Here is a 52,410-nt window from a genome sequence, read left to right as displayed (position 1 = left end):
CCGGTAGCTCGTGAGGGGCGCGCATTATAGCGAACCGCCTCTCCGCAGCAAGCCTTTTTTGCAGGCTTTTTTCAGTGTCGAAACCGCTGCCCGAAGGCGCTCTGTTTCGAACTGAAGGACTCGCTGGAGCCCTGTGCGAAGCCGCTTGTGGCTCCGTCGAAGTGGCGCGCATTATAGCGGCCATTCCGACCCTGGCAAGCTCTTTTGTGAAGAAATTTTCTTAGGAAAATCAATCACTTGGAGCCGCCACCTCACTACTCATCAAGCAGCGAGGGCGCGAACTATACGGCCCCGGACCGGGGGCCGCAAGCACTTTCGTGACAAAACTGTAAAAAAGTTATTTCCCTTCAGGAAGCGCCGAAAAAACAATCAACCCGGCAGCGCAAAGAGGTGATACTTCTTCTTGCCGAGGCGCACGATGAAATAACGATCATGAAGGGCAGACCCAGGGGCAAATACCGCCGCCGGCTCACCATTGCTCTCGATCCCTACCGGCTGCCCGTTGACGATCACAGCCTTGCGCCCCAGCGCATCCTTGACCGGCTTGCCGGATGGCGCCATGCCGGCCTCCACCAGAACATGAATCAGGCTCTGCTCGCCAAAGTCAGCCGGCAGCTCTGAGCTCGGCAGGCCATCCTGGCGCAGCTGCTCCAGATCACTGGCAGAGAGCTCGGTAATCTCACCGGAAAACAGCGCGGCAGATATACGCTCGGCCGCGGCCAACCCTTCCTCACCATGTACTTCCCGGGTCACTTCCCGGGCCAGAATTCCCTGAGCCTTCGGCTTGCCGGCGCGCTCGGCATCGGCCCGCTCGATCGCATCGATCTCGTCGACACCGAGGAAAGTGAAGTACCGCAGGAACTTGTAAACGTCGGCGTCTGCCGTATTCAGCCAGAACTGGTAGAAGGCGTAAGGGGACGTCCGTTTCGGGTCCAGCCAGATAGTGCCGCTCTCGGTCTTGCCGAACTTGGTGCCATCCGCCTTGGTGACCAGGGGCAGCGTCAGACCAAAGACCTTGCCGCGGTGCTGGCGCCGGGTCAGGTCCACTCCCCCGGTAATATTGCCCCACTGGTCAGAACCCCCGATCTGCAGCGTGCAGCTCTCGCGCTGGTAAAGCTCTGAGAAGTCCATGGACTGCAACAACATGTAGCTGAACTCGGTGAAGGAAATCCCCTCGCCCTCGCGCTGGATCCGCTGCTTGACGGACTCCTTGTTAACCATGTTGTTGACGGAGAAATGTTTTCCCACCTCGCGCAGGAAATCGAGCACATTCAGGTTCTGAGTCCAGTCGAGGTTATTCACCACCGTGGCACTGTTTTCACCGCAGTCGAAGTCAATAAACTGGGAAACCTGGGCGCGAATTTTGTCTACCCAGCCGGCAACCACGTCCGGCGTATTGAGGCTGCGCTCCTGGGCCTTGAAGGAAGGATCGCCGATCAGGCCGGTTGCGCCGCCAACCAGTGCGATTGGACGATGCCCTGCCGCCTGAAACCTCTTTAATGTCAGAAGGGGTACTAGACTCCCTATGTGAAGGGAATCCGCGGTCGGATCGAAGCCGCAATAGAGGGTGCGGGAATGCGCCAGATGCTCGGTCAACTCCCCATCCCCCGTGGCCTGATTGATCAGCCCCCGGCGGTCCAAATCTTTCAACAGTGTCGTATCGACCCCGGCCATCGTTTCCCCTCAGTGCAATATCTGGCGATTGGCGCCGCCGGACGGCGGCAAAGCGGGCTGCAACATTACCGAATATCCCGCTAAATACAAGCGGCCGCGGGCCGCCGCCACCCCGACCAAGGAACAGGTACAGAGGAACTGAACCATGGAAGTGCAGGTCAATTACCCCGTGAATGCCGACAGATTTTTTGTTATAAAGCCGTCTCGGTGTTCGTTTTTTAGGCACGACAGATGCCACACACCGATAAAAAGTAACACCAGCGCTACCCGTTAAGACCATGGAAAATCCACGCACACCGAAGCCCAAGCGCCTGTTCGGCGCCCTGCGCCAGCATTTCCCGCGCACTCATGCCCTTGCGGCAGGGGCCGCCAGTTTCGCGCTGGTGCTCGCCATGTTCGTTCCCACCCCCGAGGTGGAAGCCAAGCGACTCTCCCTGCCGGTCAATCTCTCGGTGCCGGAAGATCCGGCCGACCTGCCGGCCGGGAAGGCAGAAGAGCAGGTTGCCGCTACCGATGCCGTACTTGCTCCCGCCATCGAGGCCCCGGCCGAGATCGACAAAAAGGATCTGGAAGTTCGCAACGGCGACACCCTGTCCGACCTGTTCAAACGTGCCGGTGTCGATGCCGCCGAGATGTACAAGCTCCTGTCCAGTGGCAAGGAAGCGCGCGGGCTGGCCCGACTGACTCCCGGGGAAAAGCTCACTTTTCACATCGACAACGACGGCTCACTGGCGAGTCTGGAACTGCATCGCGACCGCCTCAACCTGGTGGAGTTCACCCGCGAGGACAGCGGCGCCTTCCGTTACGCCGCTTACCAGCGTGAGGCTGACAGCTACTCCGCCTACCGCGAGGCTGAAATCGACAGCTCCCTCTTTATGGCCGGGAGCGAGGTAGGGCTGAGCCATGACCTCATCATGGAAATGGCCCAGGTCTTCAGTTCCGATATCGACTTTGCCCTCGACATCCGCAAGGGCGATCGCTTCAGCGTAATGTTCGAGGAGAAGTTCCTCGACGGCGAGAAGATCGGCAATGGCCCGATTCAGGCGGTCACCTTCGTCAACCAGGGCAAGACTTTCAGCGCCGTACGCTACGTCGATGCCAATGGCGATGCGAACTACTACACGCCGGATGGAAAGAGCATGCGCAAGGCCTTTATCCGCACCCCGGTGGACATTGGCCGCATCAGCTCCCACTTCAACCCCAGGCGCCTGCACCCGATCTTCAAGACCCGGCGGCCGCACAACGGCACCGACTACGCTGCTCCCACTGGTACACCGGTGTATTCCGCCGGTGATGGACGGGTCATCAAGGCCGGCTATAGCAAGGCAAACGGCAACTATGTGTTCATCAAGCATGGTGAGCGCTATATCACCCGATACCTGCACCTGCACAAGCGCAAGGTCAAAGTCGGCCAGCGTGTGAAGCAGCGCCAGGTGATTGGCACTGTCGGCGCCACCGGTTATGCCACCGGCCCCCATCTGCATTACGAGTTCCTGGTGGATGGCAGCCATCGCAATCCGGCCACCATCGTGCGCAAGCTTCCGAAGGCCAAGTCCATTCCGACGGCAGAGATGGAGCGCTTCCGCATGCAGACCCAGCCGCTGCTGGCCAAGCTTGAGAGCTACGAGCAGCCCGCCCTGGCCCAGCGCGATGAGCCTGAGGACACCCAGGAAGTGAACTGAACCTTTCCGCGTGCGCCCACCCATCGGTGGGCGCCTCGCCTTCCCCGGGCTGCATCCGTCACGCCAGCAGCCACCCCAGAACAACAAAGCCAGAACAACAAAAAGGAAGCGCTGTCAGCGCCATTCTTGAGGGAGCATGAATGTCTGAGCTCTACATCGGCCTGATGTCCGGAACCAGTGTCGACTCCATCGATGCGGTGCTGGTGGAATTCGAGGGGGCCTCCCCACTCAGGACTCGCATACTGGAGACTGTCGGTTATCCGATCGCCGCCACCATACGCGAGGCGATTCTCGCACTCTGCGCCCCCGGCCCTTCGGAGCTGGATCGTGCCGGGCAACTGGACCGCCAACTGGGCGAGGCATTTGCGGACGCCGTGGCAACCCTGCTCGAGCGCGCCGCTGTCACTCCGAACGAAATCAAGGCTATTGGCAGCCACGGGCAGACCGTGCGCCATCGCCCGCCCGGCAGTGTTGCAGTGCCCTTCTCCATGCAGCTCGGCGATCCGAACACCATTGCCACGTTGACCGGCATTACCACGGTGGCGGACTTTCGCCGCCGCGACATGGTGCTCGGCGGCCAGGGCGCCCCCCTGATGCCCGCCTTCCACCACGCCGCCTTTGCCGCAGCGACAGACCGGGCGGTGGTGAACATCGGCGGCATGGCGAATATCACCGAGCTGGCCGCCAACGGTAGCGTGCGCGGCTACGATACCGGACCGGGCAATGCATTGCTGGATTACTGGGTAGAGCTGCACCAGGGGCAGCCGTTTGACCGCGACGGCGCCTGGGCCGCCAGCGGTCGAGTGCACCCGGAGCTGCTTGAGCGCCTGATGGCAGATCCATATTTTGCCGCCACACCGCCGAAGAGCACCGGCCGTGAGACCTTCAACCCCAGCTGGCTGGAAGGAGCCACTGTTGGCCTGCAGCTTTCCCCTGCGGACGTCCAGGCAACCCTGGCGGAAGTGACTGCGGCGAGCATTGCCGATGGGGTCAATTCTTTTGCCAATGGCGGTGAGCTGCTGATCTGTGGTGGCGGCGCACGGAACCTGGATCTGATCGAGCGGCTGCAGCGGCGACTGCCCACCTGGTCCATAGCCGACACCGGTAAATACGGCATCGACGCCGACTGGCTGGAAGCGGTGGGTTTTGCCTGGCTGGCCCGCCAGACACTGCACGGCCTGCCGGGGAACTGTCCGGGGGTTACCGGCGCAAGCCGAGATACCGTGCTGGGGGGAATCTATCCCGCCTGACGCGGGTGTCGTGGGCAGTCCGGGACAGCGGGGGCAGGCGCCTGCGCTGTCCGCATGAAAATCATGTCGGCGCGAAAATCAGATAGAGAAAGAGGATCCGCAACCGCAGGTGGACGACGCGTTGGGGTTCTGCACGACAAAGCGGGATCCGCTCAGGCCTTCCTCATAGTCCACGCTCGCCCCCACCAGATACGGGTAGCTCATGGCGTCAACAAGCACCTGGATGCCATCTTTCTCGACCACGGCATCGTCTTCCGCCACCAGTTCATCGAAAGTAAAACCGTACTGGAAACCGGAACAGCCGCCGCCGGTAACAAAAACCCGCAGCTTCAGCTCCGGATTGCCCTCATCCTCCAACAGGCTCTTGACCTTGGCCACGGCGCGCTCGGTCACCAGGACCGGTTCAGGGGAAAAGGATACAGCTTCTGACATAGGTTTCTCTCGGTATTTGGGCTGGGATCGCCCCTTTCCGACAGTATATCGAGGGCGGCACCAGGGCCGCCATCTTGCTAAAACCGACCAGGGCAGTCAAGTATTCGGAGCCGACGGTCGCGGCCCCGACAGGAGGGATCAGTCGACTTCGGCGACAGCCTCTTCGGCATGCTCCAGCAGGCGGGTCTCACCGGTGGAGTCGATGTCGATATTGGAAACCAGGGAACCGTTGACCTGGGCACCCTTCACCATTTCGATCAGCTTGTAGTGCACGTTGCCTTCCACCATCGCCTTGGAGGACAGCTCCAGGTGACGGGCGGCATAGACATCTCCTTTCACGTTGCCATTGATGACCACGTGCGGAACGCGGATCTCGCCCTCGACTTCGCCGCCATCGACGATCTGCAGGCGCGCGTCACTGTCACTGTGGGCGCTGACGTTGCCTTTCACTTTGCCCTCGATCACCAGGTTGCCGCGAAAATGCAGGTCACCGGTCACCTCCGTCTGGCGGGCGATCAGTGTTGTGTGGTTGCTTCCGGAGCTCGCCATAACAGTAGCCTTCTCTTTTTTTCTCAACATAAGTCTTTCAAAACCTCGTTTACCAGCCCCGGCCGACTAGCTTTTCTGCACCAGCCAGCCGTAACGCTGCTCGATATTGAATCCCCCGCGGCCGCCGGATTTCAGCGACAACTCCACACCCTCGGGCTCGAAACCCTCGGGCAACTTTAGCTCCCCTTCAATATTTTGAAAGTACTTGAAGCGTAGGGGGATCGATTCGCTGTCCACCTGGGGCGAGAGCGCACTCAGGGGATAGCGTTTTGGCTGTCCATCCTGACTGCCCACCACGGTGAAGGTCGCCTGACCGGTCACCACGTTGTGTCTTGTCGCCGACTGCTGCACCAGAAGCTTGTACTGGTAGCGGCCATCGGCCATTTCCGAGATGCTGAAACGGCCGATGGATACACCGTCACTGCCGTCCGCCGGAGCCATCAGCCCCCGGTAGAAAGAAATCTCCTGCTTAAGCTCCGCAATGCGGCTCTCTTTTTCCACCAGCTCCGTGCGCACCTTCTCACTGGCCTGCTCACCGATGGCCAGTGACTGCTCTGCCGTGGTAGCTCGCAATCGCAGGGACTCGTTCTCCTTTTTCAGTCTGTCGAGCTCCTTCAGGGCGCGCTCATGGGCAAGGGTCTTGCGATCCAGGTTGCTGCGCAGATGGTGCTGACCGGCGAAATAGGCAGCCGCAGAGGTGGCGAGCACCAGCAGCGCCACCCCCAGCACCGACAGGGCGCCAGAGAACGGGCGGTGGGGCACCACCTTCATGCGGTACTGCTTGCTGCCTTTGACTTTGCGCGCCATGAATTCCGTGTTGCCGTGATTAAACTGATAAATCGTGTGGATTAAGCTGCCGATTCTAAGGCAGTAGGGCCGGGCTCTCCAGCCCAAGGGTTTCCTGCCAGCCGAACATTATGTTCATGTTCTGCAGTGCCTGGGCCGAGGCGCCCTTGGCCAGGTTATCAATTACCGACAGGACCACCAATGTATCCCCATCCTGCGGGCGGTGCAGCGAAATGCGGCACAGATTGGTCCCGCGCACACTGCGGGTCTGCGGATGACCCTGCGGCGACATGACGTCCACGAACGGCTCGTCCCGGTAGCGGGCCTCGAACAGGGCCTGGGCAGACTCAAGCGTCTGGCCCGGTCGCAGACGGGCATACAGTGTGGCGTGAATACCGCGCACCATCGGCAGCAGATGCGGCACAAAGGTCAGCGTTGCCGGATCGCTGTCCTGCGGCTGGACCATGCGCAAGCCCTGCTCGATCTCTGGCAGGTGCCGATGGCCGCTGGCCGCGTAAGCGCGGAAGTTGTCACTGTTTTCGGCGAACAGCAATTCGGTCTTGCCCTGGCGACCGGCGCCACTGGCGCCGCTGGCGGCATTGGCAATCAGCCCGGTGGGTTCGACGGCGTCAGCCTCGAGCAGTGGAATCCAGCCCAGCTGGATGGCCGTCGGGTAACAGCCCGGGCAGGCCACCAGCTGTGCCCCGGCAATCGCCTGCCGGTGCACCTCCGGCAGCCCATACACCGATTCAGCGGCGAGCGCGGGGGCTGCGTGCAGTTGCCCGTACCAGCGCTCCCAGGCGGGGACATCCTTGATGCGAAAGTCTGCTGACAGGTCGATCACCCGCACTCCGCGACTGATCAGTTCAGGCACCTGGGCCTGGGCAACCCCATGGGGGGTGGCGAAGAACACCAGGTCTGCGCGGGCGAGCACCTCAACATCCGGCTCGCTGAACGCCAGTTCACTGTGGCCACGCAGGCTCGGGAACAGCTCTGCCACCGGGGTACCGGCCAGGGTCCGCGAGGTGATCGCCTCGATCTCCACCTGCGGATGCCCGCACAGCAGGCGCAGCAGTTCCACCCCCGTGTAGCCGGTACCCCCGACAATTGCTACCTTGATCACCCTGACGGTCACTCCTGTGCTCATTGAACCCAGCCAGATAGGCCCTCTGGGGCCCATCCGGATAAAATACGCGCAGCACTCTACCACATCCCAGCCATTTAACAGGACGAGCCTTGAAGCCAGCCCCAGACTCCCGCGACAAGAGACCAGCCCTGCGATGGCTGCGCCATGAGCGCGGGCTGGAAAAACTGCGCCTGCAACTTTCCGCCCAGGACGCCCTGGCACCACTGCTGGCCATGGCACTGCTCACAGGTATCGCCGCGGGGCTGGTCACGGTCGGATTTCGGCTGCTGAGCGAATCCCCCTCGCGTCTCTATCTGCCGATGCCGGACCAGTTTGAGGCACTGCCACAGATCTGGCGCTTCGCGCTGCCGGTGCTGGGGGCGCTGGCGCTGGCCGCCATGTACCACCTGCTGAAACCCAGTCGGCGACATACCGGTATCGTGCATGTGCTGGACCGGCTGCACAATCACCAGGCACAGATGCCCGCCTCCAATGCCGTGCTGCAGTTCCTGGCCGGCTCGGTGGCCCTGCTCAGTGGCCAGTCCGTGGGCCGTGAGGGCCCTGCCGTGCACCTGGGTGCCGCCAGCGGCAGCCTGTTGGCCCGCCAGCTCAAGCTGCCCAACAACTCGGTGCGCAACCTGCTGGGATGCGGCGTCGCTGCCGCCATTGCTGCCTCGTTCAACACACCGCTGGCCGGCGTGGTATTTGCCATGGAGGTGGTCATGCTGGAGTACTCCGTGGTCGGCTTCCTGCCGGTAATCCTGGCCGCGGTGATCGGCAGCGCGGTCACCCAACTGGTCTTCGGCAGTGAACCGGCGTTTACGGTACCCGCCATTCAACTGAATTCCCTGGCAGAGATGCCGGTTCTGTTTTTCTTCGCCATTGTGATCGGAAGCCTCGCGGGGATTTTTATCCACATCCAGCGTCGGCTGGCGCCGGTACAGCGAAAGTCCCCCGCCGTGCGCTTCCTCATCGCCGGCGTGTTCACCGGCACGGTCGCCATCTGGGTACCGGAGGTACTGGGCGCCGGTTATGACACCCTGGAAAAAGCGATTCTCGGTGAGCTGGCCCTGACTGTGCTGGTGATCATCGTGGTGGCAAAGTTCGCCACCACGCTGCTGGCCAGCAGCCTGGGGATTCCCGGTGGCGTGATCGGCCCCAGCCTGTTCCTGGGGGCCTGCCTCGGCGGCATCGCCGGCGGCCTGACCAACCTCTGGCTGGGCGAGGGCACGGCCAGTCCCGGTTTTTATGCCATGGTGGGTATGGCGGCGATGATGGCAGCACTGCTGAACTCGCCCCTGGCGGCGCTGCTTGCCATCCTCGAGCTTACCTACAATCCAAATGTCCTCTTTCCCGGTATGCTGATGATCGTCGTGGCCTGTCTGGTCAGCCGGAACTTCTTTGCCACCGAAGGTATCTTCCAGGAGACACTGCGCTCCCTGGACAAGAGCGGCACCCCCAGCTGGAGGCAGCAGATGTTGAGCCGGGTGGGAGTTGCCAGCGTTATGGAGCGACGCTTCTCGATTGCCCCGCAGAAGCTGAGTGAGGCTGAGGCCGCGCGCCTGATTGCGCCGGGCCCGCACTGGATCGTGATCGACCTGCCGGAAGAACCGGCACCGCAACTGCTGCGCGCTGCGGACCTGGCCAGCTTTCTGCAGCGTCTCGAAGAGGCCCGCAAGCAGAACCGCGAGAGCAAGGATGAGGGTGCGGGCGATCCCATCGATCTGCTGAAACTGCCCGGTGAGCGCCACCCGCTGGCAGCGTTGAATTGGCGCGCGACCCTGCTGGAGGCACAAAACAAGCTCGAGAAGAGTGGCGCCGGCGCCTTGTATGTCCACCGCGGGCTGACCGGGGTGCTGGACAACCATGTCGCCGGTATTATCCTGCCGCAGCATATCGATAATTTTTATCGCCAATAAAAACCATCGTTCATTCGACATTTTTCACGGGAGGGAGCCCAATGCTCTGGGTCAAAGCGTTTCACCTGATGGCCGTGGTAACCTGGTTTGCCGCACTTTTCTACCTGCCGCGCCTGTTCGTCTATCATGCCGAGGCTGAAGACAAACTAAGCCGCGACCGCTTCTGCACCATGGAGCGCCGCCTGTACCGGGGGATCGCGCTGCCGTCGATGATCGCCGTGATCGCCCTCGGCATCTGGCTCATTTCCTTCAACCCGTCCTACTACATGAGCTCCGGCTGGATGCATGCGAAACTGTTTTTCGTGGTGCTGCTGATCGGCTATCACCACGTGTGTGGTGCCTACGTGCGGAAGTTCGCCGCCGGCACCATCAACCGCAGCCCGCGCTTTTTCCGCATTTTCAATGAACTGCCGGTCATTGCCCTGGTGGCCATCATGATTCTGGCGGTGGTGCGGCCATTCTGATCTGCCCGCGCGCCCGGTGGGATTCCGGGTGCGTGGACACAGCCGGAACCGGTTGGGCAGCAGCCCCCGGGTACAGGGGACAAAGTGGCGCAAGAAATCTCGGGGCGGCCGTTTGCCGCAACTAGAATGTAGGGGCCCTCAACCGCAGCTCGTGACCCTGCCTATTGCCCATGGATACACGCCAGCCCATCGTCCTTACCGTCACTCACCACGATCCCAGCGGCAGTGCCGGGATTACCGCCGATACTGAAACCGCCGTCAGCCTGGGATGCCACTGCACATCCGTTGTCTCGGCCATCAGTGTCGGCGATACCGGAGAGCTGATGGGTGTGGCGCCGGTGGACGACTCGCTGCTGGTCGAGCAGGCCCGGGCGGTGCTGGAGGATATGCCGGTCGCCGCCATCAAGGTGGGCTATCTCGGTTCGGTGGAAAACGTCCGGGCGCTGCACAGTGTGCTGCGGGATTACCCGAACATCCCCGTGATAATCGATCCGGATGCGACCCTGGCCGACAAGCAGAGCATGCTGGCACCTCCGCTGTGGGAGGCCATGAGCTCCCTGCTGCTGCCCTACGCCACCATGGCCTGCCCCAATCGCCGCGAGGCCCGCGCCATGGCCGTTGAGGCCGATGTGCTGGATGCCCAGGCCCAGGAACTGCTGGAAAGCGGCTGCCGCTACCTGTTACTGACCGGTGTACCCTGCGAGCAGCAGCTGGAAAACCGCCTGTACGACGAACGCGGCCTGATCCGGCAGTTTCACTGGCAACGCCTGCAACCTGCCGCTTATGGGGTTTGCGGGACCCTGGCGACCGCCATCGCCTGCCATATCGCCCACGGGCTGACGGTTATCGAGGCTGTGGCCCGCAGCCAGCAATTCACCTGGAGCGCCATTGCTGACAGCCGCCGGCTGGGCATGGGGCGCCCGATCCCCAACCGCCTGTTCTGGGCTCGCCGCTGAACCACCGCTGTCCCGGTGCCATTGTCCCCACCGCAGCCGGACTGGATAATAGCCGGCCAAATTCCCAAGCACGCCACAAGTCTATGAGCAAATCCGAGCAACTCTTTTCCGATGCCCAGCAATACATTCCCGGCGGCGTCAATTCTCCGGTGCGCGCCTTCCGCGCCGTCGGTGGTACGCCCCTGTTCATCGATCGCGCCGAAGGAGCCTACCTTTTTGACGCCGATGGCAAACGCTATATCGACTATGTGCAGTCCTGGGGCCCCATGGTGCTCGGCCACGCCCACCCGGACGTGATCGAGGCTGTAGTCGAGCAGGCCCAGTCCGGCCTCAGCTTCGGCGCCCCGACGGAACTGGAGACAGAGCTGGCCGAGGAGCTGTGCCGTATCTGGCCCAACATGGACCTGGTGCGCTTCGTCAACTCCGGCACCGAAGCCACCATGAGTGCCATCCGGCTCGCCCGCGGCGCGACCAGCCGTGACAAGATCGTCAAGTTCGAGGGCTGCTACCACGGCCACTCGGATTCGCTGCTGGTCAAGGCCGGCTCCGGCGCCCTGACCATGGGCGTGCCCTCCTCCCCCGGGGTGCCGGCCTCCCTGGCAGATCACACCATCACCCTCGCCTACAACGACGCCGACTCAGTGCGGGAGTGCTTCGACAAGATGGGGGACCAGATTGCCTGCATCATCGTCGAGCCCGTGGCCGGCAACATGAACTGCATTCCGCCGGTGCCGGGATTCTTGGAAACCCTGCGCGAGGTGTGCGATGCCCACGGCGCGCTTCTGATCCTCGACGAGGTGATGTCCGGATTCCGTGTGAGCCTGACCGGCGCCCAGGGCCATTACGGCATCGAGGCCGACATCACCACGCTGGGTAAGGTGATCGGCGGCGGTATGCCGGTGGGTGCCTTCGGCGGCAAACGCCAGTATATGGAGCAGATCGCCCCCACCGGCCCTATCTACCAGGCGGGCACCCTGTCCGGTAACCCGGTGGGCATGGTGGCGGGGCTGGAAACCCTGCGGCTGGTACAGGAGCCCGGCTTCTATGACCGCCTGGCTGAAAAAACCGAAAAACTGGTCCAGGGTATTCTGTCCGCGGCTCGTGAAGCCGGTGTCCCCCTGACCGCCAACAGCGCTGGCAGCATGTTCGGTTTTTTCTTCACCGATGAGCCGGAGGTCAGCAACTACCAGCAGGTGATGGCCTGCAACAATGAGCGCTTCAATCGCTTCTTCCACGGCATGCTGGACGAGGGCATCTACTTCGCCCCGGCATCCTACGAGGCCGGATTCATGTCCGCAGCCCACAGCGACGAGGACATCGACGCCACCATCGCCGCGGCGAAAAAGGTGTTCGCCCAGCTCGGCTGAACCCCTGCCCCAGAGAGCTCTCAGCCCTGAGATGAGGCCAGTGCTGCCTGGACCAGAAGAACCAGGCAGCACAGGTAACCCCCGCTCCACATCAGTGAGCGGGCACCGGCCCAGTCTTTCAGGTAACAGACCCCATAGAGCACACGGAAGGCAATAAAACCCAGCGCCAGCATCGCCAGCCACTGGTCTGGCACACCGCTGACCGCTCCGGCCAGTACCGCAGCGACAAAGATCGGCAGTGCCTCGAAACTGTTCCGCTGGGCCCAGTCGGCCCGCTGGGCGAGCCCCCTCTGCGATTCCAGGTAAGCTCTCGGGGCGCGGTTGTCGTAACGACCCTCCCCGGTGAATTTGGCGGTAAGGGTGAAGAGATAAGGCATGATGGCGGCAGCCAGCAGGCACCAGAAGGCGACAGTCATGACGGACTCCCTGTTTTGTTATCATGCCCGCCAGCTTAGCCGGCACCAACACAACCGGCAAAAACCAGACTTCCAGAGCGAGTGAGCCTGTCATGAGTATCAGCCCCATCCGCGGCCCCTATCCCAACACCCGGATGCGTCGCCTGCGCGCGCGGGATTTTTCTCGCCGCCTGATGCGCGAACATCACCTGAGTGCAGACGACCTGATCCTGCCACTGTTCGCGATCGAAGGTCGCGGCGAAACGCAGAAAGTTGCCTCAATGCCCGGCGTCGAGCGACTGACCGTGGACCTGCTGGCGAAAAAAGCAAAAGAACTGGTGAAGCTGGGAATCCCCGCGGTCGCGCTGTTCCCGGTCGTGGACCCGGCACAGAAATCGGAGGATGCGCGGGCGGCCTATGACAAGGACGGACTGGCGCAACGGGCTGTGCGCACCCTCAAAGACGCAGCTCCGGACCTTGGCGTGATTACCGATGTCGCCCTGGATCCGTTCACCAGCCATGGACAGGACGGCCTGATGGACCAGAGCGGTTATATCGTCAACGACGACACCGTCGAAGTACTGGTGCAACAGGCGCTCTCCCATGCGAAGGCCGGGGCAGATGTAGTAGCGCCCTCAGACATGATGGATGGCCGAATCGGCGCCATCCGCAACGCCCTGGAGCAGGATGGCCACGTGAACACCCTGATCATGTCCTACGCCGCCAAGTATGCCTCCGCCTACTACGGGCCGTTCCGCGATGCCGTGGGCTCTGCCGGCAACCTCAAGGGGGGCAGCAAGGCCAGCTACCAGATGGATCCCGCCAATGGCGACGAGGCACTGCACGAGTGCGCGCTGGACCTGGCCGAGGGCGCTGACATGATCATGGTCAAGCCCGGCATGCCCTACCTCGATGTGGTCACCCGGGTGAAACGTGAGCTGATGGTCCCCACCTTCGCTTACCAGGTGAGCGGCGAATACGCGATGCACTGCGCAGCATTCGAAAACGGCTGGCTGGCCCGCGAAGCGGTGATCCTCGAATCCCTGCTGTCCTTCAAGCGCGCCGGTGCCGACGGGATCCTGACCTATTTCGCCGAGGAGGCCGCGCGCCTGCTGGATCGCTGATCGCGGTTGGTCCGCCCCGTTACCAGTGACGTCATGGGGCGCGTCCAACCCTGATTCCGTTCAGGGCCACTGGTCCTCCTCCGACCAGGGCTCAGCCTCCTCTACCGGCACGCCGGTGTCGTCCTCCTGTTGAGGTAACGGCCGTTCCTCACCGCGGGGCAGCTGCAGCGGCTCCTCCTCGAACTGTTGCGGCTCTTCCTCGAAGAGCGGCGCCTGTTCGAACTCGCGCGGCTGCTGGGCTTCGTCGTCCCGGCGCAACTGCTCCTGCAACTGCCGCTCGCGCTCTTCCTGCCGCTGCTGTTCCCGGGGATCCACACCCCAACCGGGGGTCATTTCCTCAACCGGCGCCGCTTCCTCGGACTGATCGCGATCATCGCCAAAGAAATCCCGGAACCAGCGGAAGCGATCGCGCCCGGCACATTCGGGAGCGGGCTCGAGCCTGGTCTCGTAGGAGAACGGCATATTGCGTCCGCCCTCGCAGTAACGGGGATCCATGTACTCGCCACGGTCGTTCACCGTCTTGTACTCGACCCCGCGGGGCGCTGCCACCCGCCCGTGGCGGTGGGGCAGCTTGCGCATGATGTCGGTCCAGATCGTGAGGGCACCGGTAGCACCGGTCAGGCTGGTCCGGTCGTTGTCATCGCGTCCCAGCCAGACGACCGCAGTGACATCCGGGGAAAAACCGGCAAACCAGCTGTCCCGGTAATCATTGGTGGTCCCGGTCTTACCGGCGAACGCCACGCTGCCGGGCAGGCTGCGCATGGCACTTTTACCGGTGCCTTCGCGCATGACCTCCTCGAGGCCGTAACGCAGCAGAAAAGCCGGCACGGCGTCCACGTTGCGATCGGCCTTGCGACGGAACGCCTGCACCTGGCCACCGTCAGCGTCGGACACCGCGAGCAGGGTGCGCAGCTCCACATCCTCACCGCCATTGGCAAAGGTCTGGTACATGCCTGCCACTTCAAACGGGGTCAGCTCCACCGCCCCCAGGAACAGTGACGGCACCCGCGGCAGGTCGGCCTGCACGCCGAGGCGACGGATGGTCTGGCGGACATTTTCGATGCCCAGCTCGAGCCCGAGTCGCGCCGTGGCCTGGTTGTAGGACTTTGCCAGGGCGAGATACAGGGGGGTGGGCCCGTGACTCTCGTTGCCGAAGTTGGACGGCATCCAGACCTGGCCGTCCGGTGCCTCGACACGGATCGGGGCATCCTCGATCAGCGTGGCCAGGTTGTACTGGTGCGGCCGCTCCAGCGCCGTCAGGAACACCGCCGGCTTGATCAGGGAGCCCACTTGCCGGCGCGCCTCCAGGGCCCGGTTGAAGCCCGGGTAACTGGGACGGCGGTCTCCCACCATCGCCAGTACGTTACCGGTTTCGTTGTCCACCACCACGGTCGCTGCCTGCAGGGAGTCGGCCTGGATACCGCGGTCTTTCTCCAGTTGCTCGGCGCGACTGCTGACTGCATCCTCGACCAGCTTCTGCACTGACGGCGCCAGGGAGGTGTAGATACGCAGCCCCGCCGTCCGCAATTCTTCATAGGAATAATACGGTCGCAGCTCCTGCAGCAGCCGCTCGGTGAAAGCCGGATAGGGGTTCTGCGCGGCACCGGCCACACTGGCCACGCCAAGGGGCATGGCCCGGTAGCGATCATGTTGCTCGGCGCTGATCAGCTGCTGCTCCTGCATCACGTCAAGCACCACATTGCGCCGCTCCAGGGCACGCTCCGGATTACGCCACGGGTTGTAATAAGAGGCCCCCTTGGCCAGGCCAACCAGCAGTGCAATCTCGTGGGGTTCGAGCGTATCGAGGGGCTTCTGGAAATAAAATTCCGAGGCCAGCCCGAAGCCGTAGATCGCCCGGCTGCCCTGCTGCCCCAGCCACACCTCGTTGATGTATTCCTGAAGGATATACGGCTTGTCGTAATGCAGTTCCATCAGCACCGCCATCAGTGCCTCATTGAACTTGCGCCAGAGGCTGGGCTTGTGGTCGAAGAAGATGTTCTTCACCAGCTGCTGGGTGATGGTGGAGCCGCCCTGGACCACTCCACCGGCACGCAGGTTGGCAACCATGGCCCGGGCGATGCCCCGGGGAGAGACGCCGAAATGATGAAGAAAATCCTGGTCCTCGACGGCAATCAGGGTGTTGGCGAGCAGCGGCGGGATGTCGGCGAAGCGCACCGGGTTGCGGTCGTCACCACCACCGAGCAGCGTGCCGATCGGCGCTGCGTCGAGGCGGAATTCGCGCAGCGCCTCCCCGTTTTCTCCACGCAGGTTGCTCAGTTCGTCATTACGCAGGCGGAAACTGACCACTTCGGCGGGTTCACGGCCATCGGCATGCACGAAGTCCCGGCGCCACACCCGGTAGTCCATACCGGCCCGGGTCCACTGGCCGGGCTCGGTCAGGGTCTGTCTTGCCCGGTAATTGAGGGCGGAAAACTCAGCCTCCAGTTCATCGGGACGCATCACCATGCCCTCGCGCAGAACCAGCGGACGGGCGTACACCCGCGCCGGCAGCTGGTACTGGCGGCTGTCGAGCCGTTCACGCAACTGCACGTCGAGGTAAACCATATAAGCGACAAGGGCCAGCGCACCTACCAGCGCCAGGAGGCCGAGCCTCACCATCCAGCGATGCAGTCTTCCTGGTCGGGACGCCCGTGAGCGTCTGCGCTTTGTCGATGCCATAGTGATGCCAAGCGTTTTAAACAACTATAGATAGGGTGTGACTACAGCGTCGACGACCGTCGCGCCGCACTGCGCCGGGGTTTTATAAGGTGTTATGGCCACAAGTCAAACCCGCCGCCTTGCACTTGCCCGGCAGCGGGCCATAATGCGGCCGGTAGCCGCGCAAGGGCCGCTGGAGACGCTCGCGCATTTTCCCGCCATCGACGACCAAGGAATACCATGCACCAATACGACCTCTACGGCATCGGCGCCGCACTGCTGGATACCGAAATTGAAGTCAGCGATGACGATCTCCGGAGCCTCGGCGTCGACAAAGGGGTGATGACCCTGGTGGATGATCACCGGCAACACCAGCTCGTGAGCGCGCTCAGCGACCACCTGGTAACTGCCAAGCGCGCCTGCGGAGGCTCGGGCGCCAATACCGTGATCGCCGCCAGCTATTTTGGCCTGCGCACCTTCTACTCCTGCAAGGTAGCAGCCGATGAAAACGGCGATTTTTACCGCGCCGACCTCGCCGACGCCGGTGTCGCCTACCCGGGCGCACTGCAGGCCGCAGAGCCGGGCGTGACCGGCAAGTGCCTGGTATTGATTACCCCGGACGCCGAGCGCAGCATGAACACCTTCCTCGGCATCAGCGCTGAACTGTCCATCGCCGAGCTGGACCTGGAGGCACTCTCTGCCTCCCGTTGGACCTATATCGAGGGCTACCTGGTTTCCTCACCGACTGGCAAGGCGGCGGCCATCGAGCTGCGCCAGAAAGCGGAACACGCCGGCGTCAAAACCTCGCTCAGCCTATCCGACCCCGCGATGGTCCATCTGTTCCGCGATGGCCTGCAGGAGATGATCGGCGAGGGGGTGGACCTGCTGTTCTGTAATCGCGACGAAGCCCTGGGCTTCAGTGGCGCTGACAGCGTCTCCGCGGCAGCCGAGGGACTGAAAGCCCACTGTCGTGCCTTTGCCATCACCCTTGGCGCCGAGGGCGCGCTGCTCTGGGACGGCAAACGGGAATACCGGGTGGCCGGACCCAAGGTACACGCGATCGACACCAACGGCGCCGGGGACATGTTTGCGGGCGCCTTCCTGTACGGAATCAACCGGGGCATGTCCTTCGAGGAGGCCGGTGAACTGGCCTGCCGGGCGGCGGGCCAGGTGGTGAGCCAGTATGGGCCGCGGCTGCGTCCCGACCAGCATGGCGAACTGCTCACTGCTGAGGCCGAGGCCCGCGGCGCCGAGTCCTGAAGCGCGGCGGCCGAACCTGAGCGCCACGTGACCAGGGGCACACCTCAGGCGTCCTCGCCCTCCAGGTCCGGCAGACCGGTGGCCGCTGCGATGCCAAACCCCTGGGCGAAGTCCACCCCCAGCACCCGCAGCTGACCCAGCAACTCCGGCGTCTCGGCATATTCGGCAATGGTGCTGATCCCCATTGACTTGGCCAGGTGGTTGACGGTGCTGACGATGGCACTGTCGATCTCGTCGTCGAGCATGTTGCGCACGAAGCTGCCATCGATCTTGAGGAAATCCACCGGCAGCTGGCGCAGGTAGGCGAGGGAGGAGGCCCCGCGGCCAAAGTCGTCCAGGGCAAAGGTGCAGCCTGCAGCCCGGAGCTTGTGAATAAACACCAGTGCCCGCTCCAGATTATTGATGGCACTGGTCTCGGTAATCTCGAACTGCACCCGGGACGGCGGTACGCCGGCTGCTGTCAGCGCCTCCAGCACGAAGTCGGCGAAGGTGTCATCGCCGAGGCTGAGGCCGGAAATATTGATGGCGTAGCTGTGGCCGGTGAGTCCCTGGCGCTGCTCCACTGCCATGTAATCGAAAATCCGCCGGATGACCCAGCGATCCACTTCCTCGATCAACCCGTAGCGTTCGGCCGCGGGCAGGAAGAGTCCCGGGGAAATGACGTCCCCGTTGCGCCCGCGCATCCGCACCAGCACTTCGTAGTGATGAAGCCGGTCCTCATGCTGCAGCGCTACCACCGGCTGGCGAAAAAGCAACAGCCGCTCCTCGCGCAGTGCCGCGTGGATCTCGGCAACCCAGGTGCTCTGCCGGCGTTTTTCCAGTACCCGGCGCGAGTCACTGAAGAGCTTCACCCGGTTGCGCCCCTGGTCCCTGGCCGCACAACAGGCGTCGTTGGCCGAAGCCAGCAGCTGCCCTGCAGGCGGTGAGGCCCGGTCGACGGCCACGGCGCCGATGGAAATGGCCACCCGGCTCTCGTGGCCATCCCAAGTAAAGACAAACCCCTGCACCCCGTCGCGCAGCCTCACCACCACGCGGCGGGCCTCCTCGATGGTGCAGTCCCGCAACAGCACCGCGAATTCATCACTGCCCACCCGGGCGAACACATCATCCGGGGCGAGGCTCTGACGCAGCTGGTCAGCCAGCTGCCGCAGTAACTGGTCACCAGCGGCATACCCGAGCGTGTCGTTCACGACCTTGAATTGATAGATATCCAGGTAAAGGAGCACATGATGTTGCCGCCGATCCTTGCAGACCGCGAGGGCACGCTGAAGCTCACTCTCGAAATACTGGCGATTGGGAAGATGGGTGAGGCTGTCGTGGCTGGACTGCCAGCTGATACGGGAAAACAGGCGGCGCTCTTCAGAAACTTCCCGCATCACCACCACGAAGCCGGAAAGCTCACCCTCCTCCCGCACTGTCTGCACCTGCACCGAGACTTCCAGCAATACCTCGCCGAGGTCATCGACCCTCGGAATGGCAGCGATGAACTCCCGCCCATCGGCGAGCACGCGGCCCTCCTGCTTGCCGCCGCCCGAAAGCAGCGGCGGCAGCGGAGTACCATCGGTTTCGACCAGCTTCAGTCCATCGTCAAGATGCCGGCCGGGCTTGAGGGAGAGGGCGTTGCCGATCAGTTCCCCGGCGAGAGGATTACAGTAGGTCACACGGCCAGCGCCATCGGTAACGATGACACCATCAGCCACCTCGGCCAGGGCTATTTCAGCAGCGCCAGGCAGCAGTTGCGGGCTCGCGCCCGCATCCTCGGTCAACTCTGACAGGAGCCCCAGTGGCTCCGTCGACTTGGGGTCGAACTCAGTCACGACGTCACATTCCGTTCACTGCCCGGCAGCTGATAACCCATCAAAGGTTGGCTTGCAGGAACATCTTCAGCTTTTCATCTTCGAAAGCACGCTGCAGGGTCGCGCTGAGCAGGTCATTCAAGCGCGTCTCAACCTCTTCCTTGCTGGGCTTGATCAGATTGCGGTCCTTGCCGCTGGAGCGATAGGTACCGAAATAGGTGGCACCCCCAATCCGCACTTCCAGCTGGATCTCTGCCTCACTGTCCACCTTGCTGGTGTAGAGCTTGTTGGGGCTGTCGTATTTCAGCCCGGTCAGGTTCGCCACCACCTGCACCCGCGCCGATGGATCCGTATTGGCTACGGTGCGGAAACCCCACTCGCCAAAACCCTCGGCCAGGGTCTGTGCGAGAGCATCCTCGACGCTATTGGCCAGCCGCACATTGGAGCTGTCAGCGTAGATCCCACCGAGGGACCCCAGACCACCACCCGGCAGTTTGTTGCCACCGCGGACACTGAGGGTGTAGCCGCTGCCGATGACGCTGGGCGCCACTTCAACCTGCGGGCGCACCTGGATCTGGATCGGGCTGTGTGCACAGGCGACCAGGGTGCAGAGGCCCAAAATCATGAATAACTTCTTCACGGTATCCTCCATCATTTTGTTTGTTTAAATTGCTTTGAGCTGGTTCGTCGCCTTCGAACCGGAAAAGTTCACTCGAATTATTTCACCCGTGGTGGTGATGGTGGTGCTCGTTACCCACCTGCATGCCGCGTACCGGCAAGGTTACCGCGCGAGTCTCACCGTTGGCGAACTGGAGCTCAAGGGACAGGCTGTCACCGGCCCTCAAGCGCACACCCTCCAGCATCACGTGCAGGCCACCCGGGGCCATTTTGAGCGTCTGGCCGGCAGGAATGGGCAACACCTTCAGGGGACGCATACGGCTGATACCGTCCCGCTCCTCGGTCGTGTGCAGGCTGGCCACCCCCCCGGGCCGGTTGGAGAGCTGCACACCGACCAGACGAAGGTCCCGGTCAGCGCCATTATCCAATTCAAGATAGGCAGCGCTGGTATTCAGGCCGGGCAGGGTCTCGCGCACGAAGCCGCGCACCTCGAGAAAATCCCCTGCAACCCGCAACATCGGCTCACCGTCACCGCTCCCTCCGGCGCTCGCAGCGGGCACCGAGAGTATCAGAGCCACTGCCAGCAGCCCTTTTTTAATTGTGATCCGTTTCAACTTCAGGATTCCTCCGCACTCATCAGAATCAATCGCGGCGGGCTGCCGAGCTTGATATCTCCCCGCACCCGGTAGCCCATCACTGCCTCGCGCAACTGCTGGTAAACCCAGCGCCCCTCTTCATCAGTTCGGGCGACAATAATCACGCGCAGATTTTCCCCGCGGATGCGCAAAGCAGTTTCCCTCAGCAGCGCCGTCACCGCGTCACCGCGGGACGCGAGAGAATCACCCGGCAGGGCTATCACCTCTCCCCGCGGTAAATCCGCACTCGCCCGACTGCGTTCCCGTGCCAGCTGCGTACGCACCTCGGCCACCAGGGGATTCCCGGGAGCAAGTTCATCCGCCCGGTTCAGGAAGCTGTTGACCTCCGCAAATGAGCGGCGGCGCAATGCATCCCTGGCCCGTTCCACAAACTCGATGATGATGGTCTGGATACCGGTGGCTGCCTGGGTGTTGCCGGGATCGAGCTGGCGCACCCGCAGGTAATAGTCATAAGCGCTGGCACCAGCCGGCTGGGTCAGGAACCCCTCCTGCTGGGCCTCTTCTGCCCGCCGGAGAAAATAGGCGATGTTGCGCTGGCGGATTTCTTCCGCCGACGGCCGTGCCGGCTCGGCTCTCTCTGGCAGCGGAACGGCCCGGGGCGGAGGCACCGGCGGCGTGGTGACGCAACCAGCCAGCAAGGAGGCCACCAGCACCAGCCCGATCCTGTGACAGGAGAACAGTTCTGAGAACACCCTCAACTCCACGGTTGTTTTTCCTTCCCGGTAGGACCGCTATACTGCCGGGCCGGTTCGGCCGCGAACTGAGTGCCCGCCGTGTAGTCAGAAGAACAGCGGGCCCGGTTACCGGTTCTTTCACCCGAATATAAAGAATTTATACCTCCATGGCTGTGACAAGCGACAGTTTCCGCAAAATTTTCCTGCTCCTGGCCGCCCTGCTGTGCCTGATCTCCCACCCGGCCGCAGCGCAATCCCCATTCGGTGACGCCCCCTTTGGCGCAGTACAGGATGCTGAATTCCTGCCGGTGGACGAAGCTTACCAGCAGGACTTCCTTTTTCAGCGCGGAGAAGCCAGTGTCATCTTCCAGATAGCGCCGGAGTACTACCTCTACCGCGACAAGCTGGCGCTCTACCGGCTGGAGGACGGCAGCAAGACCCCCCTGCCCCTGGAGCTGGCGGACGGCGAGGTCATCTGGGACGACTATTTCGAGAAAGAAACCGAGGTCTACCGACTGCAGCTTGAGGTACCCCTGAAGGATACCGGCCCGCAGCCAATGCAGCTGGAATTGCATTACCAGGGCTGCGCGGATGCCGGCCTGTGCTACCCGCCCCAGGTGCGACGCTTCGAGCTGGATATTGCCAGGGGCGTGGCCAACCCGATCGACCCTGCCGGGCCCGCCGCACCGGGCCCACTGACCGCTGGCGCCACCGAAAGCGCCTCTCTGGGCCTGCCGCTGGCGATGCTGCTGGCATTTCTCGGAGGACTGGTGCTGAACTTCATGCCCTGCGTGTTTCCGGTGCTCTCCATCAAGTTGCTGTCCATTACCCAGGCAAACCAGCACAGCCACGAGCGTCACTGGCACGGCTGGGCCTACACCGCCGGGGTGGTCGCCAGTTTTGTCGCCATCGCCGCCCTGATGCTGACACTGCGTGCCGGTGGCGAGGCCGTGGGCTGGGGCTTCCAGCTCCAGTCTCCCGCCATGGTGGCCGCCCTCGCCTATCTCTTCTTCATCATGGGGCTCAGCCTTTCCGGCCTGACCGAGCTTGGCGGCCGCCTGATGGGGCTCGGCCAGGGTGTCGGCAACCCGCGGCAGCTGCGCGGCTCTCTTGCCACCGGGGCCCTGGCCACCCTGGTAGCCAGCCCCTGCACGGCCCCGCTCATGGGCTCCGCGCTGGGTTTTGCCGTCACCCAGCCAGCCGCGGTGGCACTGCTGGTTTTTGCCGCTCTCGGGGCCGGTATGGCTGCGCCCTTCCTCCTGCTGACCTATGCCCCGGGACTGATCGATCGCCTGCCTCGCCCGGGACCGTGGATGGACCGGCTCAAGCAACTGCTGGCTTTCCCCATGTATCTCACCGCCGTGTGGCTGCTTTGGGTGCTCGGACGGCAGACCGGCAGTGATGGCGTCGCCCTGGTACTGGCCGGCGCCGTCGCCATTGCCTTTGCCCTGTGGCTGTGGCCTCGCCCCCAGTGGCGCTGGCGCACCGGCAGCCTGGCAGTGATCGCCCTTGCCGGTGCCCTGCTGTTGCTGCCCCGACTCGAACCGGTATCACTGGCGGACAATAGCGGGCAAACCAAATCCGATTACTGGCAGCCCTACTCCCCCGAGCGCCTTGCCGAGGCCCGCCGCAACGGCCGGCCGGTACTCATCAACATGACTGCCGCCTGGTGCATCACCTGCCTGGCCAACGAGAAAGTCGTGCTGTCCAGTGAGGCGGTGACCGAGGCAGTGTCGTCACTCGACGTGGTGGCCCTCAAGGGCGACTGGACCAACCAGGACCCCCTGATCACTGAACTGCTGGCCCGCTATGGCCGCACCAGCGTCCCCCTTTACCTCGTCTACCCCGCCGCAGGTGGCGAGGCACACATCCTGCCCCAGGTGCTGACCAGAGACGGCCTGATCGCCGCGCTGCGGGCGGCTGCCCCGGAAGCGGGCGCCGCCATCGCGGCCGACTGACCCCGCAGAAGCCTGCGCTCCGGCAAACAAGACAACTGCAGGGGCTTTCTTGCCTCAAACGGCCAAGAAATACGGGGCAATTGCGCCTAACGTCGCTTCTTGACCGATCAGCCATGGACACAAGGTCACTTTTACGGCACACTCGCCTGAAATTTGGGGCAAGTTGGTCTAAAACGTGACTTTGTCCGCAAGATTGCCGACATTCCCCACCATTTTGTGACTGAATTACGCTTTTCCTTCAGAGCAAGCCATGGCGAAACTGCTGCTGTTGCACGGCCCGAATCTCAACCTGCTCGGTACCCGCGAGCCCGAGATCTATGGCGCCTCCACCCTCGCGGATATCGACCGCGAGGCGCGCAACCTGTGCGAGAGCGCCGGCCACCAGCTGGAGACCTTCCAGAGCAATAGCGAGGGCGCCCTGGTGGACCGCATCCAGGCGGCCAGAAGTGAACACATCGATTTCATCGTTATCAATCCCGCGGCCTACACCCATACCAGCATCGCCCTGCGCGACGCACTGGCGGCCGTGGCGATTCCCTTTATCGAGCTGCATCTGTCTAACCCCCATGCACGGGAGGCATTCAGGCACCGCTCTTACCTCTCAGACCTGGCCCGCGGAGTGATCTGCGGGTTCGGGGCAAACAGTTACACCCTGGCGTTGCAGGCGGCCATGCACCAGCTGGCGTCGGCGCCGGAAAAACCTGACGTAAAGAAACACGACGAGTGAAGACCTATGGATATTCGCAAGATTAAGAAGCTGATCGAACTGCTCGAAGAGTCCGATATCGGCGAGCTGGAAATCAAAGAGGGCGAGGAATCCGTCCGCATCAGCCGCGGCGTAAGTGGCGCGGCCCAGGCTGCCGCCCCGATGACCCCCATGCCCGCCCCCGCTCCTGCACCAGCAGCGCCCGCTCCCGCCGCACCGGCGGCCGCGCCGGAGGAGTCTGTACCGGCGCTCACTGGCCACGCAGTGAAGTCACCGATGGTCGGCACTTTCTATGCCGCCTCCAGCCCGGGCGCCGAACCGTTCGTCAAGGTGGGCCAGCAGGTGAAGGTGGGCGATGTCATCTGCATCGTCGAAGCCATGAAGATGATGAACCAGATCGAGGCCGACAAAGCCGGCACCATCGAAAGCATCCTGGTGGAAGACGGACAGCCGGTGGAATTTGACCAGCCGCTCGTGACCATCGTCTGAGCGGGGTGAATCGGCATGTTTGATAAAGTACTGATAGCCAACCGCGGCGAGATTGCCCTGCGCATCCTGCGCGCCTGCAAGGAGATGGGCATCTCCACGGTCGCCGTCCACTCACAGGTGGACCGCGACCTGAAACACGTCCGGCTCGCCGACGAGGCCGTTTGCATTGGTCCCAACCCGTCGCCGCAGAGTTACCTGAATATCCCAGCGATCATTTCTGCCATGGAGATCACCGACTCCGTTGCCGTTCACCCGGGCTACGGCTTCCTGGCGGAAAACGCAGACTTCGCCGAGCAGGTACAAAAAAGCGGTTTTACCTTCATCGGTCCGGATGCGGACGTGATCCGCCTGATGGGTGACAAGGTATCCGCCATTGCTGCGATGAAAAAAGCCGGCGTACCCACGGTGCCCGGCTCCGATGGCCCCCTGCCCGCAAATGCTGAGCGCTGCCTGGAAATCGGCCGCAAGGTCGGCTACCCGGTGATCATCAAGGCCGCAGCGGGTGGTGGCGGTCGCGGCATGCGCGTCGTTCACACCGAGGCTGCACTGCTGAACGCCATCTCCCTGACCAAGTCCGAGGCCAAGGCGGCCTTTGGCGACGATACGGTCTACATGGAGAAGTTTCTCCAGAACCCGCGCCATGTGGAAATCCAGGTGATGTCCGACGGCCAGGGCAACGCGATTCATCTGGGCGACCGCGACTGCTCCCTGCAGCGCCGGCACCAGAAGGTCCTTGAAGAGGCGCCGGCACCGGGCATTCCGGACAAGGTGCGCCGCGACGTCCAGGAGTCCTGTGTCCAGGCCTGTATCGATATCGGCTACCGCGGCGCCGGCACCTTCGAGTTCCTGTACGAGGACGAGCGCTTCTACTTCATCGAGATGAACACCCGCATCCAGGTGGAGCACCCGGTCAGCGAGATGGTGACCGGTGTCGACCTGATCAAGGAGCAGATCCGCGTCTGCGCCGGGGAAAAGCTCTCCCTCAAGCAGGAAGACATCGTTATCCGCGGCCATTCCTTTGAATGCCGTATCAATGCCGAGGACCCGAAGACCTTCTTCCCCAGCCCCGGCAAGGTGAACAACTTTCACGCTCCCGGTGGGCTGGGCGTGCGGGTGGATTCGCATCTGTACTCCGGCTACTCGGTGCCGCCGAATTACGACTCCATGATCGCCAAGGTGATTACCCATGCGGAGAGCCGGGAAGCCGCACTGGCGCGTATGCGCGTGGCCCTCTCGGAGCTGATCGTCGACGGCATCAAGACCAACATCCCCCTGCAGGTGGACCTGGTCAACGACGCGGCTTTTGCCCAGGGCGGCGTGAACATTCACTACCTCGAGAAGAAGCTCGGCCTGTAATCGCCCCCGCAGGGCGCCGGTAACGGCGCCCTGTTCCCGTGCCTTCCGCATCTCGCCTTTGCACACCCTCCACCATCCCGCCATACTCCGCTGCGGAACCGGACGACGAGCCTCATCCGCCCATCCTTGACCCGGGCCAGATTGGAGAAGTATCCATGCCGTGGCTGCAACTGCGCGTAGACACCAACCGCGAACAGGCGGAACGTATCGAGGACGCCCTGCTCTTCGCCGGCGCCGTCTCGGTCACCCTGCAGGACAATGCGGACCAGCCGATTCTGGAACCGGGCCTGGGTGAAGTTCCACTCTGGGATCAGACACGGGTCACCGGTCTGTTCGATGCCGAGGTGGACACCGCCGTGACCGAAGCCAGGGCAGCGTCCTTCCTCTGCGAACCGCTGCCCAATGCGCGCTGGGAGCAGCTGGAAGACAAGGACTGGGAGCGTGAGTGGATGTCCCACTACCAGCCCATCCAGTGCGGCGAGCAACTGTGGATCTGCCCCAGCTGGTGCGCACCACCGGACCCAAAGGCTGTGAACCTGATGCTGGATCCGGGACTCGCCTTCGGCACCGGCACCCACCCCACGACGTTTCTCTGCCTGCAGTGGCTCTCCCGCGAGCCGGTCTCCGGCAAGAGCGTTATCGATTTCGGCTGCGGTTCCGGCATTCTCGGCATCGCCGCCCTGCTGCTCGGCGCCGATGAAGCCCGCGGCACCGATATCGATCCCCAGGCACTGCTGGCCAGCCGCGAAAATGCGGCCCGCAACAACGTGCCTCCCGAACGCTTCCCGGTCTACCTGCCGGAACAGATGCCCGATGAGCCAGCTGACATCATGCTGGCCAACATCCTGGCCGGCCCGCTGGTGGATCTGGCCCCACAGCTTCTGGCACTTACCCGCGTCGGTGGGCGGCTGTGTCTGTCCGGTGTCCTCGCCTCACAGGCGGCGCAGGTACGCGCTGCCTATGAAGGCCAGGTGGATTTCGATCAGGACACCTGCAAGGATGACTGGGCCTGCCTGTCCGGCACCCGCATCCGCTAGCGAACCGGGTAAGCACTTACACGCGCGCACAGACTCTTACACCGCCGGGTGGCGGACTGATAGACTTGGCTATCGTCCAAAGACCATCATATCTACATGTCGCAACTGGTTACCCGCTGCCCCCATTGCAGCACTTCCTTTCACGTCAATGAAGAACAGCTGCGTGCAGCCCGCGGTGCCGTGCGCTGCGGCTCCTGCCTGCAGGTTTTCCGCGCAGACGAAAACATTGTCTTCAGCGAAAGCAGCCCCGGCGCGCAGAGGGACCTGGAGGCCCTGCTCGAGGACGACGACTTCCTGATCCATGACGATATTCAGCTGGATGGCGAAGACGACGAGCCGGCGCCTCCCACCGTCCCCGCGGAGCCCGCCTCTTCCGAGAGCGCAGCCGGTGACGAGCCGCTGATCGGTGACGCCTTTGGCGACAGCCACTGGCAGGAATTCTCCGGGGCAGCCGGCGAAGACCGGCAGGAGAATGACGACGAGGACGATGACCCGGGCTTCCTGCCGGCGGATGACGATGACAAGGACGACCCCTGGGGCGTACCACTGGATGACCTGCCGCGGGCAAAACAGCCCCCTGGCTCCCACCGGCGTCCAGCAGAGCGCGACCCGCTGTCAGAGCGCCTGCACGAGATAGAATCGCACGCCCGGGCCACAGCCCGGGGATCCGACACGGCTGCAGAGGTGGTCAACACCAGACCGCAGCGCGAGCAACTGATCTCCTCGATCGAACCTGCGCCGCTGGAAGTGCGATGGCAGCCGGAGCGGGACCGCCGGATGCCGGGCTGGCTGTGGTGGCTGATCGCCCTGGTACTTGCCACCGCACTATTGGCACAAACGGCTTTCTTCCGCTTCGATACCCTCAGCAAGCGCGAGCCCTGGCGTGCCTTTTATGGTCAGCTGTGTCCGCACATCGGCTGCGAGTTGCCGCAACTGATCGATACCGGTGCCATCCGCACTTCCAACCTGGTGGTGCGCAGCCATTCCGAACTGGAGGGGGCACTGGTAGTGGATGCGGTGCTGCTCAATACGGCGGAATTTGACCAGCCGTTTCCGGCCCTGCTGCTCACATTCAGCGACTTGAAGGACCGCCCCGTGGCGAGCCGCATATTTGCCCCGAGAGATTACCTTCAGGGAGAACTGGCAGGTCGCAAACAGATGCCCACAGGCAGTCCGGTGCATATCGGGCTGGAAATCGTCGATCCCGGCCCCGAGGCAGTGAACTATCAGCTGCGGATAGCCCCCGCGCAACAGTGAGAAAGGCGCAATTTCGGCGTATTTTTCAGCAAAAGCTGCGCAATACTCACCCTAAACGCGCAACAGGCAACCAGATTGCGCGCTTTTTCGCTTTTCCATTTGCAGAGCAGCCGCTATCATAGGCCGCTCTTTGTTCGAGCCATCCCCTGCGGGACTGCGGCTCTCTTGGCGCCAAATACGCGGAGCGAGACGTGTCCAGCAACATTGCCATCGGCCCCTATGCTATCGGCAACCCGGTAATCCTGGCCCCAATGGCCGGTGTTACCGACCGTCCATTCCGGCAACTGTGCCGGAAGCTCGGCGCAGGCCTGGTGGTTTCGGAGATGGTCACCTCGGACACCCGCCTGTGGAACAGCCGCAAATCCCGTTTCCGGCTCGACCACAGCGGCGAAACTGCCCCCATCTCGGTGCAGATCGCCGGCGGCGACCCGGAGATGATGGCAGAGGCTGCGCGTGAAAACGTGCGCCGCGGCGCCCAGATCATTGATATCAATATGGGCTGCCCGGCAAAGAAAGTTTGCAAGAAAGCAGCGGGGTCAGCCCTGCTGCGAGACGAAAAACTGGTCGCGGATATTCTGGAAAGCGTAGTCCAGTCCGTCTCAGTACCTGTGACGCTGAAAATCCGTACCGGCTGGTGTCCGGACTCGCGCAACGGCGTCACTGTGGCCAGAATGGCAGAGGACATCGGTATCTCGGCACTGGCAGTTCACGGCCGCACCAGGGCCTGTGGCTACCACGGTCAGGCTGAATTCGATACCATTGCCGACATCGTATCCAGGGTGAAAATTCCGGTTTTCGCCAATGGTGACATCACCGGTCCAGAGCGGGCGCGTGAAGTGCTCGACTACACCGGTGCCGCTGCAGTCATGATCGGCCGTGCAGCACAGGGACGGCCATGGATCTTTCGGGAAATTGCCCATTACCTCGCCACCGGCGAGCGGCTTCCCGAACCCTCACTGGAAGAAGTCAGGGATATTTTGCTCGCCCACCTGGGCGAATTGCACCGTTTCTACGGTGAAGTGATGGGGGTCCGTATCGCCCGGAAGCACGTCGGGTGGTACCTGAAGACACTCGCGGGGAGCGAGTCCTTTCGCAAGACCTTTCTCCAATTGGAATGCGCAGAAGCACAACATGCCAGCGTTCAGACTTGGTTTGAACGCCGAATAAATAGAGGGGCACAAGCGGCATGAATAACGAAGCACTGATTCCGGACGCCAACAGTGAAGAGGCGCCCACCGGGGGACAGACTCAACTGGCACAGCCTCAGCAGCAGTCGCTGCGCGATGCGGTTGAGCAGGCGATGGAAAACTACTTCCGTCACCTGGATGGCCAGATGGTGACCGACGTTTACGACATGGTTCTGTCTGAAATCGAGGCACCGATGCTGGAAGTGGTGATGAAGTACACCCGTCACAACCAGACCCGCGCCGCGCAACTGCTGGGCCTGAACCGCGGCACGCTGCGCAAGAAGCTCAAGCGCTACGGGCTGCTGTAAGTAACAGCGGCGCCTACCGCCGAATACCTTGAGGGGGGATGAGGTTACTCATCCCCCCTCGCTATTTGCTGGCGACAGGAATTTTGCCGCCAGCTGCTGACCGGATCCCCATTTCCGGGGCTGGGCTTTTACACAGCCCACCGGCAGCCATTCCTCTCCCTGACCTGAGCCAGGGAAAGCTACCCTTTTCAGAAACCCAAACGGACCAATTGCTATGACTGACAAGGTTGCGATTCGCCGCGCGCTGATCAGCGTTTCAGATAAAAGCGGAATCGTGGAATTCGCCCGGGAACTCTCCGCCATGGGCGTGGAAATTCTCTCCACCGGCGGCACCCATCGCCAGCTCAAGGACGCCGGCATCCCGGTGGTGGAAGTCTCCGACTACACCGGGTTCCCGGAGATGATGGACGGGCGCGTCAAAACCCTGCACCCCAAGGTACACGGCGGCATCCTCGGTCGCCGTGGCACCGACGATTCAGTCATGTCCGAGCACGGCATCACCCCCATCGACATGGTAGTGGTGAATCTCTACCCCTTCGCTCAGACCGTCGCCAAGCCCGACTGCACCCTGCCGGACGCGATCGAGAACATCGACATCGGCGGCCCGACCATGGTGCGTGCGGCGGCCAAGAACCACAAAGACGTGGCCATCGTGGTGAACGCCTCCGACTACGGCGGCATCATCGCCGAGATGAAAGCCGGTGACGGCGCCCTGAGCCAGGCCAGCCGCTTCGACCTGGCGGTAAAAGCCTTCGAGCACACCGCCGGGTACGACGGCGCCATCGCCAACTACCTGGGTGCCATCAAGGACGGTGAGAAGCAGCCGTTCCCGCGCACCTTCAACAGCCAGTTCATCAAGAAACTGGATCTGCGCTACGGCGAGAACCCGCACCAGAAATCGGCTTTCTACGTCGAAGCCAACCCGGCCGAGGCCAGCATCGCCACCGCCGAGCAGCTGCAGGGCAAGGAGCTGTCCTACAACAATATCGCCGACACCGATGCGGCACTCGAGTGCGTCAAGGCATTCAACGAGCCTGCCTGCGTGATCGTCAAGCATGCCAACCCCTGTGGCGTGGCCATCGCCGATACGATCGGTAAAGCCTACGACCTGGCCTTCGCCACTGATACCGAATCCGCTTTCGGTGGCATCATCGCCTTCAACCGCGAGCTGGACGGCGAGACCGCCAGGACCATCGTCGACCGCCAGTTCGTCGAGGTGATCATCGCCCCGTCGGTCTCGGAGGAAGCCCGCGCTGCCGTGGCCGAGAAGAAGAATGTGCGCCTGCTGGTCTGCGGCCAGTGGAGCGAACAGCGCCAGCCGGCGCTGGACTACAAGCGCGTCAACGGCGGGCTGCTGGTACAGGACCGCGATGATGGCATCATCACCGCCACAGACCTCAAGGTGGTGAGCAAGCGCCAGCCAACCGAGGCAGAAGTCCGCGACCTGTTGTTCACGTGGAAAGTGGCCAAGTTCGTGAAATCAAACGCCATTGTCTACGGCAAGGACGGGCGCACCATCGGCGTCGGCGCAGGCCAGATGAGCCGCGTGAACTCTGCCCGCATTGCCGCCATCAAGGCCGAGCACGCCGGCCTCGAGGTGCAGGGGTCGGTAATGGCTTCCGATGCCTTCTTCCCGTTCCGCGACGGTATCGACAACGCCGCCGCCGTAGGGATCAGCTGCGTGATCCAGCCCGGCGGTTCCATCCGCGATGAGGAAGTGATCGCGGCCGCCGATGAACACGGCATGGCCATGGTCTTCACCGGCATGCGGCACTTCCGTCACTGACCGGTACTTCTCGCAAGCCGGCCCCTGCGGGCCGGCTTTTTCTTGCCCGCCCGGTTTCCGGGCTAGAATAGCGCATCCTTTGATTTCAACGCCTTCAAGAGGGGGATCCCGGAATGAACATACTGGTTATTGGCGCCGGCGGCCGCGAGCACGCCCTGGCCTGGAAAGCCGCCCAGAACCCGGCGGTGGAAACCGTGTTCGTCGCCCCGGGCAACGCCGGCACCGCCCGCGAGCCCAAACTGCAGAACGTCGCCATCGGCGTCGACAACTTCTCCGCCCTGGCGGACTTCGCCGAAGCCAACAACGTGGAGCTGACCATCGTCGGGCCGGAAGCACCGCTGGTTGACGGTATCGTCGACTTCTTCAACGGCCGGAGCCTGGCCATCTTCGGCCCCAGCAAAGGTGCAGCCCAGCTGGAGGGCTCCAAGGCCTTCACCAAGGATTTCCTGCAGCGCCACCAGATCCCCACCGCCGATTACGGCAACTTCACCGAAGTGGAGCCGGCGCTTGAGTTCATTCGTGAAAAAGGGGCCCCTATTGTGGTCAAGGCCGACGGCCTGGCCGCCGGCAAGGGTGTGATCGTCGCCGAGAGCGAGGAGCAGGCGGAGCTGGCGGTGCGCGACATGCTATCCGGCAATGCTTTCGGCGATGCTGGCTGCCGCGTGGTGATCGAGGAATTCCTCGCCGGTGAGGAAGCCAGCTTTATCGTCATGGTGGACGGTGAGCACATCCTGCCGATGGCCACCAGCCAGGATCACAAGCGTGTCGGTGACGGTGACACCGGCCCCAATACCGGCGGCATGGGAGCCTACTCCCCGGCGCCGGTGGTCACCGACGACGTTTACCAGCGCATCATGACCAAGGTGATCGAGCCCACCGTCAAGGGTCTGGCCGACGAGGGCATGCCCTACACCGGCTTCCTGTACGCCGGTCTGATGATCGACAAGGACGGTGAGCCCCGCGTGATCGAGTACAACTGCCGCTTCGGCGACCCGGAAACCCAGCCGATCATGATGCGGCTCAAGTCTGACCTGGTGGAACTTTGCCAGGCTGCGCTGGACAGGAAACTGGACCGGGTCACCGCCGACTGGGATAGCCGGCCGGCCCTGGGCGTCGTACTGGCGGCAAACGGCTATCCGGGCAGCTACCGCAAGGGTGATGCCATTTCCGGTCTGGATCGCGCCGACAGCGACAACGCCAAGATTTTCCATGCCGGCACGGCACTGGACGGCGAGCGCGTGGTGACCAGCGGCGGGCGCGTACTCTGTGCCACCGCCCTGGGTGATACCGTTGCGGAAGCCCAGGCCAATGCCTATCAGTGCGCCAAGGCCGTGCACTGGGACGGGGTGTTCTATCGCAAGGATATTGGCTATCGTGCGGTAGAGCGGGAGCAGAGCTGATCCGATGGCAGGGCGGCATTGCCGCCCTTGCTCCCGATTGATTGCGAACAGTGAGTATGTTGCGATGAGCGAGCGCAGACTGACCGGCCTCGACCGGCTGCTGATTCAGGCCGACCGCGCCCTGAGGACCCTGAGCCCCGGCACCCCCAGCCACGGCCGTCCCTCCCCGGCCCAGAGCGTCCAGGAAGCCGAGTTGAGCGACTCGGAGCGACGCCACGCGGCGGGCCTGATGCGGGTCAATCACAGCGGCGAAGTCTGTGCGCAGGCGCTCTACCAGGGTCAGGCGCTGACCGCCAGGCTACCGGAGGTGCGTGGTGAAATGGAGCGCGCAGCAGACGAGGAGATCGATCACCTGGCCTGGTGCGATCAGCGGCTGCGCGAACTGGACAGCCGTCCAAGCCTGCTCAACCCGCTCTGGTACGGGCTCTCATACGGTCTCGGTGCGGCAGCGGGCAAGATCAGCGACCGGGTCAGCCTGGGATTCGTGGCCGCCACCGAGGAGCAGGTGTGCAAGCACCTGGAGAGTCACCTGCAGCGGCTGCCAGCGCAGGACGCAAAGAGCCGCGCCGTGGTGGAGCAGATGCGGATCGACGAAGAGGAACACGGCCACGCCGCCCTGGAAGCCGGCGGTACCCGCTTCCCGGCGCCGGTCAGGGGAGTGATGACACTGGTCTCCAAAGTGATGACCAGCCTCAGTTACCGGTTCTGACCACCGGGGCGCCTGGCGCCCCGGACAGGTTGCGGATCAGATCTCCTCGATGCGGAAACTGTGGACAATTTCCACACCCGCGTTGCGCAGCATGATGGATGCGGAGCAATACTTTTCCGCAGAGAGTTCCACCGCCCGCGCCACCTGAGCCTCCTTGATGTCGCGACCGCGCACCACGAATTCCATCTCGATGCGCTCGAACGGGGCCGGCACTGCATCCGGGCGCACACCGTTTAATTCACAGTGGCAGCCAATGACGTCCTGGCGGGCTTTCTTGAGGATGGAAACCACGTCGTAAGAGGCACAGCCACCAACGCCCAGCAGGATCATCTCCATCGGGCGGATGCCATTGTTCTTCTCGCCCCCCTCCATCACCACAGAGTTGCCGCTGCCAGCCTCGCCCACGAACATCAGGCCGTCCACCCACGTCACTTTGCCCTGCATGCATCCTCTCCTCAACGTTGCAGTTTCTGTTATCACCTGCCCATGGCAGGCGGCGAAGCTTAGCACAGAAGCCCACAGCAACCTCCCGGTAGCAATTTTCCGTTATAGTGGCGGAATCAGGCCACCAAAGAGCAGGCTACTGGCGCGCCATTGAACTTCCTCGCGAACGGGGGGTCTATTGGCACTGTCAGGGCGTAACAGGTCACACTGCGGCGCTTTACCGGCCAAGACCCCTGTCGGGAGCGGGTTTTTCGCGTCATAATCCGCCATGCATACGCTTTCAGGTCTGGGTCGGACATAAGAGTGAACAATAAGGAGTAGATCCGTGACGGTTGCTACCGAAGAACCCCTTTCCACCGGCAATATCGAGGACTTCCTCGCCCACTGCCATCGCCGCCGCTACCCGGCCAAGAGCACCATCATCTACGCTGGTGACCGCTGCGAGTCCCTCTATTTCATCATGCGTGGCTCGGTCACCGTGCTGATCGAGGACGATGAGGGTCGCGAGATGATTGTCGCCTACCTGAACGATGGCGACTTTTTCGGTGAGATGGGTCTGTTTGACCAGGATACCCGTAGCGCCTGGGTCCGCACCAAGACCGAATGCGAGGTGGCAGAAATCTCCTACAGCAAGTTCCAGGAGCTGAGCCGCCAGCACCCGGAATTCCTGTTTGCACTGGCCACCCAGATGGCCGGCCGGCTGCGCAATACCACCCGCAAGGTGGGCGATCTGGCGTTCCTGGATGTCACCGGGCGCGTTGCCCGCACCCTGCTGGACCTGTGCAATGAGCCGGATGCCATGACCCACCCCGAGGGCATGCAAATCAAGATCACCCGTCAGGAAATCGGCCGCATCGTCGGCTGCTCCCGTGAAATGGTAGGTCGGGTGCTGAAGACCCTCGAAGAGCAGGGCCTGGTCTCGGTGAAGGGCAAGACCATGGTGGTTTACGGCACGCGCTGACAGGAGCCCGCCCAGGGGCGATTCGGGAACACTTTGTCCCGAGCAAAAGAAAGGGCGACCAATGGTCGCCCTTTCTGTTTTCTTCTACGGCATGCCGGTCAGTTGAACATCTCCACCAGGCGCCGCCCGGGTTCATCCTCACGCATAAAGGCCTCACCCACCAGAAAGGCGTGCACGTCGTGACCACGCATGGCCGCCACATCATCAGTGGTATGGATACCGCTCTCCGTCACCACGATACGATCATCGGGGATGCGGTCCAGCAGCTGGAAGGTGGTCTCCAAGTGCACCTCGAAATTGTGCAGGTTCCGATTGTTGATACCAATCAGGCGGTTCGGTAACGCCAGTGCCCGCTCCAGCTCCTCGCCATCGTGCACCTCGACCAGCACATCCAGGCCGAGCTCCTGGGCCAGGCCGTTGAGGTCGCGCATCTGGCCGTCCTCCAGGCAGGCGGCGATCAAGAGGATGCAGTCAGCACCAATGGCCCGCGCCTCATAGACCTGGTACGGATCGACGGTGAAGTCCTTGCGCAGCACCGGCAGGCGCACAGCCGCTCGGGCCTGCTGCAGGTAGGCATCAGCCCCCTGAAAGAAGTCCACGTCGGTAAGCACCGACAGGCAGGCCGCACCACCTTTCTCGTAACTGGTGGCGATCTCAGCGGGAATGAAATCCTCGCGGATCACCCCTTTGCTCGGTGAGGCCCTCTTGATCTCCGCGATGACTGCCGCCTCGCCAGCGTTGATCTTGTTCTCAATGGCGGCGACGAACCCGCGCGCCGGCGCCTGGTGAAGAGCGCGATCCCGCAGTTCTCCGACAGGGGCCAGCCGGCTGCGCGCTTCGACTTCCTGCCACTTTCTCTCAATGATGGTCTTCAGGATGGTCGGGGTACTCACTGATCCACCTCCTCGGGCCGGAAAGCACTGGTGAAGGCAGCCAGGTCCTTGATCTTCTCCGCAGCGAGGCCACTGGCGATCGCATCCTGTGCCATGGCAACGCCCTGCTCGGCGGAATCCGCCACGCCGCTGACATAGATCGCCAGGCCCGCGTTCAGTGCAATCAGATCGGCGGCCTTGTCTGCCACCGCGGTCGAGCGCTTGCCCAGCGCATCCTCGATCAGGGCCAGGGACTGCGTGGCGCCATCCACTCCCAATCCCTCGAGGCTGCGGCGCTCGATACCGAAATCCTCCGGACGCAGGGTTTTCTCACGCAGTTCTCCGTCCTTGAGTTCAACGGCAAAGGTATCTGCGGCAAGGCTCATCTCATCCAGGCCATCCTCACTGTGCAGGACCAGCACGTGCTCGGAGCCCAGAGTCTGCAGCACCTCTGCCAGCATGCGGCAGTAGGCCCGGTCGTAGACACCGATTACCTGGCGCTTGACGCCGGCCGGGTTGGTCAACGGTCCCAGCAGGTTGAAGATCGTGCGCATGCCCAGCGCCCTGCGCGGACCCACGGCAAAGCGCACCGCGCGGTGAAAAGAGGGGGCAAACATAAAGCCCACGCCGATGGTGTCGATACAGCGCGCAACCTGCGACGCGTCCAACTCCAGGTAGATGCCAGCCCGCTCCAGCAGGTCAGCGGCACCGCTGCTGGAGGAAACGGAGCGGTTGCCGTGTTTGGCGACGTGGGCACCGGCGGCAGCAGCGACAAAGCTCGCCGCACTCGACACATTGAACAGATTGGCGCCGTCACCACCGGTGCCGACGATATCCACCGCACTTTCCTGCTGCAGCGGCACCTGAATGGCCAGCTCGCGCATGGTTTCCACTGCACCGGTGATCTCGTCGACGGTTTCACCGCGGATCCGCAGTGCCACCAACAGGCCGGCGATCTGGGCGTCTTCCGCCTCACCGCGCATGATCTGACCCATGACTTCGCGCATTTCGGCGCGGCTGAGGTGCGTGTTGTCCACCAGCTTGGCGATGGCTTCCTGAATCAGCATACCCCTCCCCTCATTGTTATTAGCGGATAGCCCCGGGCCGTATCAGGACTCGAGGAAGTTGCGCAGCATGTCGTGGCCGTGCTGCGTGAGAATGGACTCGGGATGAAACTGTACCCCTTCCACTGCCAGCTCCCGGTGGCGCAGGCCCATGATCTCGTCAATCTCGCCGTCCTCGGTCTCAGTCCAGGCGGTGACCTCGAGGCAATCCGGCAGGCTGCCCTTCTCCACCACCAGGGAATGGTAGCGGGTGGCCTCGAACGGGTTTGACAGGTTGTGAAACACCCCCAGGTTGTTGTGCACGATGGGGGAGGTCTTGCCATGCATTACCTCGCCCGCACGCACGACCCGGCCGCCGAATACCTGGCCGATACTCTGGTGCCCGAGGCAGATGCCCAGAATGGGGATGCGCCCGGCAAAACGGCGAATCGTGTCGAGGGAAATTCCGGCTTCGTTGGGTGTACAGGGTCCCGGTGAGATGACGATCTTTTCCGGTGCCAGCGCCTCGATCTCCTCCACGGAAATCTCGTCGTTACGCTTCACTTGCACGTCCGCACCCAGCTCGGCCATGTACTGCACCACGTTCCAGGTAAAGGAGTCGTAGTTGTCGATCATCAGAATCATGACGCGGTTCCTCCGGGCGTCTTGTCGGCCACCGGGGCCGGAATGTCCTGCATCCGCTTCTGCAGGCGGGCCAGCGCTTCCTGGGTAGCGCGCAGTTCACGGAGTATTTCGGTCTGGCTCGGGGGCAGCTGCAGCTCGTCCAGCCGGCGCAACTTTGCCTCCTCAAGATTGTTCAGTACCACCCCGATGAACAGGTTGATCATCACGAAGGCTCCCATGACCACGAAGCTCACAAAATACACCCACGCCCAGGGCATCGCCTCCATGGCGGTGTACATGATGTCGGTCCAGTCTTCGAACGTGACAATGCGAAACAGGCTCAACAGGGCAATCGGCAAGCTACGCCAGTGGGTCGGATCCGTCTCATGGAAAAGGAAGTAACCAGCAACACCATATATATAAAAGATGATCCCCATCAGCAGCGCAATATGGAACATGCTGGGCAGGCTCCGCAGCAGGGTATCCACCAGCAGGCGCAACTCCGGGAAAGCGGATACCAGGCGCAATACCCGTAGCACCCGCACCAGACGCGCTACCGTGGCCAGCGGCCCCGCCGCGGGTATCAGGCTCAGGGCGATGATGGTGAAATCGAAACAGTTCCAGCCACTGGCGAAATAGCGCCAGGGCCGGTTGCCGTGGGCCGCCATCTTCACCAGCGCCTCCACCACGAAAGCGGCGAGGATCAACTGGTTGACCCCATGTAACAGATCGCCGAAGCGCTCGGTGACCCAGGCGGAAGTCTCCAGACCGATGGCAACGCCGTTCAGCAGGATCAGACCGATGATCACCTGATTGAACAGAGGGGCTGCGACAACCCGCTGGCACAATTCCGCCAGCGACAACATCGGCCGCGCCGATACTTCACTCATGATGCTCTACCTCAAACTGCCCGCGCCGCGCACTGTCGGCGGTGGCCATGGCCGTAGCCCGGAACAGGGCCCGGGCTTTGTTCATTGTCTCGTCCCACTCCGCCTGCGGATCCGAGTCCGCCACCAGGCCTGCGCCGGCCTGGACGAAAACCTGGCCGTCCTTGATCACTGCAGTACGGATGGCGATGGCCGTATCCATATTGCCGTTCCAGGCCAGGTAGCCCACCGCGCCGCCATAGATGCCCCGCTTCTCTGGCTCCAGCTCGTCGATGATCTCCATCGCGCGGATCTTGGGGGCACCGGAGAGTGTGCCCGCAGGCAGCGCCGCGCGCAGGGCGTCGATACCGGAGAGGCCCGCCTTGAGGCGCCCGGTGACATTGGAGGTAATGTGCATCACGTGGGAGTAGCGCTCCACCACCATCTGCTCGGTCACTTTCACACTGCCGGTCTCGGCCACGCGCCCGACATCATTGCGCCCCAGGTCAATCAGCATCAGGTGCTCGGCGATCTCCTTCGGATCGGCGAGCAACTCCCGTTCCAGCGCCTCGTCCTCTGCCTCGGTGGCACCGCGACGGCGGGTGCCGGCAAGCGGGCGCACGGTCATGTCACCCTCTTCCAGGTGCACCAGGATCTCCGGGCTGGAACCCACCACCTGATGATCGCCAAGGTCGAGGAAATACATATAGGGGGACGGGTTGAGGCTGCGCAGTGCCCGGTAAAGGTTCAGCGGCGGCGCCGCAAACGGCGCCGACAGCCGCTGTGACGGCACCACCTGCATCACGTCGCCGGCAAGGATGTACTCCTTGACCCTGTCCACACCGTGCTTGAATTCGGCCTCGCCGAAGTGGGAGCGGAAAGCACTCTCGTCGAGCCCCGCCCCATCCAGGTCCAGCGGCACCGTGTCCGGCAATGGCTGGGCGAGCTTTGCCACCAGCGCGTCGAGGCGCTGCTGGGCGCGCTCGAAATCGCCATCCAGTTCCGGATTGGCATGCACGATAAAGATCACCGCACCGGCCAGGTTGTCGAATACCACCAGCTCGTCACTCACCATCAGCAGGATATCCGGGGTGCCGAGGGTATCCGGCGGCGCCGAATCGGCCAGGCGCGGCTCGATGTAGCGCACGCAGTCATAGCCGAAATAGCCCACCAGCCCGCCATTGAAGCGCGGCAGCCCCTCGATTTCCGGCACCCGGTAGCGCTGCTGGAATTCTTCCACGAAGGCCAGCGGGTCCGGACTCTCATGCTGCTCGGTAACCTGACCATCAGTCTCTACGGTCACCTCGTGCCCACGCACTTTCAGCAGGGTGCGCGCCGGCAGGCCGATGATGGAATAGCGCCCCCACTTCTCACCGCCCTGCACGGATTCCAACAGGTAGCTGTGGCGCCCGGCCGCCAGCTTCAGATAGGTGGAAAGCGGTGTTTCGATGTCCGCCAGCACGCGCCGCACGAGGGGAATTCGGTTGTAGCCCGCGGACGCAAGTTGACTGTATTCGCTGGGTGTCATGACGACTCCGGATGCTCTGGTAGTTCTTACCGAAGTAATACCCTGGGGTATTTGCAACACGGACGGTCCAGACAGACTCCGCCCGCGGGGAAAGCGGCTCGCTCGTTCGTGCGGGCCTCAGCGGGTCAGCGGCGCCATCGCCAGCTGCTGATGTGGGGGACGAGTGGGTTCACGGGACTGCCTCGTTTTACGAGCCGCCAAGTTTACAAAGCCAGCCCCGGGCGGACAAGCACACGACTGCCGCCACCGGGCCCTAGGACAGAAAACTAATTTTCCAGCGCCGCGCGCATGGCCGAGATTACTTCCCCGTAGTCATCCGCATTGAAGATAGCGGAACCGGCGACGAAGGTATCTGCTCCAGCAGCGGCGATTTCGGCGATATTGCTGCGGGTCACGCCGCCGTCGATCTCCAGGCGGATATCCAGGCCGGAGTCATCGATCAGCTTGCGTGCCTCCCTCAGCTTGCACAGGGTGGCGGGGATAAACTTCTGGCCGCCGAAGCCGGGGTTCACGGACATCAGCAACAGCATGTCCAGCTTGTCCATCACGTAACGGACCGAATCCAGGCCCGTGGCCGGGTTGAGTACCAGTCCCGCCTTACAGCCCAGGCTCTGGATCAGCTGCAGGGAGCGGTCCACATGGCGTGAAGCTTCCGGATGGAAAGTGATGTAGGTGGCACCGGCATCGGCAAACATGCGGATCATCTCGTCCACCGGCTCCACCATCAGGTGCACATCGATGGGCGCCTTGACGCCGTGCTTGCGCAGGGCCTGGCACACCATGGGGCCGATGGTGAGATTGGGAACGTAGTGATTGTCCATCACATCGAAATGCACCCAGTCGGCGCCGGCTTCCAGCACAGCGTCCACTTCCTCACCGAGGCGGGCGAAGTTGGCGGAGAGAATGGAGGGGGCAATCTTGAAATCCGTCATGAGCAGTATTCCCAGTGCATGATGCCCCTGGCAGGGGCTTGGAGCCGGGAGTGTACCGGAAAACTGCCGCCGACTTCAGGCCACACTGCCGCGCAGGCGCGCATCCAGGCGCTGCAGCCGCTCCGGTGTGCCCACGTCACACCAGTCACCCTCAAACAGCTCCGCCTGCAGGTGCCCCTGGTTGTAGACAAAGATCTCACCGAGCCCGAAGCAGGGACGGACCTTCGGGTAATCGGTCAGCATCTCCGGGCGCAGCCAGCTGATGCCGGAAAACGTATAGCGGGGTGTCGCGGTACCAGAAAGCAGCCCGTCGTCGATCCCGAAGTCCCCGTCCGGATTGTGGGGCGGGTTCGGCACCATCAGCAGCCGCCCGGGACAGGATTCCGGCAGGGGACGCCGTAGCCAGCTGGAAAGATCGAAGTCACACCAGACATCACCGTTGACCACCAGAAAGGGGGCGTCGCCCAGCAGCGGCAATGCCTTGATGATGCCGCCAGCGGTTTCCAGGGGTTCCACCTCGACCGAGTAGCGGATATCCAGCCCCCAGCGCTCGCCATTGCCGAGCCGTGCCCGGATCTTCTCCCCCAGGTGGCCCAGGTTGATCACCACCCGGCGCACCCCGATGGCGACGAGGCGCTCGAGGGCATGCTCGATCAGGGGTTTGCCCGCCACCTGCAGCAGTGGCTTCGGGGTCTGGTCGGTGAGCGGGCGCATGCGCTTGCCGAAACCGGCCGCCAGCACCATCGCCGTCGGGATCTGTGTGTTGTCGTCAGCGGTCATCAGGGAATTCTTTGCAGTGCAGCGCCCGGTTCGCCGGCGGTCCGATAGTCACGGTACCAGCTCTGTCGCTCGATCCGCGGCAGCAGGGCCTGCCGGAACCAGTCGGCGAAGGGCGCCATCTCCGGGTAGCGCGCAGCCACCTCAAGTGTATAGCGGATGACGAGGGGCAGATCCGGCAGGTATCCCGGCTTACCATCCCTCAGCCACAGGCGCGGGAACAGTCCCAGCACCTTGATATGGCGCTGCAGCCCCATCCAGTCGAACCAGCGCAGGAAGGTCTTCTGATCCACCGATGACAGGATGCCGGCGGACTGCGCAGTGGCCGCATAGCAGAGCGCCCATCGCTCTACCCGCTCCCGCGGCCAGCGGATATAGCAGTCCCGCAACAGGGACACCAGATCGTAGGTAACCGGCCCCCATACCGCGTCCTGGAAGTCCACCACGCCAGGGCGCTCTCCGTCGCGCACCATCAGGTTGCGGCTGTGATAGTCCCGATGCACCAGCACCTGGGGTTGCTCCGTAGCGGAGTCCAGAAGCTGGGCGAAAGTACGCTCCAGCAGAGCGGATTCCTCTTCATCGAGGGAATAGCCGAGCAGCTGCCCCGCCAGCCATTCCGGCAGGATACGCATTTCGGTCAGCAGCAGCTCGCGGCTGTACTGCGGAAACAGGTCCCCGCAGGGCGGTATCTGCTGCAGGCACAGCAGTTCGTTCAACACCTCTCCGTACAGGCCTTCGACGCTGCCCTCGTCCAGGATGCTGAGCAGCTGACAATCGCCCAGGTCCTCGAGCAGCATAAAGCCGTGCTCAACGTCAGCCTCGCTGACCATGGGCGTATGAATGCCATAGCGGCGGAGATAATCCGCGACCGCGACAAAGCGGGCCGGGTTGGTGCGCGCAGGCGGGGAATCCACCGCGATCAGACTGGGAACAGTGAGTGTGCGGAAGTAGCGCCGAAATCCCGCGTCCCCCGCCAGCGACTGCAGCGTCAGGCTGTCGCCGGCTTTGAGCACGCGCCCGGCCCAGCCACGCAACGCCTCGCGCCGCTGATCCACTGCATCTGTCGAACGCTCACTCATGAGCCACCGCTACTCCAACTGTTACGGGCCGCATTGTAACGGGGCCAAGCACCCCGTCCAGCAAAAGCCCCCATTTCGCCATATCCTGGACCGGCGCGTCCACTTTGGGATTGGACCACCGGAGCGCCGTGGAAGTTGCATCTGGCGCCAACTCGGCCACCGCACCCGGCTCCGGCCCCTCAGTTTAGCCGCTCTGGCCGACGACGAAGGTTCGCAGCATGCACTTCGGGCCGTAGTGTTAACGGTGTCTACATTCAAGTAGAATTGCGGGCTGATTTTTTGGCGCGCGACAGCGCGCTCCCCCCAGAAAGAAACACTAACGACAGTCGGAACCGATCACCCGATGCTGGAACCCTCCCGCTGGCAGCGCCTGGCCATGGCGATTGCACAGATTTCCCGCCCGCGCACCCTGGGACTCGGCGCCCTCGGCGCTGCCGGGCTTGCCGTTGCGGGTCCCCTGTGGGCGGAGACCGCCGCCCCGCGCGATGCGTTGACGCCGCTGGCGCAGGCCGAGGAGACGGCGCCCGACTATAACCCCTACCTCTACCTCGACTGGCTGCCGGCCTGGCAGTTGCCACCGGGGATGCAGCCGGCCCGGCCGACCGCGTGCAGCGGCGCATTCGTATCCCCGCCGCGGGACTACCCGGATGCGGACCTGCCCCCGGAAACGGCGCCGCTGCGCGCCACGGCAGACGCTTCCGAGTGGCTGGACGACGGCACCGCGCGCCTGCGTGGCAGCGTCCACGTCACCCAGGGCTACCGACAGCTGTTTGCGGATCAGGTAGACGTCAACCGCAACGAGAGCACGGCAAGACTGCGCGGGGCCATCGAGATCCGCGAACCGAACCTGCTGGTGCGGGGGCGCGCGGCGGAGATCCAGACTGACAGCCAGGCGGCTGAGATCGAGGACGCCACCTACGTGATCCACGACCAGTTCGTGCACGGCAGCGCCAGCTTTGCCTCTCGTGAGGCCAGTGGCGAGCTGATACTCACCAATGGCAACTACACCCGCTGTGAGCCAGGCAACGTGGTCTGGCAGATGCGCGGTGGCGAGATTCACATCGACAACGTCGAGCGCCAGGGCGTGGCGCGCAACGTGCGCCTCGAAATCCTGGATGTGCCACTGTTCTATTTTCCCTACCTGCGCTTTCCGGTGGGCAGCGAACGCCTCTCCGGCCTGCTGTTCCCGAGCATCAGCAACAGTGACGAAAATGGCTGGGATGTCGCCATTCCCTACTACTGGAATATCGCTCCGCAGATGGACGCCACCATCGTGCCCCGCTACATCCAGTATCGCGGCACCGGCGCCGAGGTCGAGGTCCGCCACCTGAGCCAGCTGTTCAACAGTGAGCTGCGCGCAGCCGGCCTGCCCGACGATAAAGGCGGTGATGATGAGGATGCCCAGGACCTGATCCGCCAGGGCTTTCCCGAAGACCTGGTGCTGCCGGCCAAGGGTGAGGACCGCTGGCTGGTCAATTTCGAGCAACAGGGAACCGCCGGTACCTTCTGGCGCACCAACATCGACTATGCCAAGGTCAGCGACCCCGACTACTTCCGCGACCTGGACACCGCCAACCTCAGTGTCTCGGCGGAAACCAGCCTGAACCAGCGCGCTGATGTCAGCCTGTTCAACGAGAACTGGACTGCGACCCTGCGTGCGCAGGATTACCAGCAACTGGTCAAGGACCGGTTCGACACCTATCGCCAGCTGCCGCGCCTGGATGTCGACGGCAACTATCGCTGGGGCGACTGGGCCCTGAGCCTGGATCACGAGGTCACCCGCTGGGATCACGACGACGAGCAGACCATCCGCTTTATTGCCGACGTCGGTGACCCGGACAGCATCACTGAACTCAGCCGCAACTTCGTCAATGCGGACCGCCTGCGCCTGGACTACGAACTGGAGTGGGACAAGCAATGGCTGTGGGGTTATTTCACCCCCGGTATTGCCGCCCGCTACCTCGGTTACGAGATCGACGACCAGTTCCTCAACCCGGAGGCCAGCGACAGCCCCGAGGCCTCCGCCGGGCAGTTCACCCTCGATAGCGGGCTCTTTTTCGAGCGCGATGCCAGCGTGTTCGGTTTTGACCTGGTGCAGACACTGGAGCCGCGCTTCTTTACCCTGGTGAGCTCCAAGGCGGACCAGGGCGACTTCACCAATGTGAGCACGAGCCCCGGGGACGGCGGCAACGACCTGCTGTTTGATACCTCGCTGTTCACCTTCAGCTACGACCAGCTGTTCCGCGACAGCCGCTTCACCGGTAATGACCGCATCGACGACACCGACCGGGTGGCGCTGGGTCTGACCACGCGCATCATCGACCCGGTCAGCGGCCGCGACCTGTTCGCCCTCAGCGGCGGGCAGATCTTCTACCTGGAAGACCGCGAGACCACCCTGACCGGGATCGTCGAGGAGGCGCCCCGCTCCGAGTTTGCCGCCCGCCTGGAGAGTCGCCCGATCCAGTCCATGCGCATCAGCAGCGAACTCATCTACGATGACGACGAGGGTGAGCTCAACCGCGGCAATGTCAGCCTGCGCTACCTGGACAATGACTACCGCCTGTTCAACCTGGGCTACCGCTACCTGCGGCGCAACGAGGTGCTAGACCTGAACGGCGAACTGATCAGCGGCTCCATTGACCAGGTGGACGCCTCCATGGTGCTGCCGGTATCGCCCACCACCGCCCTGCTGGCACGGGCCAACTACGACCTGACATTCGATCGGGAACTGGAATACGTGGCGGGCGTCGAATATGACAGCTGCTGTTATATGGTACGGCTGGCCTGGCGCCGGACCCTGGACAACGACCTGGCAGACGTCGTCTCCCCCGAGGAGCTTGAGTTCGATGAGGGTGTTTACATAGAGTTCCAGCTCAAGGGACTCGCCAGCCTTGGCACCACGGTGACCCGGATGCTCAGTCAGGGCATTCCCAATTTCGACCAGAGAGAACAACTGAAACAGTGATGAGAATAATGACCGCATTCGCTCTCAAGCGGGCCCTGCTGCCCGCCCTGGCACTCTGTGCCGTGATGGCCGCTCCCGCTCTGGCCCAGGTACAGAAGCTCGACCGCGTTGTCGCCGTCGTGGATGACGACGTAGTCATGGCCAGCGAGCTACAGCAGCGCCTGGACACCATCACCGCGCAGATTCAGGCGCAGAATGTGCAGGCACCGCCGATTGATGTGCTGCGCCGGCAGGTGCTCGAGCAGCTGATCATCGAGCGACTGCAACTGCAGATGGCCGCCCGCGCGGGTGTCACCGTCTCCGATGCCGAACTGGACCAGTCCATCGCCCGCGTCATGCAGAACGCCGGCGCCAGCCCGGAACAGTTCCGCGAGCGCCTCGCCGCCGACGGGGTCTCCATGAAGACCTTCCGCCAGCAGATCCGCAATGAACTGCTGATCCGCCGCGTCGAGCAGGGCAGCGTAAACCGCCGCATCCAGATCACCGACCAGGACATCGACAACTTCCTGCGCTCCAAGGAGGGTGAGTTCTGGAAATCGCCCCAGTACGAACTGGGCCATATCCTGATTCCGGTCAGCTCCAGCGCGCCCTCGGACGAGGTCACCAGGGCGCGGGAGAAAGCCGAGCAGCTTGCCCAGCAGGTACGCAGCGGCGCCAACTTCCGCCAGCTGGCCATCGCCAACTCTGCCGGCCAGAACGCACTCTCCGGCGGCGACCTGGGCTGGCGCAAGACCGTTGAACTGCCCACCCTGTTCTCCGACGCCCTGCAGGGGCGCGGGGTTGGCGATGTCACCGACCCGTTCCGCAGTGATGCGGGCTTCCACCTGCTGAAGATCCACGCCCAGCGCGGCTCCAACGAACAGGTGGTCGAACAGACCAAGGTTCGCCATATCCTGGTGAAAACCTCCGCCATCCGCGATGACGACGCCGCCTATAACCTGTTGATCGACCTGCGCAAGCAGATCGAGGACGGCGCCTCTTTCGACGAGCTGGCGCGGGAACACTCCGAGGATATCGGCACCATGCTCGCCGGCGGCGACCTGGGCTGGTCCATGCCCGGCCAGTTCGTGCCGGAATTCACTCAGGCCATGGACAATACTCCAGTGGGTGAAATCAGCATGCCGTTCAAGTCCCAGTTTGGCTGGCACATCCTGCGGGTCGACGGCCGGCGCAACCAGGACATGACAGAACAGTACATCCGCAACCAGGCCTCCAACCTGCTGCGCAATCGCCGCTACGAGGAAGAGCTGCAGAACTGGCGTCGCGAAATCCGCGACCAGGCCTACGTGGACATCAAGCTGCCGGATCTCAAAGACGAAAGCGCAGACAGCGCCGAGCAATGATCCCCCGCATCGCTTTCACACCCGGCGAACCCGCCGGCATAGGCCCGGAGCTGGCAGTCCGACTTGCCAGCGGCCGGGCCAACGGTCACCACGGCCCGGTGCAGGTCGTCGCCCTGTCAGATCCCGACCTCCTCGCCGATGCGGCCGAACGCATGGGCCTGCCCCTCCGACTGATTCCGTTCGAAGCGGATGCTCCGCCAGCGGACACCCCCGACGGCGGCCTGTACATTCAGCCCATTAAACTGGCGCAGCCGGCCACGCCGGGCCGGCTCAACCCCGCCAATGCACCCTTTGTGCTGGAAACACTGCGCACTGCCGCCCATGGCTGCCTGCAGCGGCGCTTCGATGCCCTGGTCACCGGGCCGGTACACAAGGGCGTGATCAACGAGGCCGGCATTCCTTTCAGTGGCCACACCGAACTGTTCGCTGAAGAAGCCGGGGTCGAGCGCGTGGTGATGATGCTGGCCGCCAGGGAACTGCGCGTAGCGCTGGTGACCACACACCTGCCCCTGAAGGACGTCAGTGCGGCCATTACCACCGAACGGCTGGAACAGACGATCCTGGTCCTGCACCGCAGCCTGCGCGATCAGTTCCGCATAAGCGAGCCGCGAATCGGCGTCTGTGGCCTGAATCCCCATGCGGGTGAAGGAGGCCACCTGGGCATGGAAGAGATCGAAGTGATCGAGCCGGCCCTGGACAGGCTGCGCGCCCTTGGCCTGCACCTGCTCGGCCCCCTCCCCGCAGACACCCTGTTCACGCCGCCCCAACTGGCCCGCTGCGATGCGGTGCTGGCCATGTACCATGACCAGGGTCTGCCAGTGTTAAAATTCAAGGGATTCGGCCACGCCGTGAACATCACCCTGGGGCTCCCTTTCATCCGGACCTCCGTGGATCACGGCACCGCACTCAACATTGCCGGGCAAAACGAGGCCGACTGTGGCAGCCTCCGCGCCGCCCTGGCCCAGGCAGTACAGCTGGCGGAGCTGCGTGCTCTCTGAGCCGCACTGCACCAGAGACAGACAGATTTCTTCCTATGGATCATTTTTTCCAACACAAGGCGCGCAAGCGCTTCGGCCAGAATTTTCTGGTCGACGAAAACATCATCGAGCGGATCGTCCGTGCCATCGCGCCGAAGGAAGATGACCGACTGGTGGAAATCGGCCCGGGACAGGGTGCGATCACCGAGCTGCTGCTGAAGCGCTGCCCTTCGCTCACTGCGGTGGAGCTGGACCGGGACCTGATCCCGCTGCTGCAGTTTAAATTCCGCGACTATCCCGATTTCAGCATCATCGAGCAGGACGCCCTGAAATTCGACTTTGGCAGCCTCGCCGGCAACGGCCAGCTGCGCATTGTCGGCAACCTGCCCTACAACATCTCCACACCGCTACTTTTCCACTTGCTGGGTTTCCGCGGCAAGATCCGCGATATGCACTTCATGCTGCAAAAAGAGGTGGTGGATCGGCTGAGCGCAGTACCGGGTAACAAGTCCTATGGGCGACTCAGCGTGATGGTGCAATACCACTGCCGGGTGCAGGGCCTGTTCCCGGTGCCACCACAGTCGTTCCGCCCGGCACCGAAGGTGGATTCGGCGATCGTGCGCCTGGTGCCTCATGCCACCCTGCCCAATCCGGCAGAGAACGAGGAACTGCTGGAGCGGCTGGTCAACGTGGCATTTCAACAGCGCAGAAAAACCCTGCGCAACGCGATCAAACCGCTGTATCCAGACCTCGATATACCCGCACTTCCGGTAGATGCGAGCCGCCGGCCGGAGACGCTGAGCGTCAAGGAATTCGTCGAGCTTGCCAACTACCTGTCTACGCTGGACCAGTAGTCCGTATCGAAACAAGAACGCAGGGGAAGTTTTTTGGCCACCTACGCCATCGGTGACATTCAGGGCTGTTTCGAGCCCCTCATGCGCCTGCTGGACAAAATCCGCTTTCGGCCGGATCGGGACAAGCTCTGGCTGGCTGGCGATATGGTGCATCGCGGGCACGACAGCCTCAGCACCCTGCGCTTCCTCTACGAACACCGCGCCCAGGTGACTGCCGTACTGGGCAACCACGATCTGCACCTGCTGGCACTGGCCCACGGCGCCAAGCGCCTGACCGACAAGGAACACGACCTCGCCAGGATCCTGCGAGCCAAGGACGCCGACAAATTATTGAGCTGGCTGCAGGGCCTGCCGCTCGTGGTGCACAAAAAGGGGTTCACCATGGTCCATGCCGGCATCCCACCGATGTGGAGCATCACCAAAGCCGTGGAACTCTCGCGAGAGGTCCACCGCGCGCTGGCGGACGACGCCATGGCCAAGGCCTACTTCTACGGCATGTACGGCAACGAGCCACACTGCTGGAGCGAGCACCTGCTCGGCATCGAACGGTTGCGCTCCATCACCAATTACTTCACCCGCATGCGTTTCTGCAAGGCCGATGGCACGCTGGACCTGGTCACCAAGCGCGGACCGGAAGCCGAACACGATGGCTACAGACCCTGGTTCAGCCACCCGGAGCGGAAGACCCGCAACGACAAAATCATCTTCGGCCACTGGGCTGCTCTCGAAGGGCGCGCCGACACTGCCAACGTCTATGCACTGGATACCGGCTGCGTTTGGGGCGGCTATCTGACCGCCATGCGACTCAGCGACGAGAAGTTTTTTTGTACGGACTGCACTTTGTAGCCCAGGGCGCCCATCCGGGCCCGTCGGGCTCTCTAAAAAAGTGCCAGCACAACAGTAGCCTGAGCGGAATCCGTCGCTTCTGCCTCAGTCAATCTGGGAAAACCAGCTTGCAGTCAGCAAATTAAATGCCCGCGGGTGGAACGCGAGGGAGCAGGCGCGACCTCGGTTCCTGACGCTCTCCCGAAGCTGTCAATCAGGGCAGACACCCCTCGCAGACCTCTCGCCTCTTCATTCTCTGTCCTTTCATATGGCAGACACTGCACGCTGTATTTCCGCCAGCATGCCAGTCGAGAAAGCGAACTACGCTTTCATCAGCCCCATTTATGCTGTCCTTCTTCATGCCCGAAACGAATGATGTTGTGAGACTGCTGGTCGCTGGTGACGTAATGACCGGTCGCGGGATCGACCAGGTTCTGCCGCGCCCAGGTGACCCGCGCATTCATGAAAGTTATCTGCACTCGGCCACAGACTATGTCGGACTCACCGAGTCGGCCAGCGGTGAACTCCCACGGGACAGATCTTCCACTTACCCCTGGGGCGACGCGCTGTCAGCCATGGATCAGCGTAGACCCGCCGTGCGAGTCATCAACCTGGAGACCTCGATCACCAGCTGCGATGACTACTGGCGGGGCAAGGGCATCAACTACCGTATGCATCCCGCCAACCTACCCTGCCTGACCGAAGCGGGAATCGATGTCTGCACCCTGGCCAACAACCATGTACTCGACTGGGGGTATGGCGGCCTCGCAGAAACTCTGGAAAACCTTGAGAGAAGTGGCTTGCGCGTAACGGGAGCGGGCAACAATTTGATCGAAGCAGCGGCGCCGGCAGAAATTCACCACCAGGGTAAACGTGTGCTGGTCTTTGCCTGTGCCGACACCAGTAGCGGTGTGCCGCGGGAATGGGCCGCCAGCACCGTACGCCCCGGCGTCAACCTGCTGCCGGACCTATCGCAACGCAGTGCAGAGGACTTTGTCCGGCAGATCGACCGGCTGCGCAAACCCGGGGACCTGGTTGTGGTCTCGGTTCACTGGGGAGGAAACTGGGGCTACGAAATACCGTCAGAGCAACAGAGCTTCGCCCACCGGCTGGTGGAAGGTGGCGTCGACCTGATCAGTGGACATTCTTCGCACCACCCCAAGGGGATCGAAGTCTACCGGCAACGCGCGATTCTTTATGGCTGCGGGGATCTGATCAACGATTATGAGGGTATCTCAGGCCACGAAAATTTTCGCCCCGAATTGCGCATTCTGTATTCGGTAGAACTGGACCCGGAGAACGGCAGCCTCCACGCCCTGGAACTGGTTCCTTTCGCATCGAGGAAGCTACGGCTCTGCAATGCCACGCCAGCAGATAGCGAGTGGTTACGCAGCACGCTGAACCGTGAGTACCACGCACTGGGCATGAAGCTGGTAACTACCGGCGCCACGCTGGCGCTCCGCTGGGACGGAGCACCGGGATAACAGTCGCCGGGGACTTAACTGCTGTAGCCGTTCGGGTTCTGGGACTGCCAGCGCCAGGTGTCAACTACCATCCGCGTAAGATCATACTCCGCTTTCCAACCCAGCTCTTGCTCTGCCAGGGTCGGGTCAGCGAAACATGCAGCGATATCCCCGGGGCGCCGAGGAACCACCTTGTAGGGAATCGGTCGCTCACAGGCAGCTTCGAACGCGCGGACAATCTCCAGGACAGAGCTGCCTTGCCCTGTGCCCAGGTTATAGGTGAAGCAACCAAATCCTGTTCCCGGCACACGCAGCTTCTCCAGGGCAGCCAAGTGTCCACGGGCCAGGTCCACTACGTGAATGTAGTCCCGGACGCCAGTACCATCTTCTGTGTTGTAGTCGTCCCCGAACACCTGCAGGTGTGGCAGTCGGCCTACGGCCACCTGAGCGACGTAAGGCAGCAGGTTATTGGGAATCCCCTGGGGATCCTCCCCGATACTGCCGCTGTGATGGGCGCCGATAGGGTTGAAATAGCGCAACAAGGTAATTTGCCACTGGCTGCCCGGGGCGGCGCAGACATCACGAAGGATGTTTTCCACCATAAGTTTACTTGCACCGTATGGGTTGGTCGCGCCTGTGGGGAAGTTCTCCCGAATCGGGACCGTATGGGGGTCACCGTAAACCGTGGCCGAAGAGCTGAAGATCAACTGGCGGACGCCAAACTCCTCCATCACCTCGCACAGCGTCAATGTTCCCGCAACATTATTCTGGTAATAGCGCAGCGGCTGGGCGACGGACTCACCTACAGCCTTCAAACCGGCAAAATGCACCACAGCTTCGATGTCATGGCGAGAAAAAATGTCTCGCAGTGCGGCAGCGTCGCGGATATCAGCGGTATACAGTGGTACTGACTTTCCCGTGATGGCCTCCACCCGGTGCAGGGCCTCGGCACTGCTGTTGCTGAGATTATCCACCACCACGGGCTCCCATCCCGCCTCGATCAGCTCAACACAGGTATGACTGCCGATATAGCCGGCTCCGCCGGTCACCAGAATCGCCATGGCGCGAATCTCCAAAAACTGCACTTCAGAATTGGCGGCTAGTAGAGCGCAAAACTGCCACCTAATTCAACCTATGTTGGCGGCTGCGCCTCCCGCAGGGCGGTGGGAAAGCTATCCTGATTATGTGAGAGGAATTTTACAGTTTCTCGTTTGGCGACACACCGAGTGTCGCAACGGTAATAAAGATAGAGTTGAGCGCGAGAGCGCCTTTCAGTTA

Annotated in this window: 47 protein-coding genes; 26 read left to right on the top strand and 21 right to left on the bottom strand. The window is 62.8% G+C overall.

Annotated elements, in window-relative coordinates:
- Window positions 1–369: 369 nt before the first annotated feature.
- A complete protein-coding gene (gene tyrS, locus LVD12_RS15450; RefSeq protein ID WP_237068622.1) occupies window positions 370–1,674 on the bottom strand; it encodes a tyrosine--tRNA ligase in 1,305 nt (434 codons plus the stop codon).
- Window positions 1,675–1,952: 278 nt separating this feature from the next.
- Between tyrS and LVD12_RS15445 the strand changes: the two genes are divergently transcribed.
- Window positions 1,953–3,356: a peptidoglycan DD-metalloendopeptidase family protein gene (locus LVD12_RS15445; RefSeq protein ID WP_237068621.1), complete on the top strand. Its 1,404-nt coding sequence runs from the start codon at window positions 1,953–1,955 to the stop codon at window positions 3,354–3,356.
- 140 nt (window positions 3,357–3,496) lie between these two features.
- Window positions 3,497–4,606 (top strand): anhydro-N-acetylmuramic acid kinase, encoded by a 1,110-nt coding sequence (locus LVD12_RS15440; RefSeq protein ID WP_237068620.1) that lies wholly within the window; start codon window positions 3,497–3,499, stop codon window positions 4,604–4,606.
- Window positions 4,607–4,684: 78 nt separating this feature from the next.
- On the opposite strand, the gene erpA is transcribed toward LVD12_RS15440, so the two are convergent.
- The 4 genes from erpA to argC form a co-directional block, all read right to left on the bottom strand.
- The gene (erpA, locus tag LVD12_RS15435) at window positions 4,685–5,038 is read right to left on the bottom strand and encodes an iron-sulfur cluster insertion protein ErpA (protein ID WP_237068619.1); all 354 of its coding nucleotides are present in this window, start codon (window positions 5,036–5,038) and stop codon (window positions 4,685–4,687) included.
- A 138-nt stretch (window positions 5,039–5,176) separates the two neighbouring features.
- Window positions 5,177–5,587, bottom strand: a complete 411-nt coding sequence (locus tag LVD12_RS15430) for a bactofilin family protein (protein WP_237068618.1) — start codon at window positions 5,585–5,587, stop codon at window positions 5,177–5,179.
- A gap of 66 nt (window positions 5,588–5,653) precedes the next feature.
- Window positions 5,654–6,394, bottom strand: coding sequence for a DUF6776 family protein (locus tag LVD12_RS15425; protein WP_237068617.1), 741 nt, complete (start codon window positions 6,392–6,394; stop codon window positions 5,654–5,656).
- A 55-nt stretch (window positions 6,395–6,449) separates the two neighbouring features.
- Window positions 6,450–7,496: an N-acetyl-gamma-glutamyl-phosphate reductase gene (gene argC, locus LVD12_RS15420; RefSeq protein ID WP_237068616.1), complete on the bottom strand. Its 1,047-nt coding sequence runs from the start codon at window positions 7,494–7,496 to the stop codon at window positions 6,450–6,452.
- 113 nt (window positions 7,497–7,609) lie between these two features.
- On the opposite strand from argC, the gene LVD12_RS15415 reads away from it, so the two are divergent.
- The 4 genes from LVD12_RS15415 (at window position 7,610) to hemL (ending at window position 12,205) form a co-directional block, all read left to right on the top strand.
- Window positions 7,610–9,418 (top strand): chloride channel protein, encoded by a 1,809-nt coding sequence (locus tag LVD12_RS15415; protein ID WP_237068615.1) that lies wholly within the window; start codon window positions 7,610–7,612, stop codon window positions 9,416–9,418.
- Between the two features lie 41 nt (window positions 9,419–9,459).
- Window positions 9,460–9,882 carry a protoporphyrinogen oxidase HemJ gene (gene hemJ / locus LVD12_RS15410; protein WP_237068614.1) on the top strand — a complete coding sequence of 141 codons (423 nt, stop codon included), beginning with the start codon at window positions 9,460–9,462 and terminating at the stop codon, window positions 9,880–9,882.
- A 170-nt stretch (window positions 9,883–10,052) separates the two neighbouring features.
- On the top strand, window positions 10,053–10,838 hold the full coding sequence (gene thiD, locus LVD12_RS15405) for a bifunctional hydroxymethylpyrimidine kinase/phosphomethylpyrimidine kinase (protein WP_237068613.1): 786 nt from the start codon (window positions 10,053–10,055) through the stop codon (window positions 10,836–10,838).
- Window positions 10,839–10,921: 83 nt separating this feature from the next.
- Window positions 10,922–12,205: a glutamate-1-semialdehyde 2,1-aminomutase gene (hemL, locus tag LVD12_RS15400; protein WP_237068612.1), complete on the top strand. Its 1,284-nt coding sequence runs from the start codon at window positions 10,922–10,924 to the stop codon at window positions 12,203–12,205.
- A gap of 20 nt (window positions 12,206–12,225) precedes the next feature.
- Here hemL and LVD12_RS15395 read toward each other — a convergent pair whose 3' ends face one another.
- On the bottom strand, window positions 12,226–12,621 hold the full coding sequence (locus LVD12_RS15395; RefSeq protein WP_237068611.1) for an MAPEG family protein: 396 nt from the start codon (window positions 12,619–12,621) through the stop codon (window positions 12,226–12,228).
- A gap of 92 nt (window positions 12,622–12,713) precedes the next feature.
- On the opposite strand from LVD12_RS15395, the gene hemB reads away from it, so the two are divergent.
- Window positions 12,714–13,724, top strand: coding sequence for a porphobilinogen synthase (hemB, locus tag LVD12_RS15390; protein ID WP_237068610.1), 1,011 nt, complete (start codon window positions 12,714–12,716; stop codon window positions 13,722–13,724).
- Between the two features lie 60 nt (window positions 13,725–13,784).
- Here hemB and mrcB read toward each other — a convergent pair whose 3' ends face one another.
- The gene (gene mrcB / locus LVD12_RS15385; protein WP_237068609.1) at window positions 13,785–16,343 is read right to left on the bottom strand and encodes a penicillin-binding protein 1B; all 2,559 of its coding nucleotides are present in this window, start codon (window positions 16,341–16,343) and stop codon (window positions 13,785–13,787) included.
- Window positions 16,344–16,622: 279 nt separating this feature from the next.
- Here mrcB and LVD12_RS15380 point away from each other — a divergent pair, with 279 nt between their 5' ends.
- On the top strand, window positions 16,623–17,642 hold the full coding sequence (locus LVD12_RS15380; protein WP_237068608.1) for an adenosine kinase: 1,020 nt from the start codon (window positions 16,623–16,625) through the stop codon (window positions 17,640–17,642).
- Window positions 17,643–17,686: 44 nt separating this feature from the next.
- On the opposite strand, the gene LVD12_RS15375 is transcribed toward LVD12_RS15380, so the two are convergent.
- The 4 genes from LVD12_RS15375 to LVD12_RS15360 form a co-directional block, all read right to left on the bottom strand.
- Window positions 17,687–19,459 (bottom strand): EAL domain-containing protein, encoded by a 1,773-nt coding sequence (locus LVD12_RS15375; protein WP_237068607.1) that lies wholly within the window; start codon window positions 19,457–19,459, stop codon window positions 17,687–17,689.
- A 40-nt stretch (window positions 19,460–19,499) separates the two neighbouring features.
- Window positions 19,500–20,078 carry a YajG family lipoprotein gene (locus tag LVD12_RS15370; protein WP_237068606.1) on the bottom strand — a complete coding sequence of 193 codons (579 nt, stop codon included), beginning with the start codon at window positions 20,076–20,078 and terminating at the stop codon, window positions 19,500–19,502.
- A gap of 82 nt (window positions 20,079–20,160) precedes the next feature.
- On the bottom strand, window positions 20,161–20,670 hold the full coding sequence (locus LVD12_RS15365) for a copper chaperone PCu(A)C (protein ID WP_237068605.1): 510 nt from the start codon (window positions 20,668–20,670) through the stop codon (window positions 20,161–20,163).
- A gap of 2 nt (window positions 20,671–20,672) precedes the next feature.
- Window positions 20,673–21,404 (bottom strand): N-acetylglucosaminyltransferase, encoded by a 732-nt coding sequence (locus LVD12_RS15360; RefSeq protein WP_237068604.1) that lies wholly within the window; start codon window positions 21,402–21,404, stop codon window positions 20,673–20,675.
- A gap of 149 nt (window positions 21,405–21,553) precedes the next feature.
- On the opposite strand from LVD12_RS15360, the gene LVD12_RS15355 reads away from it, so the two are divergent.
- From LVD12_RS15355 to coq7, 11 genes are all read left to right on the top strand, one after another.
- Window positions 21,554–23,344 carry a protein-disulfide reductase DsbD family protein gene (locus tag LVD12_RS15355; RefSeq protein ID WP_237068603.1) on the top strand — a complete coding sequence of 597 codons (1,791 nt, stop codon included), beginning with the start codon at window positions 21,554–21,556 and terminating at the stop codon, window positions 23,342–23,344.
- Between the two features lie 250 nt (window positions 23,345–23,594).
- Window positions 23,595–24,071 (top strand): type II 3-dehydroquinate dehydratase, encoded by a 477-nt coding sequence (gene aroQ / locus LVD12_RS15350; RefSeq protein ID WP_237068602.1) that lies wholly within the window; start codon window positions 23,595–23,597, stop codon window positions 24,069–24,071.
- 6 nt (window positions 24,072–24,077) lie between these two features.
- Window positions 24,078–24,539: an acetyl-CoA carboxylase biotin carboxyl carrier protein gene (gene accB, locus LVD12_RS15345; RefSeq protein ID WP_237068601.1), complete on the top strand. Its 462-nt coding sequence runs from the start codon at window positions 24,078–24,080 to the stop codon at window positions 24,537–24,539.
- Window positions 24,540–24,554: 15 nt separating this feature from the next.
- Window positions 24,555–25,895 carry an acetyl-CoA carboxylase biotin carboxylase subunit gene (gene accC / locus LVD12_RS15340; protein WP_237068600.1) on the top strand — a complete coding sequence of 447 codons (1,341 nt, stop codon included), beginning with the start codon at window positions 24,555–24,557 and terminating at the stop codon, window positions 25,893–25,895.
- Window positions 25,896–26,050: 155 nt separating this feature from the next.
- Complete coding sequence (gene prmA / locus LVD12_RS15335; protein ID WP_237068599.1) at window positions 26,051–26,932, top strand: 50S ribosomal protein L11 methyltransferase; 882 nt, start codon at window positions 26,051–26,053, stop codon at window positions 26,930–26,932.
- Between the two features lie 96 nt (window positions 26,933–27,028).
- Window positions 27,029–28,189, top strand: a complete 1,161-nt coding sequence (locus LVD12_RS15330) for a DUF3426 domain-containing protein (RefSeq protein ID WP_237068598.1) — start codon at window positions 27,029–27,031, stop codon at window positions 28,187–28,189.
- Window positions 28,190–28,380: 191 nt separating this feature from the next.
- On the top strand, window positions 28,381–29,379 hold the full coding sequence (gene dusB, locus LVD12_RS15325) for a tRNA dihydrouridine synthase DusB (protein WP_369413396.1): 999 nt from the start codon (window positions 28,381–28,383) through the stop codon (window positions 29,377–29,379).
- Window positions 29,376–29,684 (top strand): DNA-binding transcriptional regulator Fis, encoded by a 309-nt coding sequence (gene fis / locus LVD12_RS15320; RefSeq protein ID WP_237068597.1) that lies wholly within the window; start codon window positions 29,376–29,378, stop codon window positions 29,682–29,684. Before dusB ends, fis begins: the two co-directional genes overlap by 4 nt.
- A gap of 214 nt (window positions 29,685–29,898) precedes the next feature.
- The gene (gene purH / locus LVD12_RS15315; RefSeq protein WP_237068596.1) at window positions 29,899–31,470 is read left to right on the top strand and encodes a bifunctional phosphoribosylaminoimidazolecarboxamide formyltransferase/IMP cyclohydrolase; all 1,572 of its coding nucleotides are present in this window, start codon (window positions 29,899–29,901) and stop codon (window positions 31,468–31,470) included.
- A 113-nt stretch (window positions 31,471–31,583) separates the two neighbouring features.
- Window positions 31,584–32,870 (top strand): phosphoribosylamine--glycine ligase, encoded by a 1,287-nt coding sequence (gene purD, locus LVD12_RS15310; RefSeq protein WP_237068595.1) that lies wholly within the window; start codon window positions 31,584–31,586, stop codon window positions 32,868–32,870.
- Window positions 32,871–32,934: 64 nt separating this feature from the next.
- Window positions 32,935–33,579 (top strand): 2-polyprenyl-3-methyl-6-methoxy-1,4-benzoquinone monooxygenase, encoded by a 645-nt coding sequence (coq7, locus tag LVD12_RS15305; protein ID WP_237068594.1) that lies wholly within the window; start codon window positions 32,935–32,937, stop codon window positions 33,577–33,579.
- A gap of 36 nt (window positions 33,580–33,615) precedes the next feature.
- Here the strand turns inward: coq7 and LVD12_RS15300 are convergent, their stop codons facing one another.
- Window positions 33,616–34,023 carry an OsmC family protein gene (locus LVD12_RS15300; protein ID WP_237068593.1) on the bottom strand — a complete coding sequence of 136 codons (408 nt, stop codon included), beginning with the start codon at window positions 34,021–34,023 and terminating at the stop codon, window positions 33,616–33,618.
- A 325-nt stretch (window positions 34,024–34,348) separates the two neighbouring features.
- Between LVD12_RS15300 and crp the strand changes: the two genes are divergently transcribed.
- Window positions 34,349–34,984: a cAMP-activated global transcriptional regulator CRP gene (gene crp, locus LVD12_RS15295; protein WP_067084141.1), complete on the top strand. Its 636-nt coding sequence runs from the start codon at window positions 34,349–34,351 to the stop codon at window positions 34,982–34,984.
- Window positions 34,985–35,082: 98 nt separating this feature from the next.
- On the opposite strand, the gene trpC is transcribed toward crp, so the two are convergent.
- From trpC to LVD12_RS15255, 8 genes are all read right to left on the bottom strand, one after another.
- Window positions 35,083–35,877 carry an indole-3-glycerol phosphate synthase TrpC gene (trpC, locus tag LVD12_RS15290; RefSeq protein WP_237068592.1) on the bottom strand — a complete coding sequence of 265 codons (795 nt, stop codon included), beginning with the start codon at window positions 35,875–35,877 and terminating at the stop codon, window positions 35,083–35,085.
- Complete coding sequence (gene trpD / locus LVD12_RS15285; protein WP_237068591.1) at window positions 35,874–36,923, bottom strand: anthranilate phosphoribosyltransferase; 1,050 nt, start codon at window positions 36,921–36,923, stop codon at window positions 35,874–35,876. Before trpD ends, trpC begins: the two co-directional genes overlap by 4 nt.
- A gap of 42 nt (window positions 36,924–36,965) precedes the next feature.
- Window positions 36,966–37,544 carry an anthranilate synthase component II gene (locus LVD12_RS15280; RefSeq protein ID WP_237068590.1) on the bottom strand — a complete coding sequence of 193 codons (579 nt, stop codon included), beginning with the start codon at window positions 37,542–37,544 and terminating at the stop codon, window positions 36,966–36,968.
- The gene (locus LVD12_RS15275) at window positions 37,541–38,413 is read right to left on the bottom strand and encodes an ion transporter (protein WP_237068589.1); all 873 of its coding nucleotides are present in this window, start codon (window positions 38,411–38,413) and stop codon (window positions 37,541–37,543) included. Before LVD12_RS15275 ends, LVD12_RS15280 begins: the two co-directional genes overlap by 4 nt.
- On the bottom strand, window positions 38,406–39,917 hold the full coding sequence (gene trpE, locus LVD12_RS15270; protein WP_237068588.1) for an anthranilate synthase component I: 1,512 nt from the start codon (window positions 39,915–39,917) through the stop codon (window positions 38,406–38,408). The genes LVD12_RS15275 and trpE overlap by 8 nt, the downstream gene beginning before the upstream one ends.
- Window positions 39,918–40,183: 266 nt before the next feature.
- Window positions 40,184–40,849 (bottom strand): ribulose-phosphate 3-epimerase, encoded by a 666-nt coding sequence (gene rpe / locus LVD12_RS15265; protein ID WP_237068587.1) that lies wholly within the window; start codon window positions 40,847–40,849, stop codon window positions 40,184–40,186.
- Window positions 40,850–40,924: 75 nt separating this feature from the next.
- Entirely contained in the window at window positions 40,925–41,629 is a 705-nt protein-coding gene (gene murU / locus LVD12_RS15260) for an N-acetylmuramate alpha-1-phosphate uridylyltransferase MurU (protein WP_237068586.1), read from the bottom strand.
- Window positions 41,629–42,705 carry an aminoglycoside phosphotransferase family protein gene (locus LVD12_RS15255; protein WP_237068585.1) on the bottom strand — a complete coding sequence of 359 codons (1,077 nt, stop codon included), beginning with the start codon at window positions 42,703–42,705 and terminating at the stop codon, window positions 41,629–41,631. The genes murU and LVD12_RS15255 overlap by 1 nt, the downstream gene beginning before the upstream one ends.
- Window positions 42,706–43,048: 343 nt before the next feature.
- Here LVD12_RS15255 and LVD12_RS15250 point away from each other — a divergent pair, with 343 nt between their 5' ends.
- From LVD12_RS15250 to LVD12_RS15225, 6 genes are all read left to right on the top strand, one after another.
- The gene (locus LVD12_RS15250; protein ID WP_237068584.1) at window positions 43,049–45,670 is read left to right on the top strand and encodes an LPS-assembly protein LptD; all 2,622 of its coding nucleotides are present in this window, start codon (window positions 43,049–43,051) and stop codon (window positions 45,668–45,670) included.
- Between the two features lie 8 nt (window positions 45,671–45,678).
- Window positions 45,679–47,013, top strand: coding sequence for a peptidylprolyl isomerase (locus tag LVD12_RS15245; protein WP_237068583.1), 1,335 nt, complete (start codon window positions 45,679–45,681; stop codon window positions 47,011–47,013).
- Window positions 47,010–48,011 (top strand): 4-hydroxythreonine-4-phosphate dehydrogenase PdxA, encoded by a 1,002-nt coding sequence (pdxA, locus tag LVD12_RS15240; RefSeq protein WP_237068582.1) that lies wholly within the window; start codon window positions 47,010–47,012, stop codon window positions 48,009–48,011. The genes LVD12_RS15245 and pdxA overlap by 4 nt, the downstream gene beginning before the upstream one ends.
- Window positions 48,012–48,046: 35 nt before the next feature.
- Entirely contained in the window at window positions 48,047–48,844 is a 798-nt protein-coding gene (rsmA, locus tag LVD12_RS15235) for a 16S rRNA (adenine(1518)-N(6)/adenine(1519)-N(6))-dimethyltransferase RsmA (RefSeq protein WP_237068581.1), read from the top strand.
- Between the two features lie 33 nt (window positions 48,845–48,877).
- Window positions 48,878–49,690, top strand: coding sequence for a symmetrical bis(5'-nucleosyl)-tetraphosphatase (locus LVD12_RS15230; RefSeq protein ID WP_237068580.1), 813 nt, complete (start codon window positions 48,878–48,880; stop codon window positions 49,688–49,690).
- 359 nt (window positions 49,691–50,049) lie between these two features.
- On the top strand, window positions 50,050–51,153 hold the full coding sequence (locus tag LVD12_RS15225; protein ID WP_237068579.1) for a CapA family protein: 1,104 nt from the start codon (window positions 50,050–50,052) through the stop codon (window positions 51,151–51,153).
- A 14-nt stretch (window positions 51,154–51,167) separates the two neighbouring features.
- On the opposite strand, the gene galE is transcribed toward LVD12_RS15225, so the two are convergent.
- The gene (gene galE / locus LVD12_RS15220; protein WP_237068578.1) at window positions 51,168–52,193 is read right to left on the bottom strand and encodes a UDP-glucose 4-epimerase GalE; all 1,026 of its coding nucleotides are present in this window, start codon (window positions 52,191–52,193) and stop codon (window positions 51,168–51,170) included.
- Window positions 52,194–52,410 lie beyond the last annotated feature (217 nt).

This window comes from Microbulbifer guangxiensis (assembly GCF_021729075.1).
GTDB lineage: Bacteria > Pseudomonadota > Gammaproteobacteria > Pseudomonadales > Cellvibrionaceae > Microbulbifer > Microbulbifer guangxiensis.
Note: the sequence above shows the minus strand (reverse complement) of the source record. Positions and strands in the feature narration are given on the sequence as shown.

Bases quoted from the DNA above. Each gene is read 5' to 3' on its own strand.
- tyrS (WP_237068622.1), bottom strand. From the start codon at position 1,674: ATGGCCGGGGTCGATACGACACTGTTGAAAGATTTGGACCGCCGGGGG.
- LVD12_RS15445 (WP_237068621.1), top strand. From the start codon at position 1,953: ATGGAAAATCCACGCACACCGAAGCCCAAGCGCCTGTTCGGCGCCCTG.
- LVD12_RS15440 (WP_237068620.1), top strand. From the start codon at position 3,497: ATGTCTGAGCTCTACATCGGCCTGATGTCCGGAACCAGTGTCGACTCC.
- erpA (WP_237068619.1), bottom strand. From the start codon at position 5,038: ATGTCAGAAGCTGTATCCTTTTCCCCTGAACCGGTCCTGGTGACCGAG.
- LVD12_RS15430 (WP_237068618.1), bottom strand. From the start codon at position 5,587: ATGGCGAGCTCCGGAAGCAACCACACAACACTGATCGCCCGCCAGACG.
- LVD12_RS15425 (WP_237068617.1), bottom strand. From the start codon at position 6,394: ATGGCGCGCAAAGTCAAAGGCAGCAAGCAGTACCGCATGAAGGTGGTG.
- hemJ (WP_237068614.1), top strand. From the start codon at position 9,460: ATGCTCTGGGTCAAAGCGTTTCACCTGATGGCCGTGGTAACCTGGTTT.
- thiD (WP_237068613.1), top strand. From the start codon at position 10,053: ATGGATACACGCCAGCCCATCGTCCTTACCGTCACTCACCACGATCCC.
- hemL (WP_237068612.1), top strand. From the start codon at position 10,922: ATGAGCAAATCCGAGCAACTCTTTTCCGATGCCCAGCAATACATTCCC.
- LVD12_RS15395 (WP_237068611.1), bottom strand. From the start codon at position 12,621: ATGACTGTCGCCTTCTGGTGCCTGCTGGCTGCCGCCATCATGCCTTAT.
- hemB (WP_237068610.1), top strand. From the start codon at position 12,714: ATGAGTATCAGCCCCATCCGCGGCCCCTATCCCAACACCCGGATGCGT.
- mrcB (WP_237068609.1), bottom strand. From the start codon at position 16,343: ATGGTGAGGCTCGGCCTCCTGGCGCTGGTAGGTGCGCTGGCCCTTGTC.
- LVD12_RS15380 (WP_237068608.1), top strand. From the start codon at position 16,623: ATGCACCAATACGACCTCTACGGCATCGGCGCCGCACTGCTGGATACC.
- LVD12_RS15355 (WP_237068603.1), top strand. From the start codon at position 21,554: ATGGCTGTGACAAGCGACAGTTTCCGCAAAATTTTCCTGCTCCTGGCC.
- aroQ (WP_237068602.1), top strand. From the start codon at position 23,595: ATGGCGAAACTGCTGCTGTTGCACGGCCCGAATCTCAACCTGCTCGGT.
- accB (WP_237068601.1), top strand. From the start codon at position 24,078: ATGGATATTCGCAAGATTAAGAAGCTGATCGAACTGCTCGAAGAGTCC.
- accC (WP_237068600.1), top strand. From the start codon at position 24,555: ATGTTTGATAAAGTACTGATAGCCAACCGCGGCGAGATTGCCCTGCGC.
- prmA (WP_237068599.1), top strand. From the start codon at position 26,051: ATGCCGTGGCTGCAACTGCGCGTAGACACCAACCGCGAACAGGCGGAA.
- LVD12_RS15330 (WP_237068598.1), top strand. From the start codon at position 27,029: ATGTCGCAACTGGTTACCCGCTGCCCCCATTGCAGCACTTCCTTTCAC.
- fis (WP_237068597.1), top strand. From the start codon at position 29,376: ATGAATAACGAAGCACTGATTCCGGACGCCAACAGTGAAGAGGCGCCC.
- purH (WP_237068596.1), top strand. From the start codon at position 29,899: ATGACTGACAAGGTTGCGATTCGCCGCGCGCTGATCAGCGTTTCAGAT.
- purD (WP_237068595.1), top strand. From the start codon at position 31,584: ATGAACATACTGGTTATTGGCGCCGGCGGCCGCGAGCACGCCCTGGCC.
- coq7 (WP_237068594.1), top strand. From the start codon at position 32,935: ATGAGCGAGCGCAGACTGACCGGCCTCGACCGGCTGCTGATTCAGGCC.
- LVD12_RS15300 (WP_237068593.1), bottom strand. From the start codon at position 34,023: ATGCAGGGCAAAGTGACGTGGGTGGACGGCCTGATGTTCGTGGGCGAG.
- trpD (WP_237068591.1), bottom strand. From the start codon at position 36,923: ATGCTGATTCAGGAAGCCATCGCCAAGCTGGTGGACAACACGCACCTC.
- LVD12_RS15280 (WP_237068590.1), bottom strand. From the start codon at position 37,544: ATGATTCTGATGATCGACAACTACGACTCCTTTACCTGGAACGTGGTG.
- LVD12_RS15275 (WP_237068589.1), bottom strand. From the start codon at position 38,413: ATGAGTGAAGTATCGGCGCGGCCGATGTTGTCGCTGGCGGAATTGTGC.
- trpE (WP_237068588.1), bottom strand. From the start codon at position 39,917: ATGACACCCAGCGAATACAGTCAACTTGCGTCCGCGGGCTACAACCGA.
- rpe (WP_237068587.1), bottom strand. From the start codon at position 40,849: ATGACGGATTTCAAGATTGCCCCCTCCATTCTCTCCGCCAACTTCGCC.
- murU (WP_237068586.1), bottom strand. From the start codon at position 41,629: ATGACCGCTGACGACAACACACAGATCCCGACGGCGATGGTGCTGGCG.
- LVD12_RS15255 (WP_237068585.1), bottom strand. From the start codon at position 42,705: ATGAGTGAGCGTTCGACAGATGCAGTGGATCAGCGGCGCGAGGCGTTG.
- LVD12_RS15250 (WP_237068584.1), top strand. From the start codon at position 43,049: ATGCTGGAACCCTCCCGCTGGCAGCGCCTGGCCATGGCGATTGCACAG.
- LVD12_RS15245 (WP_237068583.1), top strand. From the start codon at position 45,679: ATGACCGCATTCGCTCTCAAGCGGGCCCTGCTGCCCGCCCTGGCACTC.
- pdxA (WP_237068582.1), top strand. From the start codon at position 47,010: ATGATCCCCCGCATCGCTTTCACACCCGGCGAACCCGCCGGCATAGGC.
- rsmA (WP_237068581.1), top strand. From the start codon at position 48,047: ATGGATCATTTTTTCCAACACAAGGCGCGCAAGCGCTTCGGCCAGAAT.
- galE (WP_237068578.1), bottom strand. From the start codon at position 52,193: ATGGCGATTCTGGTGACCGGCGGAGCCGGCTATATCGGCAGTCATACC.